The organism is Blautia sp. 210820-DFI.6.14 (assembly GCF_020558815.1).
Lineage (GTDB): Bacteria > Bacillota > Clostridia > Lachnospirales > Lachnospiraceae > Blautia_A > Blautia_A obeum.
The window spans coordinates 55,694-113,364 of record NZ_JAJCKS010000008.1 but is presented as its reverse complement, the minus strand read 5'-3'; the positions used below and the strand labels follow the sequence as shown (position 1 = coordinate 113,364).

General features: G+C 42.5%; 51 protein-coding genes, 1 tRNA gene, 1 other RNA gene and 1 riboswitch (2 of these 54 running past the window's edge). Of the genes, 45 read left to right on the top strand and 8 right to left on the bottom strand.

Annotation, left to right across the window (positions count from 1 at the left end; all coding sequences use genetic code 11):
- Window positions 1–21, top strand: the 3' portion of a protein-coding gene (locus LI112_RS08640; RefSeq protein WP_173903941.1) for an ABC transporter ATP-binding protein. It extends 1,869 nt beyond the left edge of the window; only the last 21 of its 1,890 coding nucleotides appear in the window; its start codon lies beyond the left edge, outside the window; it ends in the stop codon at window positions 19–21.
- 157 nt (window positions 22–178) lie between these two features.
- A complete protein-coding gene (gene pap, locus LI112_RS08635; RefSeq protein ID WP_173903940.1) occupies window positions 179–1,651 on the top strand; it encodes a polyphosphate:AMP phosphotransferase in 1,473 nt (490 codons plus the stop codon).
- Window positions 1,652–1,711: 60 nt separating this feature from the next.
- Here pap and sigG read toward each other — a convergent pair whose 3' ends face one another.
- Complete coding sequence (gene sigG, locus LI112_RS08630; RefSeq protein WP_005427557.1) at window positions 1,712–2,491, bottom strand: RNA polymerase sporulation sigma factor SigG; 780 nt, start codon at window positions 2,489–2,491, stop codon at window positions 1,712–1,714.
- Between the two features lie 108 nt (window positions 2,492–2,599).
- Complete coding sequence (locus tag LI112_RS18510) at window positions 2,600–2,863, bottom strand: PRC-barrel domain-containing protein (RefSeq protein ID WP_081017183.1); 264 nt, start codon at window positions 2,861–2,863, stop codon at window positions 2,600–2,602.
- 124 nt (window positions 2,864–2,987) lie between these two features.
- Here LI112_RS18510 and nrdR point away from each other — a divergent pair, with 124 nt between their 5' ends.
- The gene (nrdR, locus tag LI112_RS08620; RefSeq protein ID WP_022388378.1) at window positions 2,988–3,440 is read left to right on the top strand and encodes a transcriptional regulator NrdR; all 453 of its coding nucleotides are present in this window, start codon (window positions 2,988–2,990) and stop codon (window positions 3,438–3,440) included.
- 82 nt (window positions 3,441–3,522) lie between these two features.
- On the opposite strand, the gene gdhA is transcribed toward nrdR, so the two are convergent.
- Window positions 3,523–4,857: an NADP-specific glutamate dehydrogenase gene (gene gdhA / locus LI112_RS08615; protein ID WP_055055141.1), complete on the bottom strand. Its 1,335-nt coding sequence runs from the start codon at window positions 4,855–4,857 to the stop codon at window positions 3,523–3,525.
- 291 nt (window positions 4,858–5,148) lie between these two features.
- On the opposite strand from gdhA, the gene LI112_RS08610 reads away from it, so the two are divergent.
- From LI112_RS08610 to LI112_RS08570, 9 genes are all read left to right on the top strand, one after another.
- Window positions 5,149–6,366 carry an aminotransferase class I/II-fold pyridoxal phosphate-dependent enzyme gene (locus LI112_RS08610; RefSeq protein ID WP_022388376.1) on the top strand — a complete coding sequence of 406 codons (1,218 nt, stop codon included), beginning with the start codon at window positions 5,149–5,151 and terminating at the stop codon, window positions 6,364–6,366.
- A gap of 103 nt (window positions 6,367–6,469) precedes the next feature.
- Window positions 6,470–7,831, top strand: a complete 1,362-nt coding sequence (locus tag LI112_RS08605) for a citrate/2-methylcitrate synthase (protein ID WP_227190553.1) — start codon at window positions 6,470–6,472, stop codon at window positions 7,829–7,831.
- A gap of 24 nt (window positions 7,832–7,855) precedes the next feature.
- Window positions 7,856–8,359 (top strand): YqeG family HAD IIIA-type phosphatase, encoded by a 504-nt coding sequence (locus LI112_RS08600; protein ID WP_005427565.1) that lies wholly within the window; start codon window positions 7,856–7,858, stop codon window positions 8,357–8,359.
- Window positions 8,356–8,877, top strand: coding sequence for a shikimate kinase (locus LI112_RS08595; protein WP_005427566.1), 522 nt, complete (start codon window positions 8,356–8,358; stop codon window positions 8,875–8,877). The genes LI112_RS08600 and LI112_RS08595 overlap by 4 nt, the downstream gene beginning before the upstream one ends.
- Before the next feature lie 66 nt (window positions 8,878–8,943).
- Window positions 8,944–9,501: an elongation factor P gene (efp, locus tag LI112_RS08590; RefSeq protein WP_005427567.1), complete on the top strand. Its 558-nt coding sequence runs from the start codon at window positions 8,944–8,946 to the stop codon at window positions 9,499–9,501.
- A gap of 131 nt (window positions 9,502–9,632) precedes the next feature.
- Complete coding sequence (locus LI112_RS08585; protein WP_022388374.1) at window positions 9,633–10,640, top strand: aldo/keto reductase; 1,008 nt, start codon at window positions 9,633–9,635, stop codon at window positions 10,638–10,640.
- Window positions 10,641–10,642: 2 nt separating this feature from the next.
- A complete protein-coding gene (locus tag LI112_RS08580; protein WP_227190551.1) occupies window positions 10,643–11,224 on the top strand; it encodes a nitroreductase family protein in 582 nt (193 codons plus the stop codon).
- Window positions 11,225–11,565: 341 nt separating this feature from the next.
- Window positions 11,566–11,928 (top strand): CidA/LrgA family protein, encoded by a 363-nt coding sequence (locus LI112_RS08575; RefSeq protein ID WP_195968176.1) that lies wholly within the window; start codon window positions 11,566–11,568, stop codon window positions 11,926–11,928.
- Window position 11,929: 1 nt separating this feature from the next.
- Complete coding sequence (locus tag LI112_RS08570) at window positions 11,930–12,622, top strand: LrgB family protein (RefSeq protein ID WP_227190549.1); 693 nt, start codon at window positions 11,930–11,932, stop codon at window positions 12,620–12,622.
- A gap of 95 nt (window positions 12,623–12,717) precedes the next feature.
- A riboswitch (cyclic di-GMP riboswitch) is annotated at window positions 12,718–12,798 on the bottom strand.
- Window positions 12,799–12,865: 67 nt separating this feature from the next.
- Here LI112_RS08570 and LI112_RS08565 read toward each other — a convergent pair.
- Window positions 12,866–13,186, bottom strand: coding sequence for a hypothetical protein (locus LI112_RS08565; protein WP_173903937.1), 321 nt, complete (start codon window positions 13,184–13,186; stop codon window positions 12,866–12,868).
- A gap of 313 nt (window positions 13,187–13,499) precedes the next feature.
- Here LI112_RS08565 and putP point away from each other — a divergent pair, with 313 nt between their 5' ends.
- A complete protein-coding gene (putP, locus tag LI112_RS08560; RefSeq protein WP_144368648.1) occupies window positions 13,500–15,041 on the top strand; it encodes a sodium/proline symporter PutP in 1,542 nt (513 codons plus the stop codon).
- A gap of 81 nt (window positions 15,042–15,122) precedes the next feature.
- Here the strand turns inward: putP and ssrA are convergent.
- Window positions 15,123–15,471, bottom strand: a transfer-messenger RNA (tmRNA) gene (gene ssrA, locus LI112_RS08555).
- Window positions 15,472–15,723: 252 nt separating this feature from the next.
- On the opposite strand from ssrA, the gene LI112_RS08550 reads away from it, so the two are divergent.
- The 20 genes from LI112_RS08550 to LI112_RS08455 all read left to right on the top strand — a co-directional run bounded on the left by LI112_RS08550 (window position 15,724) and on the right by LI112_RS08455 (window position 40,819).
- A complete protein-coding gene (locus tag LI112_RS08550) occupies window positions 15,724–16,206 on the top strand; it encodes a transcriptional repressor (RefSeq protein ID WP_186290926.1) in 483 nt (160 codons plus the stop codon).
- A gap of 161 nt (window positions 16,207–16,367) precedes the next feature.
- A complete protein-coding gene (locus LI112_RS08545) occupies window positions 16,368–16,673 on the top strand; it encodes a DUF6110 family protein (protein ID WP_005422135.1) in 306 nt (101 codons plus the stop codon).
- Between the two features lie 60 nt (window positions 16,674–16,733).
- A complete protein-coding gene (locus tag LI112_RS08540; protein ID WP_227190547.1) occupies window positions 16,734–18,806 on the top strand; it encodes a heavy metal translocating P-type ATPase in 2,073 nt (690 codons plus the stop codon).
- 174 nt (window positions 18,807–18,980) lie between these two features.
- Window positions 18,981–19,532 carry a DUF3793 family protein gene (locus LI112_RS08535; protein WP_005422137.1) on the top strand — a complete coding sequence of 184 codons (552 nt, stop codon included), beginning with the start codon at window positions 18,981–18,983 and terminating at the stop codon, window positions 19,530–19,532.
- Window positions 19,533–19,556: 24 nt separating this feature from the next.
- Entirely contained in the window at window positions 19,557–19,979 is a 423-nt protein-coding gene (locus tag LI112_RS08530) for a flavodoxin (RefSeq protein ID WP_022388367.1), read from the top strand.
- Between the two features lie 194 nt (window positions 19,980–20,173).
- The gene (locus tag LI112_RS08525) at window positions 20,174–20,857 is read left to right on the top strand and encodes a response regulator transcription factor (protein WP_022388366.1); all 684 of its coding nucleotides are present in this window, start codon (window positions 20,174–20,176) and stop codon (window positions 20,855–20,857) included.
- Window positions 20,854–22,386, top strand: a complete 1,533-nt coding sequence (locus LI112_RS08520; protein WP_117996642.1) for a cell wall metabolism sensor histidine kinase WalK — start codon at window positions 20,854–20,856, stop codon at window positions 22,384–22,386. The genes LI112_RS08525 and LI112_RS08520 overlap by 4 nt, the downstream gene beginning before the upstream one ends.
- Before the next feature lie 100 nt (window positions 22,387–22,486).
- A complete protein-coding gene (hisH, locus tag LI112_RS08515) occupies window positions 22,487–23,107 on the top strand; it encodes an imidazole glycerol phosphate synthase subunit HisH (protein WP_022388827.1) in 621 nt (206 codons plus the stop codon).
- Between the two features lies 1 nt (window position 23,108).
- Window positions 23,109–23,867, top strand: coding sequence for an imidazole glycerol phosphate synthase subunit HisF (gene hisF, locus LI112_RS08510; RefSeq protein ID WP_022388826.1), 759 nt, complete (start codon window positions 23,109–23,111; stop codon window positions 23,865–23,867).
- Window positions 23,868–23,881: 14 nt separating this feature from the next.
- Window positions 23,882–24,577, top strand: a complete 696-nt coding sequence (ung, locus tag LI112_RS08505) for a uracil-DNA glycosylase (RefSeq protein WP_117638626.1) — start codon at window positions 23,882–23,884, stop codon at window positions 24,575–24,577.
- 2 nt (window positions 24,578–24,579) lie between these two features.
- Window positions 24,580–26,196, top strand: a complete 1,617-nt coding sequence (locus tag LI112_RS08500) for a polysaccharide biosynthesis protein (protein WP_022388824.1) — start codon at window positions 24,580–24,582, stop codon at window positions 26,194–26,196.
- Between the two features lie 269 nt (window positions 26,197–26,465).
- Window positions 26,466–30,698: a 2-hydroxyacyl-CoA dehydratase gene (locus LI112_RS08495; protein WP_227190545.1), complete on the top strand. Its 4,233-nt coding sequence runs from the start codon at window positions 26,466–26,468 to the stop codon at window positions 30,696–30,698.
- A gap of 165 nt (window positions 30,699–30,863) precedes the next feature.
- Window positions 30,864–32,156, top strand: coding sequence for a glycerophosphodiester phosphodiesterase family protein (locus LI112_RS08490; RefSeq protein ID WP_227190543.1), 1,293 nt, complete (start codon window positions 30,864–30,866; stop codon window positions 32,154–32,156).
- A gap of 86 nt (window positions 32,157–32,242) precedes the next feature.
- Window positions 32,243–33,385, top strand: a complete 1,143-nt coding sequence (tgt, locus tag LI112_RS08485; RefSeq protein ID WP_227190542.1) for a tRNA guanosine(34) transglycosylase Tgt — start codon at window positions 32,243–32,245, stop codon at window positions 33,383–33,385.
- Window positions 33,386–33,521: 136 nt separating this feature from the next.
- On the top strand, window positions 33,522–33,818 hold the full coding sequence (gene yajC, locus LI112_RS08480; protein WP_005422177.1) for a preprotein translocase subunit YajC: 297 nt from the start codon (window positions 33,522–33,524) through the stop codon (window positions 33,816–33,818).
- Between the two features lie 220 nt (window positions 33,819–34,038).
- Window positions 34,039–35,124, top strand: coding sequence for a 3-isopropylmalate dehydrogenase (gene leuB, locus LI112_RS08475; protein WP_227190540.1), 1,086 nt, complete (start codon window positions 34,039–34,041; stop codon window positions 35,122–35,124).
- A gap of 60 nt (window positions 35,125–35,184) precedes the next feature.
- Window positions 35,185–36,858 (top strand): dihydroxy-acid dehydratase, encoded by a 1,674-nt coding sequence (gene ilvD, locus LI112_RS08470; protein WP_055055146.1) that lies wholly within the window; start codon window positions 35,185–35,187, stop codon window positions 36,856–36,858.
- 40 nt (window positions 36,859–36,898) lie between these two features.
- Window positions 36,899–38,590 (top strand): biosynthetic-type acetolactate synthase large subunit, encoded by a 1,692-nt coding sequence (gene ilvB, locus LI112_RS08465; RefSeq protein WP_117591454.1) that lies wholly within the window; start codon window positions 36,899–36,901, stop codon window positions 38,588–38,590.
- Window positions 38,574–39,656, top strand: a complete 1,083-nt coding sequence (gene serC, locus LI112_RS08460; protein WP_005422182.1) for a 3-phosphoserine/phosphohydroxythreonine transaminase — start codon at window positions 38,574–38,576, stop codon at window positions 39,654–39,656. The genes ilvB and serC overlap by 17 nt, the downstream gene beginning before the upstream one ends.
- Window positions 39,656–40,819, top strand: coding sequence for a phosphoglycerate dehydrogenase (locus LI112_RS08455; protein WP_005422183.1), 1,164 nt, complete (start codon window positions 39,656–39,658; stop codon window positions 40,817–40,819). The genes serC and LI112_RS08455 overlap by 1 nt, the downstream gene beginning before the upstream one ends.
- 79 nt (window positions 40,820–40,898) lie before the next feature.
- On the opposite strand, the gene LI112_RS08450 is transcribed toward LI112_RS08455, so the two are convergent.
- Window positions 40,899–41,870, bottom strand: a complete 972-nt coding sequence (locus LI112_RS08450; protein WP_227190538.1) for a carbohydrate kinase — start codon at window positions 41,868–41,870, stop codon at window positions 40,899–40,901.
- A 171-nt stretch (window positions 41,871–42,041) separates the two neighbouring features.
- Here LI112_RS08450 and glgB point away from each other — a divergent pair, with 171 nt between their 5' ends.
- Window positions 42,042–44,327, top strand: coding sequence for a 1,4-alpha-glucan branching enzyme (gene glgB / locus LI112_RS08445; protein WP_227190536.1), 2,286 nt, complete (start codon window positions 42,042–42,044; stop codon window positions 44,325–44,327).
- A gap of 51 nt (window positions 44,328–44,378) precedes the next feature.
- On the opposite strand, the gene LI112_RS08440 is transcribed toward glgB, so the two are convergent.
- Window positions 44,379–44,451: transfer RNA gene (locus LI112_RS08440), tRNA-Thr, on the bottom strand.
- Window positions 44,452–44,678: 227 nt separating this feature from the next.
- Between LI112_RS08440 and LI112_RS08435 the strand changes: the two genes are divergently transcribed.
- From LI112_RS08435 to LI112_RS08405, 7 genes are all read left to right on the top strand, one after another.
- The gene (locus LI112_RS08435) at window positions 44,679–45,980 is read left to right on the top strand and encodes an amidohydrolase (RefSeq protein WP_022388047.1); all 1,302 of its coding nucleotides are present in this window, start codon (window positions 44,679–44,681) and stop codon (window positions 45,978–45,980) included.
- Between the two features lie 62 nt (window positions 45,981–46,042).
- Window positions 46,043–47,140, top strand: a complete 1,098-nt coding sequence (locus LI112_RS08430) for an ABC transporter ATP-binding protein (RefSeq protein ID WP_227190534.1) — start codon at window positions 46,043–46,045, stop codon at window positions 47,138–47,140.
- A complete protein-coding gene (locus LI112_RS08425; protein WP_022388045.1) occupies window positions 47,137–47,991 on the top strand; it encodes an ABC transporter permease in 855 nt (284 codons plus the stop codon). The genes LI112_RS08430 and LI112_RS08425 overlap by 4 nt, the downstream gene beginning before the upstream one ends.
- Window positions 47,988–48,776: an ABC transporter permease gene (locus LI112_RS08420; protein WP_022388044.1), complete on the top strand. Its 789-nt coding sequence runs from the start codon at window positions 47,988–47,990 to the stop codon at window positions 48,774–48,776. Before LI112_RS08425 ends, LI112_RS08420 begins: the two co-directional genes overlap by 4 nt.
- 129 nt (window positions 48,777–48,905) lie before the next feature.
- The gene (locus tag LI112_RS08415) at window positions 48,906–49,937 is read left to right on the top strand and encodes a spermidine/putrescine ABC transporter substrate-binding protein (protein ID WP_022388043.1); all 1,032 of its coding nucleotides are present in this window, start codon (window positions 48,906–48,908) and stop codon (window positions 49,935–49,937) included.
- Window positions 49,938–49,957: 20 nt separating this feature from the next.
- A complete protein-coding gene (gene ptsP / locus LI112_RS08410; protein WP_227190532.1) occupies window positions 49,958–51,598 on the top strand; it encodes a phosphoenolpyruvate--protein phosphotransferase in 1,641 nt (546 codons plus the stop codon).
- Between the two features lie 8 nt (window positions 51,599–51,606).
- A complete protein-coding gene (locus tag LI112_RS08405) occupies window positions 51,607–52,746 on the top strand; it encodes a DUF362 domain-containing protein (RefSeq protein ID WP_227190530.1) in 1,140 nt (379 codons plus the stop codon).
- 165 nt (window positions 52,747–52,911) lie between these two features.
- On the opposite strand, the gene LI112_RS08400 is transcribed toward LI112_RS08405, so the two are convergent.
- The gene (locus tag LI112_RS08400) at window positions 52,912–53,781 is read right to left on the bottom strand and encodes a homocysteine S-methyltransferase family protein (RefSeq protein WP_005422212.1); all 870 of its coding nucleotides are present in this window, start codon (window positions 53,779–53,781) and stop codon (window positions 52,912–52,914) included.
- Between the two features lie 364 nt (window positions 53,782–54,145).
- Here LI112_RS08400 and LI112_RS08395 point away from each other — a divergent pair, with 364 nt between their 5' ends.
- The 4 genes from LI112_RS08395 to LI112_RS08380 all read left to right on the top strand — a co-directional run.
- Window positions 54,146–54,886 (top strand): DUF3825 domain-containing protein, encoded by a 741-nt coding sequence (locus LI112_RS08395; RefSeq protein WP_044924808.1) that lies wholly within the window; start codon window positions 54,146–54,148, stop codon window positions 54,884–54,886.
- A gap of 278 nt (window positions 54,887–55,164) precedes the next feature.
- Window positions 55,165–56,238, top strand: coding sequence for an ABC transporter ATP-binding protein (locus tag LI112_RS08390; protein ID WP_227190529.1), 1,074 nt, complete (start codon window positions 55,165–55,167; stop codon window positions 56,236–56,238).
- Window positions 56,228–57,043 (top strand): ABC transporter permease, encoded by an 816-nt coding sequence (locus tag LI112_RS08385; protein WP_022387763.1) that lies wholly within the window; start codon window positions 56,228–56,230, stop codon window positions 57,041–57,043. Before LI112_RS08390 ends, LI112_RS08385 begins: the two co-directional genes overlap by 11 nt.
- Window positions 57,040–57,671, top strand: partial view of an extracellular solute-binding protein gene (locus LI112_RS08380; protein ID WP_022387764.1) — the 5' end (the start) only. The gene runs 1,252 nt beyond the window's last position; the window shows 632 of its 1,884 coding nt (coding positions 1–632); its start codon is at window positions 57,040–57,042; its stop codon lies beyond the right edge, outside the window. Before LI112_RS08385 ends, LI112_RS08380 begins: the two co-directional genes overlap by 4 nt.

The window sequence follows — 57,671 nt, the reverse complement described above, 5'->3', positions numbered from 1 at the left end:
GGTAAACTGGAACTTTCATAAAAAATATTACAGAGACAGAATTTCCTGATAATCTGGAGTTCTGTCTCTTTGTATATTCGGTAATCTGTGAGAAAAAATGGTGCAATATGTGCAACAATTAACTGTATTTTTATTCCGGACGTGGTATACTGTCAACAAAAAGAAATGGGGGCTCAATATGTTAAAATCATGGACACCGGGCGAAGGACCGGACAAAGATGAGATGAAGGTGCAGCTTGAGAAAACCAGAAACAGACTTTATGATCTTCAGATGAAGATCAAGGAGCATAAACTCCCGGTGCTGGTTCTTTTTGAGGGATGGAGTGCAGCAGGCAAAGGCAGCATGATCGGCAAAGTGATCAGAAATATTGATCCTCGCTTTTTCAAGGTTGCCACGATGTCAGCTCCGACAGAGGAAGAGGTACGCAGACCGTTTCTGTATCGTTATATGAAACAGATCCCGGAAGAAGGCAAATTTACATTCCTGGATTCCGGATGGATGGAACAGACGGTGAAGGAAGTATTGAATGGAGAACTCGAAGGAGATGCTTATGAGCGGCGTATCGAGAGCATCAGGCGTTTTGAAAGGCAGCTTACGGACAATGGATATCTGGTCCTGAAATTCTTTATGGAGATTGATAAGGACGAACAGGAAAAACGTATGAAGAAGCTGCTTTCCAAGGATGATACCAAGTGGCGTGTGACAGGATTCGATAAATGGCAGAACAAACATTATAAGAAGTGCGAGAATGTATTTGACCGTTATATGAAAGACACCAATATGTCCAGTTCGCCGTGGTATATCATTGATGCAAAGGATAAGAAGTGGGCAGAGCTGCAGGTGATGGATACACTGGTCAGCAGTATTGAAGTGGCATTGCAGAACCAGAGTCATTCGGTACCGATCCTTCAGAATGTTTTTCCACTGGTCAAGATGCCTAAGCTGAAAGACGTAGAGCTGGAAGGCAAGACAATTGACGAAGAAGAGTACCAGAAAGAATTGAAGAAGCTGCAGGCAAAACTGGGAGAACTGCATAATCGCCTGTACCGTAAGCGTGTTCCGGTGATCATTACCTATGAGGGATGGGATGCGGCCGGCAAAGGCGGCAATATCAAACGAATTGCAGGGGCATTGGATCCTAGAGGATATGAGGTACAGCCAATCGCCAGTCCGGAGCCACATGAGAAGGCTCGGCATTATCTCTGGAGATTCTGGACAAGACTTCCGAAGGATGGGCACATTGCAATCTTTGATCGTACGTGGTATGGCCGTGTCATGGTAGAACGGCTGGAAGGATTCTGCAGTGAAAATGACTGGAAACGTGCTTACAATGAGATGAATGAATTTGAAAAGGAACTCCACGACTGGGGTGCAGTGATCATCAAATTCTGGGTGCAGATTGATAAAGATACACAGTTGGAGCGTTTTAATGACCGCCAGAATAATCCGGAGAAACGCTGGAAGATCACAGACGAAGACTGGCGAAACCGTGAAAAATGGGATCAGTATGAAGAAGCAGTCGATGAGATGCTGAAGAAGACGAGTACAACGTTTGCACCGTGGCATATTCTGGAGTCCGTTGACAAGAAATATGCACGTATCAAAGCACTGAAGATTGTAATTGAAGAAATTGAGAAAGCACTGAAATAAAGAAGAACCTCTCTGTCGGCAATTGGTCTGGCAGGGAGGCTTTTTGCATATAAAGCAATTTCAGGATCTCAGATAATTTTTCATGGTCTTCAGAGCATTTTTTTCAAGGCGGCTGACCTGCGCCTGAGAGATGCCGATTTCATCAGCAACTTCCATCTGTGTCCGACCCTCATAGAAGCGCATTTCAATGATGTGCTTTTCTCTCTGGTTAAGCCGGTTCATGGCTTCCCGGAGAGATAGGTTTTCCAGCCAGTGGTCTTCTTTGTTTTTCTGATCGCTGATCTGATCCATGACATACAACGTATCGCCACCCTCGGAGTATACCGGTTCAAACAAGCTGACAGGACTCTGGATCGCATCCAGGGCATATACGATCATTTCTTTTTCAATGCCGATCTCATCAGCAATTTCATCGATCGTTGGTTCCTTCAGATTCTTTTTGATCATATTTTCTTTGGTATAAATGGCTTTATAGGCAATGTCGCGCAGAGAACGGCTTACCCGGATACTGTTATAATCCCGTAGATAGCGGCGGATCTCACCGATGATCATCGGGACTGCATATGTCGAGAATTTGACATTCAGTGTATCGTCAAAATTATCGACGGCTTTCATAAGACCAATGCACCCGATCTGAAAAAGATCATCGGCATTTTCATTGCTGTTCTGAAATCGTTTGATAACACTTAACACAAGGCGGAGATTTCCTTTGATATATTGTTCGCGGGCTTCAGAATCTCCTTTTTTGATCTTTTGAAATAATGCTTCTTTTTCGTCCGACTTCAGGATCGGAAGACTGGATGTATTTACCCCGCAGATTTCTACTTTATTAAGTGCCATCAAAATATCCTCCTCATCTCTTATTTCTGGTACTAGAAATGATTCTCAGGGAGGACAGGAAATATTCTTTTCTGGGAAAAATATAAAAATTAATAGCCCTTGACAGTGTCAGAGAAGGTGGTCTTTGTGAAAACATTTTTCTTCTTTGACTTCGACGAGGATGATATCATCACCAATCTGGCAGATGCAGCACCAGGGAATGATGTATTCGCTTTCTCTGCCGGGAAAAAAACAGAATTTGCCGGGACCTGGAACGATGAGAGCAGTGATGGCTCCTGTTTTGCGGTCGAACTCCAGATCGACCGGGCAGCCAAGACTGCGACAGGTACAGGTATTGATGACTTCTTTCTGTCTAAGCTCACATAATCGCATGAATTTACCACTTTTTATAAAAGATATGCAAAATTTATCTGAAATATACAGGTCCATTTCTTGACATTGTCCGAAAAAATAAAGTATAATTATTTCATTAAAAGGGGAAAGAGGGGAAAATACTGTGAGATGCCCGTTTTGTAATCAGGATAACAGCAAGGTTGTAGACTCCCGACCGGTAGATGATACAAATTCAATCCGGAGACGGCGAATGTGTGAATCCTGTGGAAAAAGATTTACGACATACGAAAAAGTTGAAACTATTCCATTGAGTGTCATTAAGAAGGATCAGACACGTGAACAGTATGACCGTTCCAAGATTCAGGGCGGAATTCTGCGTGCCTGCTATAAGAGACCGATTCCGGTGGAAAAGATCGAGTCGCTGATGGATTCTATAGAGGGAGATATTTTTGACACAGCAGACAAAGAAATTTCCAGTACCCGCATTGGTGAGATTGTCATGGAACATCTGAAGGACCTGGATGCAGTTGCTTATGTTCGCTTTGCTTCTGTCTACAGAGAATTTAAGGATGTCAGTACATTTATGGATGAACTGAAGAAATTTATGGAACCATAAAGAAAACATGAAAATATAAAAAGGCGCTTCGGATCAGAAATCCGGAACGCCTTTTGGATTATACATACGAATGAACAGGAGATTAAACAATACCCTGAGCCATCATTGCATCTACAACCTTTTCGAAACCTGCAATGTTAGCACCAACAACGAAGTTGTCCGGCATATCATAACGTTTTGCAGCATCGCTGATCTTAGCATAGATGTCAACCATGATCTGATGAAGTTTGGCATCAACTTCTTCGGATGTCCAGGAAAGTCTCTGAGAGTTCTGGCTCATTTCCAGTGCGGAAGTAGCAACACCACCTGCATTGGATGCTTTTCCAGGAAGGAAGAGAACACCGTTTGCCATAGCGTAGTCTGTAGCTTCTCTTGTAGTAGGCATGTTTGCACCTTCTACGATATATTTGCATCCGTTTGCAATCAGAGTTTTTACGCCATCAAGGTCAAGTTCGTTCTGAGTTGCGCATGGAAGATATACATCACATTTGATGTTCCAGATGCCAACACCTTCTGTGTAAGTAGCGCCTTCTACACGGTCAGCGTATTCTTTGATACGTCCACGTTTTACTTCTTTGATATCTTTGACAATGTCAAGGTTGATTCCGTTTGGATCATGGATATATCCGTTAGAGTCGCACATTGCAATAACCTTTGCACCAAGCTGAGTAGCTTTCTGCACTGCATAGATTGCAACATTACCGGAACCTGTAACAACAACAGTTTTTCCGTCAAGAGAATCGTTGTGGTCTTTCATCAGTTCGTTCAGAATATATACAACACCGTATCCGGTAGCTTCTGTACGGATCAGGGAACCACCATAGGTAAGTCCTTTACCTGTCAGAACGCCTTCATAAAGATCACGAACACGTTTGTACTGTCCGAAGAGATATCCAATCTCACGTCCGCCGACACCGATGTCACCAGCCGGTACGTCTGTGTCTGCGCCGATGTATTTGCAGAGTTCTGTCATAAAGCTCTGGCAGAATGCCATAACTTCTCTGTCAGATTTGCCCTTAGGATCGAAGTTGGAACCACCTTTACCGCCACCGATCGGGAGACCTGTAAGGGAGTTCTTGAAAACCTGCTCGAAGCCGAGAAATTTAAGAATGCTCTGGTTTACTGTCGGATGGAAACGAAGACCACCTTTGTATGGTCCGATCGCACTGTTGAACTGTACACGGTATCCTTTGTTTACCTGTACTTTGCCGTTGTCATCTACCCACGGAACACGGAAAGAAATGATTCTTTCAGGCTCTACCAGACGTTCCAGAACGGAAAGACTGCGGTATTTTTCTTCATTTTTGTCGATAACAACTTTCAGAGAATCCAGTACTTCTTTGACTGCCTGATGGAATTCTGGTTCGCCAGGATTCTGTGCAACGACTCTTTCATAAACTTCTTCTGTGTAAGACATGTTGATTTCCTCCTCATTCGTTATATGAATTATGTCCATCTGTCTAAGACATTTGCCCAGGGACTATTATACACAAAAGTGGTAAAGTTGAAAAGGGTATCATAAAAATTTTTTTCAAAAAATTTATTAAGACATACTAAAAAATAATTTATATGATTTTATGATACGAGTTGTGGAGAATTTTACCTTGCGAAATTGGGCGGAATGTGAGATTATAGTACAATACGAGTTACTGAATATAGGATTCCAGTGACCGATATGAATAAAAAATTCACGGAGAGGAGTGAAAAAATGAGAACATTTGACAAATCAACAAAGCTCGATAATGTACTGTATGATGTGAGAGGACCGGTGGTTGATGAGGCGGCCAGAATGGAAGAGGAAGGCAAAGAAATTCTGAAACTGAATATCGGAAACCCGTATCCGTTCGGATTCTCAGCTCCTCAGGAAGTGATTCTGGATATGCTGAGCAATATCCGTACATCTCAGGGATATTCCGATTCCAAGGGAATCTTTTCTGCACGTAAGGCAATCATGCAGTATGCGCAGCTTCGTAATATTCCAAATGTTTCCATGAATGATATATATACTGGAAATGGTGTAAGTGAGCTGATCAATCTCTGTATGCAGGCACTTCTGGATAATGGAGATGAGATTCTGATCCCGGCACCGGACTATCCGCTCTGGACGGCTACAGCTACACTGGCCGGGGGAAACGTTGTCCATTACGTCTGCGATGAACAGTCAGACTGGTATCCTGATATCGATGATATCAGAAGCAAGATCACAGATAAGACAAAAGCAATCGTCATCATCAATCCGAATAACCCGACAGGTGCAGTATATCCCAAAGAAATTCTTGAACAGATCGTTCAGATCGCAAGAGAAAAAGAACTGATCATTTTTTCGGATGAGATTTATGACCGCCTGGTTATGGACGGATATGAGCATACATCCATTGCCTCTCTGGCACCGGATGTTTTCTGTGTTACATTTTCCGGATTGTCCAAATCCCACATGATCGCTGGATTCCGTATCGGATGGATGATCTTAAGTGGAGCAAAGGACAAGGCAAAAGGCTATATAGAAGGAATCAAGATGCTTTCCTCTATGAGACTTTGTTCCAATGTGCCGGCACAGTCGATCGTGCAGACAGCACTTGGTGGATACCAGAGTGTCACAGAGTATATCAAACCGGGTGGAAGAGTTTATGAGCAGAGAGAGTGCATCTATAATGCACTGAAAGATATCCCGGGAATTTCTGTAGTAAAACCTCATGCTGCTTTCTATATCTTCCCGAAGATCGATACCGAGAAGTTCAATATTACAAATGATGAACAGTTTGCACTTGATTTCCTGCATGAGAAACAGGTACTGATCGTTCCGGGCAAAGGCTTTAACTGGATGAAACCAGATCATTTCAGAATTGTTTATCTTCCAAATATAAGACAGCTTGAGAAGTCAATGGAAAAACTTAGAGAATTTCTGCGCACATATCAGCAGAGATAACTGGACTGAAATGACAGGAAATGTTATACTTATTTTAGATTAGAGATTTATTTTGAGGAGGGCCTGCGGGAAAAAGAAGCATAAGTCGAAAGGAGTATCATGCATGACAGGATTTAACACAAAAGTAACACCGGAAATTGAAAATCTGACACAGATGTGCGTAGATCATTCCAGTATGGATGTGTCGCTTTATGGAAAGTACGATGTAAAAAGAGGACTTCGAGACATCAATGGTAAAGGCGTTCTGGCCGGGTTGACACAGATATCCAATGTACAGGCGGTTAAAGTTATTGATGGGAAAGAAGTTCCCTGTGCAGGAAGTCTTTATTACCGAGGGTATAATATCAAAGATCTGACGGCGGGTTTTGTCAATGATAATCGGTTTGGATTTGAAGAGACGACCTACCTGCTTTTGTTTGGTAAACTTCCAAGTGCAAAAGAACTTGCAGATTTCCAGGCTTTGCTGGCAGCCCAGCGTTCATTACCAAGAAATTTTGTGCGTGATGTTATCATGAAAGCACCGGGACGTGATATTATGAATGCGCTTTCACGAAGCGTGCTTACTTTATATTCCTATGATAATAATCCAGATGATATTTCACTTCCGAATGTACTAAGACAGTGCCTGAACCTGATCAGTGAATTTCCGCTGCTTTCCGTATATGGATATCAGGCATACAGTCATTATGTGAGAGATAAGAGTCTTTATATCCACAATCCGAAGAAAGAACTTTCTACAGCTGAGAATATTCTTCGGATGCTCAGACCAGATAAAAAATATACAGATCTGGAAGCGAAGATCCTTGATCTGGCATTGATACTTCATATGGAACATGGTGGTGGTAACAACTCTACATTTACAACACATGTTGTTTCATCATCCGGAACGGATACATATTCTGCAATTGCTGCTGCACTCGGCTCACTGAAAGGCCCGAAACATGGCGGTGCGAATATCAAGGTTATTCAGATGTTCCAGGATATGAAGAAAGAAGTCCGTGACTGGGAAGATGAAGAGGAAGTTCGTGCATATCTGAAACACCTTCTTCATAAAGAAGCATTTGACAGACGTGGCCTGATCTATGGTATGGGACATGCAATTTATTCTGTTTCCGATCCGAGAGCAGAAGTTCTTAAGGGATTTGTAGAAAGCCTCGCAAAAGAAAAAGGACGTATGAAAGATTATCGTCTGTATTCCATGGTTGAATGGATGGCTCCACAGGTGATTGCAGAAGAACGCCGTATTTATAAGGGTGTCAGCGCCAATGTTGATTTTTACAGTGGATTTGTATACAGCATGTTGGATCTTCCACTGGAACTCTATACACCGATGTTTGCCGTGGCACGTATTGTTGGATGGAGTGCGCATCGAATGGAAGAGTTGATCAATACAGATAAGATCATCCGCCCGGCATATAAGAATGTTCTGCCTGAGGCAGAATATATTCCTCTTAGCGAGAGATAAGATCAGACAACAGAGGAGAAAATAATGTTTCGATGTTTTTTTCCAGATGAATATCTGGATTCTGCGTATGTGATAGATTATGACCGCCTTTACCGCGAAGGGTACCGCGGTCTGATCTATGACATTGATAATACACTTGTGCCTCACGGGGCACCGGCAGATGAGCGGGCAATTGCACTTTTTGCACATTTGAGAGAACTTGGATTTGGCTATTGTCTGTTGTCAAACAATCAGATTGAGCGGGTTTCCTCATTTGCAGATGCGATTGGTGCACAGTTTATTGAGAATGCGCACAAGCCATCTGTACGTAATTATAAGAAAGCAATGGAACTTCTTGGAACAGACACAGGAAATACCATTTTTATAGGAGATCAGCTTTTCACAGATGTATATGGGGCCAAAAGAAGCGGCATCCGTAATATTCTGGTGAAGCCGATTCATCCAAAAGAAGAAATTCAGATTGTGCTCAAACGCTATCTGGAAAAAATAGTATTACATTTTTACAAAAAGGAGGAGGGGATTTCATGAACCACGTGGTGATCATTGGGTTTATGGGTTCGGGAAAAACGAGAGTTGGAAAGCAGCTTTCCAAAGACTTGGGATTACCATTTGTTGATCTGGAGAAGATCATTACAAAGAGGATGAATCTTTCTGCAAGAGAGATATTCGAGAGATTCGGAGAGCCGTATTACCGTGCATTGGAGACTCTGGCACTGAAACAGCTGATTCAGGATTCAGAGCGTAAGGTGATTTCACTTGGAGCAGGTCTTCCATTGCAGGAACAGAACGAAAAATATCTCAGAGAACTTGGTACAGTTGTTTATCTGAAAGGATCACTGGCAACGCTCAAGAAACGTCTGGAGGGATCCAAAAAAGATCCGATGCTGGATGGGGAAGACAGAGATGACAAGATCAAGAAACTTCTGAAACAGAGAGATCCGGTATATCAGAAGTTTGCTGATATTCAGGTAACGACAGGAGAAGTGCCTTTTGAGGAGCTTATTAAAGAAATTGAAGAGAAATTGGCTTCTTATGAAAAAAAGTAGTTGAAAAAACTTCCTGTATATTATAGAATAACTGATAGCGAACACAAAACGAAGGAGGATAATAAAATGATTTCTGCAGGTGATTTCAGAAACGGTGTCACAATCGAAATTGAAGGAAACGTATGTCAGATCGTTGAATTCCAGCATGTAAAACCTGGAAAAGGCGCTGCGTTCGTAAGAACAAAATATAAAAACATTATCACAGGAGCTGTACTGGAAAAATCTTTCCGTCCTACAGAGAAATTCCCACAGGCTCGTATCGACCGTGTGGACATGAGTTATCTGTACAATGATGGAGACCTTTACAACTTCATGAATACAGAAACATATGATCAGGTTGCACTTACAAAAGAACAGGTTGGAGATTCTCTCAAATTCGTTAAAGAGAACGAAGTTGTTAAAGTTTGTTCCTGGAATGGAAATGTATATGCAATCGAGCCGCCTCTGTTTGTAGAACTTGAAGTTATCGAGACAGAGCCAGGATTCGCTGGAAACACAGCACAGGGTGCTACAAAACCTGCAACTGTTGAAACAGGTGCTCAGGTAATGGTTCCGCTGTTCGTTAACCAGGGAGACAAACTGAAAATTGATACAAGAACAGGTGAATATCTGTCTCGTGTATAATTAATAGGAATGATTGTTACTGTGAAGCAGTAACATGTGATGATACCACCGGAGAGATTCGGTGGTATTTTTTCTTTACAGAGAAAAATGATTTTGATGAGAAATCTTTTTAACAGGATAAGGAGGATATTATGGAGTACAGAACACTTGGAAAGACAGGATTAAAAATTTCACGTATGGGATTTGGAGGAATTCCGATTCAGAAGATTGATGAGGAAGGAACAAAGAAGCTTCTTCATGCGATGGCAGAGAAAGGAATCAACTATATTGATTCTGCAAGAGGTTATACCGTCAGTGAACAGTATATTGGATATGGGCTGGAAGGGATTCGTGACAAATTCGTGCTTGCAACAAAGTCCATGTCCAGAACAAAAGAAGCAATGGCAGCAGATATCGAGACAAGTCTTGGAAACTTCCGTACAGATTATATAGATCTGTATCAGGTACATAACCCGAGTATGGAACAGCTGGACCAGGTAATTGGTGAAGGCGGTGCTCTGGAAGCTCTTATGGAAGCCAAAGCAGCAGGAAAGATCGGACACATCGGACTCACTGCACATTCCACAGCTGTATTTGAGCGTGCACTGGAACTGGACTGGGTTGAGACGATCATGTTCCCATATAATATCGTAGAGCAGCAGGGGGCAGAATTGATCCATAAATGTGCGGAGAAGAATATTGGATTTATTGATATGAAACCACTTGCCGGCGGAGCAATTGAAGATGGCACACTGGCACTGCGTTATGTCTGTTCCAATCCGGATGTGACTGTTGTAATTCCGGGAATGGCTGAGATTCGTGAGTTGGATGAAAACATGGCAGCATGTTCCAATGCAGCTCCACTTACCGAAGAAGAACTTGCCAAAATGGACAAGGTTCGTGAACAGCTTGGAAATGATTTCTGCCGGCGCTGTAATTACTGCGCACCGTGTACTGTAGGTATCAACATTCCAAGTGTGTTTCTTTTTGCAGGTTATCTGCAGAGATATGATCTGGCAGACTGGGCGAAAGAACGCTACAGTACGTTGAAAGTAAAAGCCTCCGCATGTATTGGCTGTGGTAAATGTGAACCGAGATGTCCGTATCATCTGCCAATCAGAGAAAAATTAAAGGTATGCGCGAAGGATATGGGAGAATAAACATGTTCAAAGATATTGTAAAAGCAAGCAGAAGCTACAGAGGATATGATGAATCTTATCATTTCAGCAGAGAGGAACTGGAAGACTTCGTGGACTGTGCACGCTTTGCACCGTCCAGTGTCAATGCCCAGCCATTTCGTTATTATCTGGCATGGGAGAAGGAAGAAGTAGACCGAATCCAGAAACTGACGAACTGGGCAAGGGCGCTGCCACAGATGCAGCTTCCGCACCCGGGAATGTGCCCGACAGGATTTATCGTCATCTGTCAGGACCTGAATCTTGGAGCTTCGATTCCGAGATACCAGAAAGATGTCGGAATCGTAGCACAGACGATGCTCCTCGCAGCTGCTGAGAAAGGGCTCGGCGGCTGCATGATTGGAAACTACAATGCAGATTCCGTCAAAAAAGAACTAAACCTGGCAGACAACCTTGCCCCGGTGCTGATCGTGGCATTTGGCAAACCAGCCGAAAAGATCGTGATCAAAGAAACCGAGGAAGGCGAGAACATTGCCTATTACCGCGATGAGAACGATGTACATTACGTACCCAAAAGAAAACTGGAAGACATTATAATAAAGAAATAAAGAATTCCCAATACCGTACTTTATTTCCTAAAGTGCGAAGCATGACTACACCCCATCAATTAAAACTGAAGAGAGAATCTGGATATAACCACTACGGGTACAGATGCATCTGCAAGAGTTCGTAGAAATACTTGGGATGTATCCTTAGTTATCAGGACCGCAAATAGCTAAAAATTGACATTAATCAAACATTTATATAAAAAACTGCTGTAATATCGGCAGTTTTTTGTACTTTATTTGACTTGTTGAGACAAAATGCAGTGTGCTATAATAGAAAAAGTTTGTTACTCATAATAAAAGAACAGGGGTAATAAAAGATTTAAACTCAGGAGGCGAATAGAGTGAAATATCTGAGACAGTTTGGAATCATCCTTGCTGTGACCTGCGCGGGGGAGATCATGAAATATTTTATCCCGCTTCCGATACCGGGCAGTATTTATGGTTTGATTCTGATGTTTGTGCTTCTTCTTTTGAGAGTGATCAAAGTAGAACACGTAAAAGAAACAGGAGAATTTCTGATTGAAATTATGCCGCTGATGTTTATTCCGGCAGGAGTGGGACTGATCACATCCTGGGAGCAGCTGCAGTCTTTCATGGTGCCGCTTCTGGTGATCACAGTCGTGTCTACATTTGTAGTTATGATCGTGACTGGAAAAGTGACAGACTTCTTAATTTCGAGAATAGGGAAAGGAGAAAAGAAGTAGTATGGACAATCTGATCTTAAGTTCAGCAACAGTAGGTATCGTGATCAGTCTTCTGGCCTACGAAATCGGTCTTGCAGCGCAGCGCAAATGGAAATTGGCACTATTGAATCCACTGCTGATCTCTATTGCACTTGTGATCGTATTTCTGGTAGTGTTCCATGTGGATTATGAAAGCTACAATATGAGTGCAAAATATCTGAGTTATCTGCTGACACCTGCAACAGTCAGTCTGGCGATTCCATTGTATCTGCAGCTTGATCTGTTGAAAAAAAATATCGGAGCGATACTGGGAGGCGTGATCTCAGGTGTGATCGCAAGCCTTGGAACTGTGCTTGTAATGTCTGTTGTGTTTGGACTGAGCCATAAAGAATATGTAACTATGCTTCCGAAATCCATTACAACGGCAATCGGAATGGGAGTATCAGAGGAACTTGGCGGATATGTGACGATCTCTGTTGCCGTGATCATTATTACAGGTGTTCTGGGAAATATGTCAGCAGAATTTATCTGTAAGCTTTTCCGTATTAAGAGCCCGATTTCCAGAGGCCTTGCAATCGGCACGGCATCCCATGCAGTAGGAACTGCGAGAGCAATGGAACTGGGTGAAGTCGAGGGAGCAATGAGCAGTCTTGCTATCGTTGTGTGCGGTCTGTGCACAGTAATCGGAGCATCCATCTTTTCCTATCTGTGGTAAACGGAAATAAAAAATATAAAAAGTTGACGATTCATCCCGAAACCACGGATGGTCGTCAACTTTTTTTTCTGTTCTAAAAGAGTTATATGTATCTCTCTTGCAACTGGCTGTCATACATTTGCTTAGACCCTATAGTTTTGCGCCACCGGATTTCCCCGGCTATGCCTTTTTTTAAAATAAATATAGTCTTTTATTGCATAAACGATAATATGTAGTATTGTATATTTGAATCCATTCCATGTTTTATTCAGCATTGATACTGAGCGGCTGTTCCTGATTATTTAACATTCCCATTTTTATAAGTAATGATATTGCATCACCCATGCCTGCTACATAGGACATGTCTGCGTATCGTTCATCCCTTGATTCCAGGCATGCAATATAATCATCTACGACTCTTCTGATCACATAAGGTATTTTCAGACTGCTGTAGCGTTCTTCCAGATAATCCAGATCACCGTTGTCCTGCTGAATATACTCATCCGATTCAAATATTTTCTGTCTCCTTTCTCCCATCATTTTTTCGATGTAGTTTGCAATTACAGCTTCGTTTTTGTTTTCCAATTTTTAATCCTCCGTTTGTGCAATAACTATAGGTTTCGCCATTATTCTATAATTCAGAAAGGTATATCGTCAATACGATTCGTCAGACAATTTCTTAGATTTTTCGACAAATCATAGAATCTTCTTTGGTAGATTTTATGTTATTTTTAAAGCATTTCCGATGGTTTTTGTGTGTTTTGATTTTTTATAAAAACAGAGTCGTTTTTTGCTAAGAATTTTCTTTACTTTTCTGTAGTTTTCGAATAATATTGTAGATATATGCATATCAGAATATGAATAAATATGCATTCCATTTCAGAAGGGAGAGGAACTTATGACAACTTCACACATCTGCATCATGATAGCAATCATTGTTTATCTGGGTGCAATGATCTATGTCGGCTACCTCTGTTCCAAGAAAAATAATGACACATCCGATTTTTATCTGGGTGGACGTAAACTTGGACCATTGGTTACGGCAATGAGTGCAGAGGCTTCCGATATGAGCAGCTGGCTTTTGATGGGACTTCCGGGTCTGGCTTATCTGTCTGGAATCGCTGATGCCGGATGGACTGCAATCGGACTTGCAATTGGAACGTATCTTAACTGGAAGATCGTTGCAAAGAGAATTCGTCTCTACACACATGTAGCAGGCAATTCGATTACATTGCCATCATTCTTCAGCAACCGTTTCAGAGACAACAGACACCTGTTACAGTCGATCGGAGCTATTTTTATCGTTATTTTCTTTATTCCGTATACGGCTTCCGGATTCGCAGCCTGTGGAAAACTTTTCTCCAGCCTTTTTGGAGTAAAATATCTCACAGCAATGATCATCAGTGCCCTTGTTATAGTTGGATATACGACTCTCGGAGGATTTCTTGCCGCATCAACAACGGACTTTATCCAGAGCATCATCATGTCTATTGCACTGATCATCGTATTTTGTTTTGGGGTATCTATAGCAGGAGGTCCTTCAGCGGTTATTGATCATGCGAAATCACTGCCGGGTTATCTGACCATGATGACAACTTATGATCCTGTAAGTGGAACGGAGTCTGCATATCCTGTTATAAATATTGTTTCCATGATGGCCTGGGGACTTGGCTATTTTGGTATGCCGCATATTCTTCTTCGATTTATGGCAATTGAAGATGAAAAGAAACTTTCCTTATCAAGAAGAGTAGCTACTACATGGGTAGTGATCTCACTTGCTGTAGCAGTACTGATCGGTGTGATCGGCCTTGGAATGACAGAAGCAGGCAAACTTGAAATGCTTCAGGGATCTAATTCAGAAACGATCATTGTTAAGATTGCAGATCTTTTGAGTACATATGGTGTTCTTCCGGCACTGCTTGGTGGTACGATCCTTGCGGGAATCCTTGCATCTACCATGTCTACTGCAGATTCACAGCTTCTGGCAGCTTCTTCAGCAGTATCTTCTGACCTTCTCGGAAGTATCCTGAAGAAAAAAGCTGACAAGAAGGAGAGTATGGTTGCTGACCGTGTTACATTGCTTTTGATCGCAGTCGTAGCGGTTATCATTGCACGTAATCCGGACAGCTCAGTATTTAACATCGTATCTTTTGCGTGGGCTGGATTTGGTGCTGTATTTGGACCGGTTGTATTGTTTGCTTTGTTCTGGAAACGTACGAACTGGCAGGGTGCACTGGCAGGAATGATTTCTGGTGGTGTTATGGTATTTGTATGGAAATATCTGGTTCGACCGAATGTGTCTTTCTTGAATTTCTATGAATTACTTCCGGCTTTCCTGGTATCCTGCGCGATGATCGTGCTGGTAAGTCTTGCGACTAAGGCACCTTCCAAAGAAATCACGGATGAATTTGAACTGGTTCAGAAAAGAATGGCTGAATAAATATAGTCGATGAAATAGTATAAAAAGAAAAGCTGGTGATTATCCGAATATGGATAATCATCAGCTTTTTTAGATGTTCCAAAATGGACCTGAGGGGAATCGAACCCCTGTCCGAAAGCCTATCCCTTGCGGTGTCTCCCATCACAGTCGCTGTTTTAACATTCCCTTGGCAATACGCCCATCGACAGGCTTATTGCTTCAGTAGCTTCATGATACATCTACCGGGGCAAAGCTTACCCGGCAAGGTTTCTCACATAGTCGACACCAGATTCCTGATGTGTGAGTGCATCAGGGCTGATGAGCAGCACTTAGGCTGCTAACGCGTACTGTTCGTCTGCGTTTATATTTAGTTTCCCGGTTGGTACGCAGTCCAGGAGTCTGCGGATGGCTGCCTCAACTTCAAAGCCCCCGTCGAAACCAGTACAAGCCCTGATCAGGTTCGGAAAGATCCGATATTACTGGTAAACAGACGATGCTTGTGTTTCTGACTTTTTCTATTATATGAAACTGTATATAGAGTTGTCAAGGGAAGAACTTGGTTTTTATAACCTTTTTATAAAATACTGAAAAAAACTTGACAGTGACAGTTAGAAGATGTAAACTCACGATAGATATAACGAACGGAAGTTACTCGAAACAAATAGTAAGACAAAACAAACTGAACGGATCAGGAGGAACGAAAATGGAAGCACTGCGAGAGGAAATATATGATCATACATCAGATCCTGCTCAGGAATCCTTCCGTAATCAGCAGTATCAGAGAAGCAGCATGCAGCGGAGTGCTATTGTTGACAGACTTCGCCGGGAAGGCTGCAGGATTACAAAACAGAGAAAGATCATACTGGATATTATTTTGCAGGAAGAATGTACCTGTTGTAAGGAAATATATTTTCTGGCATCTAAAAAGGATCCAAATATTGGAATGGCGACAGTATACAGAATGATTAATCTTCTGGAAGAAATCGGTGCCCTGAAAAGGAAAAGCGCTTATCGCATCTGCGATGAACAGGGACAGGTACCTGTCTGCTGTGTACAACTGGATGATCAGACAAATATCCGGCTGGATAATGAAAAACTTCGCAAGATCATTGAAAAAGGAATGGAATCCTGCGGATATCTCCAGTCAAGGAGAGTACGACGCGTATCCGTTGAAAATAGCAACTAATGGACTCCCGGAAGAAAATACGCAAAAAACAGAAGTAAATTACTCTGTTTTTAGATGATAATGAGAAAATTTATCACTTTTGCAAGTTAGTCTGGACTTTTGTTTTGGAGATTTTATAATATGTGTAATGTTAAAAAAGAAATATACAGGAGGATATTACAATGATCAAACTTGATAAGAAACACAGCGGAGTATTCGCGGCAGGAGTATTATTCGGAACAGCAGGAATCAAACTTCTTTCCAGCAAAGATGCAAAAAAAGTTTATACGAACTGTACAGCAGCTGTTCTTCGTGCAAAAGACTGCGTAATGAAAATTGTATCCAAGGTTCAGGAGAATGCAGAAGATATTTATGCAGAAGCACAGCAGATCAACGAAGATCGCGCAGCAGCTGAGGAAGCATTTGAAGATACTGCTGAAGAAGAAACATTTAAAGAAACAGAAGAAACTGCAGCAGAAGAGGAATAAGAACAAAGCACCTGCGGAGAGAAACTGCAGGTGTTTTTCATAACTAAAGGTGATGACAATATGAGATTTAAAATAGAACATGAAATCAGAGGCAGAGTCAGACTTCATATCTGTCAGAAACGAATGACATGCAGACAGGCAGATCAGTTGGAATATTTTCTGACAAAACTGAATGGTGTAATCTCTGTCAAAGTAGTAGAGAGAAATCAAGACGTAGTGATCTGTTATTCTGATAACAGAGAAGAAATGCTGAGGGCAATTCAGAGATTTTCTTATGAAAAGGCTGAGGCACCGGAAAGTTATCTTCAGAATTCAGGAAGAGAAATGAATGGAGAATACTGGGAGAAGATGGTAAACCATGTTGTGCTCCATTATGGTAAGAAAATACTCCTGCCACTTCCGGTCCGGACATTTCTGACAACGCTGAAATCTGTGAAATATATCTGGAAAGGTGTGCGCACACTTGCAAAATGCAGAATTGAAGTTCCGGTACTGGATGCAACGGCGATCGGTGTATCCATGCTCAGAGGTGACTTCAGTACAGCTTCTTCCGTAATGTTCCTTCTTGGCTTTGGTGAGATTCTTGAAGACTGGACACACAAAAAGTCTGTGGATGATCTGGCACGAAGCATGTCCCTGAATGTGAGCAAGGTATGGCTGATAACAGAGGATTCTGAAGTTCAGGTAGGAACAGATGAAATTAAACCTGGTGACAGAGTCCGTATACATATGGGAACCGTAATTCCGTTTGACGGTATTGTTACAGAAGGCGAGGCTATGGTAAATGAGGCGTCTCTAACAGGGGAATCCATGCCGGTGGCAAAACATGAATCCAGTTATGTATATGCCGGAACGGTTATGGAGGAAGGTGAACTTACCATTCGCGTAAAAGAAACTTCTGGCTCTACCAAGTTTGAAAAGATCGTAACCATGATCGAAGAGACTGAAAAACTGAAATCGGCAGTGGAGAGCAAAGCAGAACATCTTGCAGACAGACTGGTTCCGTATACACTTGCTGGTACAGCTCTTACATATGCACTCACACGAAATGTGACCAAGGCATTGTCTATTCTTATGGTTGATTTTTCCTGTGCATTGAAACTTGCAATGCCAATTTCTGTTCTTGCAGCGATACGTGAGGCAAATGCACATCATATTACGGTGAAGGGTGGAAAATTTCTGGAAGCAGTTGCTGAGGCAGATACGATTGTGTTTGATAAGACAGGAACACTGACGAAGGCACAGCCGACAGTTGTTGATGTAGTTTCCTTTAACGGTGATTCAAAAGAAAATCTTCTCAGACTTGCTGCATGCATGGAAGAACATTTTCCACATTCCATGGCAAAAGCAGTTATGGATGCTGCAAAAGAACGTGGCCTGACTCATGAAGAAATGCATTCAAAAGTTGAATATATTGTAGCTCACGGAATTTCAACAATGGTAGATGGAAGAAAAGCAATTATAGGAAGCCATCATTTTGTATTTGAAGATGAAAAATGTACAATTCCGGTCGGAAAGGAAGAATTGTTCAGAAATCTTCCGGAAGAATATTCTCATCTGTATCTTGGAATTGAAGGGAAACTTGCCGCGGTGATCTGCATTGAAGATCCGCTTCGCCCGGAGGCACCGGAGGTTGTAAAGGCACTGCGAAAAGCGGGGTTCACACAGATCGTTATGATGACAGGAGACAGTGACCGTACCGCAAAAGCAATTGCGGCGAGAGTCGGTGTCGATAAATATTATTCCGAAGTTCTCCCGGAAGACAAAGCTAAATTTGTAGAAGAAGCCAAAGCACAGGGCCGTAAAGTCCTGATGGTAGGTGATGGAATTAATGACTCTCCGGCGCTTTCTGCAGCAGATGTTGGTATTGCGATCAGTGATGGAGCAGAACTTGCAAGAGAAATTGCGGATATCACGATTGGGGCAGATGATTTGAGTGTCATGGTTACACTGAAGGAAATCAGCAATGGTCTGATGGATAAGATCCATAAGAATTACAGACGTATCGTTGGTATTAATGGAAGTCTGATCGCTCTTGGTGTAACAGGAGTGATTCAGCCGACTATGTCTGCATTGCTTCATAATACTTCAACTTTACTGATTGGTATGGACTCTATGAAATCTGTACTCTAAAGTCAGTTCAGAATATGAAAAGTTAATTAAAGAAAACTCTTGACAGCAAGTGAAAAGTATTGTACTATCATATTAGTTAGAAACAGCTAACAAATAAAAACTTACGGATATGGAAACATATCCGTAAATTTAAAACAATAGGTTAGACACAACTAATCAACGGGAGACTTAAGGATGTTAGAAGCTGAGATCATAGCACACTGTGCACCTACGCTGGCAGGAATCAAAACTGCAAATATGTTTACTTATACACCAATGAACAGAAATAAACTGTCCATGGAAATTGAAGAGGAAAACAGAAAACTGAATTGCAGAGGTGTTTTTGTGGAAGTGCTCAGAACAAGTGAATATAAGGCACTGGTCTATGTATACCGCAAAAAGAAACTGGAACAGGATCTGCAGTGTGAAGGTGCATGTGCTCTTTTGAAAGACTGCGGTTATGAATGTCAGGAGACAGATTGCTGTATTCGACAGCTTCAGGAGCGCTTTTTTGAAAAAGATGGTTTTCCACATGAAGTTGGGCTTTTTCTTGGGTATCCTCTTGATGACGTGACTGGATTTATTGAACAGAAAGGTAAAAATTATAAATGTTGCGGAATCTGGAAAGTATATGGAAATGAAAAGCAGACTCAGATGCTTTTCCGGAAACTGAAGAAATGTTCAGAAATCTACAGACGACTTTTTGCGGATGGAAGATCAATTCTTCAGCTGACTGTTGCAGCATAAACAGAAAGGATAAGGTAAATCAAAATGAGTAAAGTAGCAGTAGTATATTGGAGTTCAACAGGAAACACAGAAGCTATGGCAAATGCAGTAGCGGAAGGAGCAAAAGCAGCAGGTGCAGAAGTTATTTCTTTTGAATCAGCTGATTTTTCAGCAGATAAAGTAGATGAATTTGATGCAATCGCATTTGGATGCCCTGCAATGGGAGATGAAGTACTGGAAGAAGATGAATTTGAGCCAATGTTCAGCGAATGTGAGGCAAAGCTTTCTGGTAAAAAGATCGGTCTTTTCGGATCCTATGGATGGGGAGACGGAGAATGGATGCACAACTGGGAAGATAAATGCAAAGAAGATGGAGCAGTCCTGGTTGCTGATGGTGTGATTTGCCAGGAAGAGCCGGATGATGATGCAGTTGAAAGCTGTAAAGCACTTGGTAAAGCACTTGCATAATCTCAGATTATTTTATAGACAACAGAAATGTAACAGCAGAGAACCGGAAGCCGTCTGAATGGCTTCCGGTTTTTGTTTTATGAAAAATTACTTCTAATTCTGTCCAAATTTCTGCCATCCGTTCACAAAACTTACATAAATCTCTGCTAAGATAAAACAAAATAGAAAGTAAATGTTTGATGGAGGAATGAAAAATGGAAGCCCCAAAGATTCTTGTAGTAGATGATGAAAGTCGTATGCGTAAGCTTGTGAAGGATTTCCTTGAAAAGAAAAATTTCCATGTACTGGAAGCCGGAGATGGTGAGGAGGCAATGGATATTTTTTATGAAGAAAAAGATATAGCACTGTTGATCCTGGATGTCATGATGCCTAAGATGGATGGCTGGGAAGTATGTCGTGAGATCCGCAAAAACTCAAAAGTACCGATCATCATGCTCACTGCCAGAGGAGATGAACGTGATGAACTTCTTGGTTTTGATCTTGGTGTAGATGAATATATTTCCAAACCATTCAGCCCGAAGATCCTGGTTGCCAGAGTAGAAGCAATCCTTCGAAGAACCGGACAGGATGCCGGAAACGATGTGCTTTCTGCTGGTGGCATCGTGATTGACAAATCTGCTCATCAGGCAAGTGTTGACGGCAAACCAATGGAACTGAGCTTTAAGGAATTTGAACTTCTTACGTATTTCCTTGAAAATCAGGGAATTGCATTATCCAGAGAAAAAATCCTGAATTCTGTATGGAATTATGATTATTTTGGAGATGCCAGAACCATTGATACACATGTCAAAAAACTTAGAAGCAAAATGGGAGACAAGGGCGAATACATTAAGACTGTCTGGGGAATGGGTTATAAATTTGAGGTAGATGAAGCATGAAACAGAAGCATAACTCAGCAGAAAAATCAAGAAAAAAGAAATTTCATCCGCTGAGGAGACAGATTGAATTCTGGTTTATCGGATTATTGCTTTTGTCCATGGTGATCACAACAGTTATCAACGGTCTGTTTCTGGAACACTACTATATTAGTAAAAAAACGGATGTGCTTCAGGAGGCTGTGAAAAATCTGGAATCGTTGAAGATGACAACGGATTCTGACGGGAATTGTAATGCTGAGATCTCGGATGAAATGTTTAAAGACAGTTCAGAGAATAATCTTACCTGGGTGGTGATCACAGCAGATGGACAGACAGTATGTTCTGTCGGAAGTAATGAAGATCTTCTGGAGGCCCGACTGGTCGGTTATGCTTATGATCTGGATCAGAAAAAGGATGATCATGCAAAAACACTCCAGCAAAATGAGAATTATGTTATACAGCAGGTGAGGGACCGCTTTGCTGGAATGGAATATGTGGAGAGTTGGGGAGAACTCAAAAATGGCTGCTATTTTCTGATCCGAACGCCACTGGAGAGCATACGTGAGAGCGTTTCCATATCGAATAAATTTTATTTCTATGTTGGCATTTTGATCATTGTGATCAGTGGATTTGTGATCTGGTTTGTGACGAAGAGAATCACTCGTCCGATCAGTGAACTGACACATCTCTCCACGAAGATGAGTGAACTTGATTTTGAGGCCAAATATCAGAGCCATGCCGGAAATGAGATCGATGAGCTGGGAGAAAATTTCAACCGTATGTCTGAACAGTTGGAAAAGACGATTTCAGAGTTGAAATCTGCAAACAATGAATTACAGAAAGATATTGAGAATAAAGAACGAATCGATCAGATGAGACAGGAGTTCCTGAATAATGTTTCTCATGAGCTGAAAACTCCGATCGCGCTGGTTCAGGGATATGCAGAAGGACTGAAAGAAAATATTTCCGAAGATCCGGAAAGCCGGGAGTTTTACTGCGATGTTATCATGGATGAAGCATCTAAGATGAATAAGCTGGTTCGTAACCTTCTTACTTTGAATCAGCTGGAATCCGGAAGAGATGAAATGACCGTAGAACGCTTTGATATTGTCACTCTGATACGGGGAGTTCTGCAGTCTATGGATATCATGATCCAGCAAAAAGAGGCAAAGGTCGGCTTTGATGCAGAAAAGCCTGTCTATGTATGGGCAGATGAATTTAAAATTGAAGAAGTCGTGACAAATTATACAAGCAATGCATTGAATCATCTGGATGGAGAAAAAGAGATCGAGATCCGTGTCCTGACAGAGGAGAACCATGTGAAAGTAACGGTATTTAATACAGGTACACCGATACCGGAGGAAGATATCCCGAATCTCTGGAATAAATTCTACAAGGTAGATAAGGCGAGAACCAGAGAATATGGTGGCAGCGGTATTGGATTATCTATCGTTAAGGCGATTATGGAAGGTCTCCATCAGCAGTATGGAGTGCAGAACTATGATAATGGTGTGGAATTCTGGTTCACGTTAGACAGAAAGAATCAGTAAAACAGCACAAATCGAGACAGATGTAAAGAAATCGCTTTGCATCTGTCTTTTTTTGGGTTATACTGGAATAATATCAATGAAGACAGGATGTGAGAGACAAATGATAGGAATTATCGATTACGATGCGGGCAACATCAAAAGCGTAGAAAAAGCACTTGCATATATTGGGGAGGAGACGATCGTTTCCCGGGATCCAGAGGTGCTTTTAAAAGCAGATAAAGCGATCCTTCCGGGCGTTGGAAGCTTTGGACAGGCAATGGAGAATCTGCACAGATACAATCTGGTACCGGTCATTAAAGATATGGTAAAAAATAATACGCCGTTTCTTGGAATCTGTCTGGGACTGCAGCTGCTTTTTGAGAGCAGTGAAGAGACACCGGGAGTAGAGGGTATTGGTATTCTGAAAGGAAAAATTCTGAGAATTCCACCGGCAGAAGGACTTAAGATTCCGCATATGGGATGGAATTCGCTGCATCTGCAGAATAACGGAAGACTGTTTCAGGGAATTCCAGAGGACACATATGTATATTTTGTACATTCCTATTATCTGCATGCAGAAGAACCGGAGATCGTAAAGGCAGTGACAGACTACAGCACAACAATCCATGCATCTGTTGAAAAGGGAAATGTATTTGCATGCCAGTTCCATCCGGAGAAGAGCAGCAGATACGGCCTCAAGATCCTGGAAAATTTTGCGAAACTGGAAAAGGAGGGGAACTGATATGTTTACCAAGAGAATCATTCCCTGTCTGGATGTCAATAAAGGCCGGGTGGTTAAGGGCGTTAATTTTGTGGACCTGAAAGATGCCGGTGATCCGGTTGAGATTGCAAAAGCATATGATGCAGCAGGAGCAGATGAGCTGGTTTTCCTGGATATCACAGCATCCTGTGAAGAACGTGATACGGTAGTTGATATGGTGCGTAAAGTAGCTGCCTGTGTATTTATTCCATTTACGGTTGGCGGAGGAATTCGTACCGTGGATGATTTTAAGAAGCTTCTCCGGGAGGGTGCAGATAAGATTTCTGTGAATTCTGCTGCAATAGACCGTCCGGAGCTGATTCGTGAAGCAGCAGAGAAATTCGGCAGTCAGTGTGTAGTGCTTGCTATAGATGCCAAGAGAAGACCGGGAGGTGGCTGGAATATCTACAAACATGGCGGACGTCTTGATACAGGATTGGATGCGATTGAATGGGCCAAAAAGGCAGAGGCACTGGGAGCAGGGGAAATCCTTCTTACCAGCATGGACTGTGATGGAACAAAATCGGGTTATGACATCGAACTGACACGTGCAATTTCAGATGCAGTCAGCATTCCGGTTATTGCCTCCGGTGGAGCCGGGACTCTGGAACATTTTTATGATGCTCTGACAGAGGGTGGCGCAGATGCAGCACTTGCAGCATCTTTATTCCATTATAAAGAACTGGAGATCAGTCAGGTGAAAGATTATCTGGCAGACAGAGGAATCTCCGTAAGAAGATAAGAGGTGAAAGAAACATGGCTCCTTTATCAGGAGAATGGCTGGAAGCATTGAAAGGCGAATTCCATCAGCCATATTATGCGAAACTATACAAAACAGTGATGCAGGAATATCAGACACACAAGATCTTTCCTCCGGCAGATGATATGTTTAATGCATTTCATTTCACACCACTAAGTCAGGTAAAAGTTGTGATTCTCGGACAGGATCCGTATCACAATGATGGACAGGCCCATGGGTTATGTTTCTCTGTAAAAAGAGATGTAGAGATCCCGCCATCGCTGGTTAATATCTATCAGGAACTCCATGATGATCTGGGATGCTATATCCCGGATAACGGTTATCTGGAAAAATGGGCCAGACAGGGTGTTTTAATGCTTAACACGGTCCTGACTGTGCGGGCGCATCAGGCGAATTCTCACAGAGGTATTGGATGGGAGCAGTTTACCGATGCTGCAATTGGTATTCTGAATGAGCAGGATCGTCCAATTGTATTTCTCCTTTGGGGAAGACCGGCACAGATGAAAAAATCTATGCTGACTAATCCGAAACATCTGATTCTGGAAGCACCGCATCCGAGTCCGCTCTCTGCATACAGAGGATTTTTTGGATGCAGACATTTCAGCAAAACAAATGAATTTCTGATTCAGAATGGTTTGGAGCCGATCGACTGGCAGATTGAAAATAAAGAACAGCAGGAAATTAAGGAGTAAACATGAACCAGAAGAACAACTTAGTAAAAAATGCATCTTTCTTGATGGTTGCGGCAATGATCTCCAAGGTCATCGGTCTTCTTTATAAGAGCCCGCTTTCATCAATTGTAGGCAATATGGGAATGGGATATATCAGCCTTGCCCAGAATGCATATATGATTCTTCTGATGATTGCATCCTTCAGCATTCCGCAGGCAGTTTCCAAACTGATCTCAGAACGAATTGCTTTAAAAGATTACAAAAATGCCCAGAAGATTTTTCATGGATCTCTGATCTATGCGGCAATCGTAGGTGGAATCGTAGCACTGGTGTGTTTATTTGGGGCAAGATTTATTATTCCGAGCAATCAGCCGAATGCAGTACTGGCATTGCAGATCTTATCACCAACGATTTTCCTTTCCGGAATCCTGGGTGTATACAGAGGATATTTTCAGGCATACCGTAATATGATGCCAACTTCGATCTCGCAGATACTGGAACAGATTTTTAATGCGGCAGTCAGTCTGATCGCAGCCTGGATGTTCATTAAATATTTTGCCGATGGTACAGATGGAAGTGTGGCAAAATGGGGAGCCGCCGGATCTACTGTTGGTACGACAGCAGGTGTCGTGATCGCACTGTTGTTTATGCTCCTGGTATATGGTGTTAATCGGAATGCGATCAAATGCAGAGTCAGACATGATCATTATCATGATGAGGAGTCTTATGGCGAGATTCTGAAGCTGATTATTCTGATCGTTTCTCCAATCATCCTGAGCTCATTTATCTATAATATTAATGGTTATCTGAATGGAGTTCTGTATTCTGAGATCATGGGAAAACATGGTGTAAATGCAGATATGATCAGTATGATGTATGCAGAATATGCGACCTACTTTATGAGTATTATCAATATTCCTTTGACGCTTTCAAGTGCAGCACCGACTTCGATGATCCCGGAGGTATCTGCACTGTATGCAACGGGAGATATTGATGAAACAAGGAGAAGAGTGGACCAGACCGTGCAGTTGTCCATGTTCATTTCTATTCCATGTGCGGTAGGACTGGCAGTGCTTGCACAGCCAATCGTATCACTGCTGTTTGGAGGAACAAATGGTGTGGCCGGAAAGCTTTTGATGCTTGGATCCTTTACGATACTTCTGAATGGAATGTCCAACATTTCCAATGGAGTACTTCAGGGAATTGGTAAACCGAAGATCCCTATGATCACAGCAGCAGTTGCACTGGTTGTAGATGTGATTGTAGTTGTTGCGCTTCTGATGTTCACAGACCTGGGTATTTATGCATTGCTGGTTGCTATGATCGTGTATGCAATCGTTGTATGCGTGATGAATGATTTCTTTATGAAAAAATATCTGGAATATAAGAACCCATGGAAGGCGGCTTACGTAAGTCCGCTGATCGCTTCTGCAGTGATGGGTGTCGTGGCAGCTGGTGTTTATTATGGCTTTCATGCAATCTTACCATCTAATATCATCTGCCTGGGTGTATCGATCATTCTGGCAGCAGCAGCGTATTTTCTGGTTTATATCCTGGTTGATAAGACAGCATCCGAGCGGCTTTCCAGAATGCCTGGCGGGGCATATCTTGTTCGAATTGCACAGAGAATCAGAAGATAAGGGAAAACAAGTTTTTCAAATGATAAAATACGGAAAATACAGGATATCTGTTGGGTATTTCAACAGATATCCTTTTTTGTTATAAAATTTGACACTCAAATTAATTTGGGGAATGAATATGCGACAAATTGTGAAACTTGGTCATTGTCATTTGTAAAACTTTGTCGTATAATGTTACGGAATTCGGTTTTTGAGAAATACTTTTTAATAAGAAAGAACACGTTTATTCATATCTGTAGATATACAGTTTTGACGAGGAGGTCGATTTATTGAATACATATACATTGGGAATTGATATCGGATCTACTACAGTAAAGATCGCGATTCTTGATGAAAATGACAGGCTTTTGTTTGCGGACTATGAACGTCATTTTGCGAACATTCAGGAGACACTGGCAGATCTTCTGGAAAAAGCAGAAAAGCAGCTTGGAGAAATGACATTATGTCCTGTAATTACAGGATCCGGTGGACTGACACTTGCGAATCATCTGGAGATTCCGTTTGTGCAGGAAGTTATTGCCGTGTCTACATCTCTTCAGAAGATGGCTCCGCAGACAGATGTTGCTATTGAGCTTGGCGGAGAAGATGCCAAGATCATTTATTTTGAAGGCGGTAATATTGAACAGCGAATGAACGGTATCTGTGCCGGCGGTACAGGTTCCTTTATTGACCAGATGGCATCCCTGCTTCAGACGGATGCACCTGGCCTGAATGAATATGCAAAGAATTATAAAGCTCTTTATCCGATCGCTGCCCGTTGTGGTGTGTTTGCGAAGACAGATATCCAGCCGCTGATCAACGAGGGTGCAACGAAGGAAGACCTGTCAGCATCTATTTTCCAGGCGGTTGTCAATCAGACAATCTCCGGACTGGCATGTGGTAAGCCGATCCGTGGACATGTAGCATTCCTTGGTGGTCCGCTGCATTTCCTTTCTGAATTAAAGAAAGCATTCATCCGTACACTGAAGCTGGATGATGAACATACGATCGTACCGGAGAATTCTCATCTGTTCGCAGCAATCGGTTCTGCACTGAATGCAAAGGAAGATGTTACTGTTTCGCTGACAGAACTGAAAGACAGACTTCGTCATTCCATTAAAATGGATTTCGAAGTAGAGCGTATGGATCCGTTGTTTGCAACAGAAGAGGACTATGAGGAGTTTAATAAACGCCAGTCATCTTATAAAGTTGCTACAGGTGATCTTGCTTCTTATAAGGGGAACTGTTATCTCGGTATCGATGCAGGTTCCACTACGACTAAGACAGCCCTGGTAGGCGAGGATGGAAGTCTTCTGTATTCTTTCTACAGTAATAATAACGGAAGCCCACTGAAAACAGCAATCCGCTCAATTCAGGAGATTTATTCAAAACTTCCGAAAGATGCCAGAATTGCTTATGCATGTTCTACCGGTTATGGCGAGGCACTGATCAAAGCAGCACTTCTTCTGGACGAGGGAGAAGTTGAGACGGTTTCTCATTATTATGCAGCAGCATTCTTTGATCCGGAAGTTGACTGTATTCTGGATATTGGTGGTCAGGATATGAAATGTATCAAGATCAAGAACCAGACGGTTGACAGTGTACAGCTGAATGAAGCTTGTTCTTCCGGTTGTGGATCTTTTATTGAAACATTTGCCAAATCTCTGAATTACAGTGTACAGGATTTTGCAAAAGCTGCGCTTTATGCAAAACATCCGATCGATCTTGGAACCCGTTGTACGGTATTTATGAACTCCAAGGTAAAACAGGCACAGAAGGAAGGAGCAGAGGTATCTGATATTTCTGCAGGTCTTGCATATTCGGTTATTAAGAATGCTCTTTACAAAGTTATCAAAGTTTCAGATGCGACAGAACTTGGTAAGCATATCGTTGTACAGGGTGGTACCTTCTATAATGATGCAGTCCTTCGAAGCTTTGAACGTATTGCCAACTGTGAAGCAATCCGTCCGGATATCGCCGGCATCATGGGGGCATTTGGTGCAGCATTGATCGCGCGCGAGCGTTATGAAGATGGCAAAGAAACAACCATGCTCTCTATTGACAAGATCAATGAACTGAAATATACAACTTCTATGGCGAATTGCCGTGGATGTACCAATAACTGTCGTCTGACGATCAACAAGTTTACCGGAGGACGTCAGTTTGTCAGTGGTAATCGTTGTGAGCGAGGAATTGGTAAAGAGAAGAACAAGGATCATGTTCCGAACCTTTATGAATATAAATATAAGAGACTGTTTTCTTATGAACCGTTAAGCCCGGATCAGGCAACAAGAGGACAGGTGGGAATTCCACGAGTCCTGAATATGTTTGAAAACTATCCGTTCTGGTATACATTCTTTACGAAACTGAAATACGAAGTGGTACTTTCACCGACTTCTACCAGAAAGATATATGAACTGGGTATTGAATCTATCCCGAGTGAATCAGAATGTTATCCGGCAAAACTGGCACATGGTCATATAAGCTGGCTGATTAAAAAAGGTGTGAAGTTTATTTTCTATCCATGTGTGCCATATGAGCGTAATGAATTTCCAGATGCAGTAAATCATTACAACTGCCCGATCGTTACATCCTATGCAGAAAATATCAAGAACAATGTGGATGAACTGAAAGATCCGAGCATTAAATTTATGAATCCGTTTATGGCATTTACGACAGAAGCAATTCTGACGGATCGCCTGGTTGAAGTGTTTAAGGATATTCCGGCAGAAGAGGTCAAAGCAGCGGCACATGCAGCATGGGAAGAACTTGCACAGGTGCGTAAGGATGTGCAGAAGAAGGGAGAAGAAACCCTTCGGTACCTGAAAGAGACGGGACGTAGAGGAATCGTTCTTGCCGGTCGTCCGTATCATATTGATCCGGAAATTCATCATGGCATTCCGGATCTGATCAACAGCTATGGAATTGCGGTATTAACAGAGGATTCTGTGTCTCATCTTGCAAAGGTAGAGAGACCGATTCGTGTTAATGACCAGTGGATGTATCATTCGCGTCTGTATGCGGCAGCGAACTTTGTAAAAACACAGGATAATCTGGATCTGATCCAGCTGAATTCCTTTGGATGTGGTCTGGATGCCGTTACGACAGATGAGGTTTATGAGATCCTGGATGGCAGCGGAAAGATTTATACCTGCCTCAAGATTGATGAGGTAAACAACCTTGGTGCGGCAAGAATCCGTGTGCGTTCTCTGATCGCTGCACTTCGTGCAAAAGAGGCGCAGCACAAGGAGCGTGAGATCAAACCGTCTTCTATTGAAAAGGTTGTATTTACAAAGCAGATGCGTAAGGATTATACGATCCTGTGCCCACAGATGTCACCGTTTCATTTTGGAATTTTACAGGCAGCCTTTAATACCTGTGGTTATCATCTGGAAGTTCTTCCGAATGATAATAAGCATGCTGTTGATGTTGGCCTGAAATATGTAAATAATGATGCATGCTATCCGTCTCTGATGGTAGTCGGACAGGTTATGGATGCTCTTCTTTCCGGTAAATATGACCTTAATAAGACGGCCGTTATTATGTCTCAGACAGGCGGTGGCTGTCGCGCATCCAACTATATTGCATTTATCCGCCGTGCCCTCAAGAAAGCAGGCATGGAGCAGGTGCCGGTTATTTCCATTAACTTAAGTGGGCTGGAGAGCAATCCGGGATTCAAACTGACACTTCCACTGATCAAACGTGTCTGCTATGGTGCAGTGTTTGGTGATATTCTGATGAAGTGCGTATATCGTATGCGTCCATATGAACTGGAGCCGGGAATCGTCAATCGTAAACACAAGATCTGGGAACAGAGAGTAATCTCATTCCTGGAAGGCAGCAGTGTCAGCCATGGACAGTTTAAGAAGATGTGTCGTGAGATGGTACATGAATTTGACCTGATTCCGATCAGCGATGAAAAGAAACCGCGAGTTGGTATTGTTGGAGAAATCCTTGTCAAATTCCTTCCGGCTGCAAACAATCATCTGGCAGAACTTCTGGAAGCAGAAGGCGCTGAGGCAGTCTGCCCGGATCTGATCGACTTTATCAATTACTGTTTCTATAACCAGAACTTCAAATGTGAATTCCTTGGATTTAAGAAAAATAAAGCAACGATCGCAAACTGGGGAATCAAAGCGATTGAATGGCTGCGTGGACCGGCGAACGAAGCTCTTGCACAGAGCCGTCACTTTACACCGGCTGCTAATGTTGCCAATCTGGCAAAGATGGCATCACCGATCGTATCTCCGGGTAATCAGACTGGTGAGGGATGGTTCCTGACCGGTGAGATGATGGAACTGATTCACGGTGGTGTACCGAATATTGTATGTATTCAGCCGTTTGCGTGTCTGCCGAACCATATTGTAGGTAAGGGTGTTATCAAAGCAATCCGCAGAGAACATCCGGAAGCCAATATCGTGGCAATCGATTATGATCCTGGAGCAAGTGAGGTTAACCAGCTGAACAGAATTAAGCTGATGCTGTCAACGGCACAGAAGAATCTGAAAAAGGAATTAAAATAATAAAGCAAAATAATAAATCTGTGAAAGGCAAGGTACGTGAAATAAATGTGTACCTTGTCTTTTTTGGTATCTTTTTAAATAATCTATGGACTAGGGTACTGAAAAGTGTGATAATTATATTAGAAACATAGCTTGATTTTTTATGCTGGCGAAGGGGTGGTGCAAATGAAAAGGAATCAAAAAAGATTTGTAATTGTGTTTCTGGCAGTCATATTTATGCTTGGTATGTCGGTACAGGTATCGGCAGGAAGTAAGGTTATGTACGTCGGACAGACATACAGGATTAATGTGTCTGGTAATTATAAATGGAGCAGTGCAAATAAGAGAATTTTGCGAGTAAAGGGAAAGAAGATCACACCGCGAAAGGTTGGAAAAACCTATATAAGAGGAATCAGAAAGGTAAAAGGAAAAAAAATTGTAAAGAGGATTTGGATCGTTGTTAAGAATCCATATATAAACAAGAAAAGAGTGACGCTGGCTTCAGGAAAACAGTTGAAACTGAAGGTGACGGGCACAAAGGTACTTAGATGGAAATCATCTGATAAAAGGATTGCAACAGTATCATCTGCAGGAATTGTTAAGGGGAAAAAGGGTGGAACTGTCAGGATAACAGCGACAGGGAAGAATAAGAAGAAATACACTTGTATTGTTAAGGTAAAGGCTGTGCAAAAGAAAACAGTAGCAGTGCCAACAGCGACACCGGTACCGACTGCAACTCCGACACCGATTCCGGCTCCAAATGCTTATCTGATCGGACATCGCGGGTACAAAACAACTGCACCGGAGAATACATTTGCCTCGTTCAGAACTGCAGTTGCAAAAGGATATAAAGCAATCGAGACAGATGTTCGATTTACTTCGGACAAAGTTCCGGTGCTTTTGCATAATGCAACAATAAATAAAACATCGAATGGACAGGGCTATATTTCCGCAATGACCTATGAGGAAGCCAGGACATATGATTTTGGTTCCTGGATGGGAGAAGCGTATGCGGGTGAACAGATTCCAAATTTTAAAGAATTTATTGAATTCTGTAAAGCAAATTTCGTACATCCTTATATTGAACTGAAAAAGGATGCTTCGACAAACTATGAAGACATACAGGGACTATATGAGATCGTCTGTACAGAGGGCATGCAGCAGAATGTATCCTGGTTTTCTTTTGATTATGATTATATGCTCTGGATGAAAGAAATCGCACCGACAGCAGACATAGGAATTGTACTTCCAGGCAAAGCATCTTTGGGTATTACGGAAGATGTCTTTGGAAAACTTGAAAATCTGAAGACAGGAATAAATACTGTTTTCGTAAGTGATTATGCAAGAAAGATATCTCCTGCAGTACTCTTAAGATGCAAAGAGGAAGAAATTAATCTTGTGGCTCGTGATATCACCAGCGTGGAGGAATGGTATGCCCTGGATCCGTATTATAGGGCGGCATTTGCCGATGCAGTGTGAGGAACATTTTTCTTTACCATTTTTACTCTGTCTGGTATACTTAGAACCAAACGCAATATCATATAAGAACAGAAAGAGGAATAATAATGGCAAAATATACATTAATGAAAACGGAGGGCCGTGCGAAGCGTGCTCAGTTTGAGACTGTCCATGGTACGATCCAGACCCCGGTATTCATGAACGTAGGAACGATCGGCGCAATAAAAGGTGCTGTTTCCACACAGGACCTTTATGATATTGGAACACAGGTGGAGCTGTCTAATACCTATCATTTGCATGTGCGTCCAGGTGACAAAGTAGTGAAGCAGCTTGGCGGACTTCACAAATTTATGAATTGGGAGCGCCCAATCCTTACTGACTCCGGCGGATTTCAGGTCTTTTCCCTTGCAAAACTCCGCAAGATCAAAGAAGAAGGTGTACATTTCCAGTCACATATTGACGGACACAAGATTTTTATGGGACCGGAAGAAAGCATGCAGATTCAGTCCAATCTCGGTTCTACCATAGCTATGGCATTTGATGAGTGCCCGAGCAGTGTGGCAGACAGAGATTATGTACAGAAATCCGTTGAGCGTACTACCCGCTGGCTTGCACGCTGCAAGACTGAAATGGCACGTCTCAACAGTCTGCCGGATACCATCAATAAAGAACAGCTTCTTTTTGGCATCAACCAGGGAGCTGTATACGAAGATATCCGTATTGAGCATGCAAGGGAAATTGCGAAGATGGATCTCGACGGTTATGCAGTTGGCGGATTGGCAGTCGGTGAAACACATGAGGAAATGTATCGTATCCTTGATGCAGTTGTACCATATCTTCCACAGGACAAACCAACCTACCTCATGGGAGTCGGAACACCGGCCAATATCCTTGAGGGTGTAGAACGTGGTATTGACTTTTTTGACTGTGTATATCCAAGCCGTAACGGACGTCATGGACATGTATACACCAATCATGGCAAAATGAATATGTTCAATGCGAAATATGAACTGGATACACGTCCGATCGAAGAAGGCTGTGGCTGTCCGGCATGCCGTCATTACAGCAGAGCTTATATCCGTCATCTTCTCAAAGCGAAAGAAATGCTTGGAATGCGTCTCTGTGTTCTGCACAATCTGTATTTCTACAATCATATGGTGGAAGAGATTCGTGATGCACTGGATGAAGGCAGATTTGCAGATTACAAAAAGATGCGTCTGGAAGGATTTGCAGCCGGAGAGCAGAAATAATAAAACAGTCTCTGAATTATAGACAGAAATAATACAAAATGCTGAAAAACACTTGAAGTAACAGGCATTTTTGTGTATGATAATGTATAGTGTTCCTGAAAAAGGAATGTAAGTCAGTAAACAGGAGGAATCTTAAATGAACGAAAGTACCGCAAGCATGGGTATGATGATTTTATGGATGGTTGTAATCTTTGGAGTTATGTACTTCCTGATGATCCGTCCGCAGAAGAAAGAGCAGAAGAGACTTCAGGCAATGCTCAACAGCATGGAAGTCGGTGACAGCATTGTTACCACAGGCGGCTTCTATGGAGTGATCATCGACATGACTGAAGAAGATGTGATCGTAGAATTCGGCAATAACAAGAACTGCCGTATCCCAATGAGAAAACAGGCTATTGCAGAAGTGGAGAAGGCAGAGCAGGCATCCGCATAACTGCAAATAAGAAAGTAAGTGCTGCGTCAGATGCAGCACTTCTTTTTTTGGAAGATTTTATTTAAGGAAATGTGCTTATATCAATCTTATATCAATACGTTCTAACTTTTACGTAGTAAAGGGTTGAAAAGTATAAAAAAGTGCGTTATTATAATAACAATATTCGCAACGAAAGGACTCTGCTTAAGTTTCGTGTGATGCAGAGAGAGGAAATGAAGAAATGGAATACAAGATCGCATTGATTCCGGGAGATGGAATTGGACCGGAAATCGTCAGTGAAGCAAAAAAGGTTCTTGATAAAGTATGTGAAAAATATCATCATACATTTACTTATTCAGAGGTGCTCCTCGGTGGAGCTTCTATCGACGTTCACGGTGTCCCGCTCACAGATGAGGCAATTGCCACTGCAAAAGCTTCAGATGCAGTTCTGATGGGCTCCATCGGAGGTGACGCAAAGACATCTCCATGGTACAAACTGGAACCATCCAAACGTCCGGAGGCAGGACTTCTTGCGATTCGTAAGGCATTAAATCTCTTTGCAAACCTTCGTCCGGCATATCTTTATAAGGAACTGGAAGAAGCATGCCCGATCAAGAAAGAAGTGATCGGAGAGAACGGATTTGACATGATCATTGTTCGTGAACTGACTGGTGGTCTTTACTTTGGAGAAAGAAAAACAATCGAAGAAAACGGAGTAAAGAAAGCAATCGATACACTTTCCTATAATGAAAATGAAATTCGCCGTATTGCAATCAAAGCTTTTGACATTGCAATGAAGAGAAGAAAAAAAGTCACAAGTGTAGACAAAGCAAACGTTCTGGATTCTTCCAGACTCTGGAGAAAAGTTGTAGAAGAAGTTGCAAAGGACTATCCGGAAGTCACACTGGAGCATATGCTGGTTGATAACTGTGCAATGCAGCTGGTGCATGATCCGGCACAGTTTGATGTTATCCTGACAGAGAATATGTTCGGTGATATTTTGTCTGATGAAGCAAGTATGGTAACAGGTTCTATCGGAATGCTTTCTTCTGCAAGTCTTAACGAGACGAAATTCGGTCTGTATGAGCCAAGTCATGGATCTGCACCGGACATCGCAGGACAGAATAAAGCAAACCCGATCGCAACAATCCTTTCAGCAGCAATGCTGCTTCGTTATTCTCTGAATCTTGATGAAGAAGCAGATGCAGTAGAAGTAGCCGTACAGAAGGTACTGACAGACGGATACCGCACCGGTGATATTATGTCTGAAGGCTGCAAAAAAGTCGGAACAAAAGAAATGGGGGATCTGATCGCAGCAGCAGTATAATTGCTTTGTACAGAACAATCCGTAAGTATCGTACAGATTAAGTAAAGAGGAGATAAGAAAATGAGAAGTGACGCAGTAAAAACAGGCTCACAACAGGCACCTCATCGTTCCCTGTTTAATGCCCTTGGATTAACAAAAGAAGAAATGGAACGTCCGTTAGTCGGAATCGTAAGTTCTTATAATGAGATCGTACCTGGACATATGAATCTGGACAAGATCGTAGCAGCTGTAAAACAGGGTGTTGCAATGGCTGGTGGTACACCAATCGTATTCCCGGCAATCGCTGTTTGTGACGGTATTGCAATGGGACATGTCGGAATGAAATATTCTCTGGTAACAAGAGATCTGATCGCAGATTCTACAGAAGCAATGGCAATGGCACATCAGTTTGATGCACTGGTCATGGTTCCGAACTGTGACAAAAACGTACCTGGACTTCTGATGGCAGCTGCCAGAATCAATGTTCCTACTGTATTTGTAAGTGGCGGTCCAATGATGGCAGGTCATATCCATGGACACAAGACAAGTCTTTCCAGTATGTTTGAAGCTGTCGGATCCTATGCAGCAGGCAAGATTTCAGAAGAAGAACTGACAGAATTTGAGAACAAAACATGTCCTACATGTGGATCTTGTTCCGGTATGTACACTGCAAACTCCATGAACTGCCTGACTGAGGTCCTCGGTATGGGACTTCGTGGAAACGGAACCATTCCGGCGGTATATTCCGAACGTATCCGTCTTGCAAAACATGCAGGTATGCAGGTTATGGAAATGTACCGCAGAAACATCCGTCCGAGAGATATCATGACAAAAGAAGCAATCCTGAATGCACTGACTGTAGATATGGCACTTGGATGCTCTACCAACAGTATGCTTCATCTTCCGGCAATTGCGCATGAAGTGGGAATGGATTTTGATATCAGCTTTGCAAATGAGATCAGTGAAAAAACCCCGAATCTCTGTCATCTTGCACCGGCAGGCCCGACATATATGGAAGACCTGAATGAAGCAGGCGGTGTTTATGCAGTAATGAATGAACTGAATAAGAAGGGCCTTCTTCATACAGAATGCATGACTGTAACAGGAAAAACAGTAGGCGAAAATATTAAAAACTGTGTAAATCTCAATCCGGAAGTTATCCGTCCAATCGACAATCCATACAGTCAGACAGGTGGACTTGCAGTACTGAAAGGAAATATCGCACCAGATGGTGGCGTTGTAAAACGTTCCGCAGTTGTAGAAGAAATGATGGTTCATGAGGGACCTGCGAGAGTGTTTGACAGCGAAGACGATGCGATCAAAGCTATCAAAGGTGGTAAGATCGTAGCCGGAGATGTGGTTGTTATCCGTTATGAAGGACCAAAAGGCGGCCCGGGAATGAGAGAGATGCTGAATCCTACTTCTGCAATTGCTGGTATGGGACTTGGTTCATCGGTTGCTCTGATCACAGACGGACGTTTCAGTGGTGCATCCAGAGGTGCCTCTATTGGACATGTCTCACCAGAAGCAGCTGTAGGTGGTCCGATTGCCCTGATCGAAGAAGGAGATATCATCAGTATCAATATTCCGGAACTGAAACTGGAAGTCAAAGTTTCTGATGAAGAGATGGCAGCAAGAAAAGCAAAATGGCAGCCGCGTGAACCAAAGATCACAACCGGATATCTTGCAAGATATGCTGCAATGGTTACCTCAGGCAACAGAGGAGCAATCCTTGAAGTGCCAAAAGCAAAATAAGAGAAAAGTGATTATTTGATAAACATTAGGAGGAAATACGATGCAGCTTACAGGTGCAGAGATCATCATTGAATGCCTGAAAGAACAGAAGGTAGATACTGTTTTTGGCTATCCGGGTGGAGCAATCCTTAACGTTTATGATGCTCTCTATAAACATAGTGATGAGATTCAGCATATTCTGACATCTCATGAACAGGGTGCTTCTCATGCGGCAGACGGTTATGCCCGTGCTACTGGAAAAGTCGGGGTATGCCTGGCAACTTCAGGACCTGGGGCTACGAATCTGGTTACAGGTATTGCTACAGCTTATATGGATTCCGTTCCGGTTGTGGCAATCACGGCGAATGTTGGCAAACCACTTCTTGGAAGAGATTCTTTCCAGGAAGTAGATATTGCAGGAATCGTTATGCCGATTACAAAACACAGCTTTATTGTAAAAGACATCACAATGCTGGCAGACACACTCCGCAAGGCATTTTACATTGCCAAGAGCGGACGTCCGGGTCCGGTACTGGTTGATGTGACAAAAGATGTGACAGCAGCTACTTATGAATATTCCGTACGCCGTCCGGCTACGATCAATCGTGAAGTTGAAACGATTCGTAAGGAAGATCTTGAAACTGCTGCACAGATGATCGAAGAAGCAAAGAAACCATATATTTTCGTCGGTGGTGGTTCTGTTATTTCCGGTGCTTCCAAAGAAATCAGTGAGCTGGCACATAAGATCCAGGCACCGGTTTGCGACAGTCTTATGGGAAAAGGTGCTTTTTCAGGGGAAGATCCACTGTATACCGGAATGCTTGGTATGCATGGAACAAAGACTTCCGACCTTGGTGTAACTCAGTGTGACCTGTTGATCGTATTAGGTGCACGCTTCAGCGACCGTGTTACAGGAAATGCAAAGACATTTGCGAAACAGGCAAAGATCCTGCAGATTGATGTGGATGCGGCCGAAATTAATAAGAATGTTTTGGTAGATGTGTCAGTAATCGGAGATGTAAGAGAAGTTCTTCGCAGACTTCTTGAAATGATCCCGGAAGAACAGCATCCGGAATGGATCGAACATATTCAGGAGATGAAAGCAAAATATCCTCTGACTTATGATCATTCCCAGCTTACCGGACCATATATTATAGAGAAACTCTATGAAATCACTAAAGGTGACGCAATTATTTCAACAGATGTCGGTCAGCATCAGATGTGGTCAGCGCAGTACTTCAAGTACAAAGAACCACGTACATTCCTGACTTCCGGTGGTCTCGGAACAATGGGATACGGACTTGGAGCTGCGATTGGTGCAAAGATGGGGAGACCGGACAAAACAGTTGTCAACATTGCCGGCGATGGCTGTTTCAGAATGAACATGAATGAAATCGCGACAGCAGTACGCTGCCATAAACAGCTTTTACAGATTGTTATGAACAATCATGTGCTGGGTATGGTACGTCAGTGGCAGACCTTATTCTATGACCACAGATATTCACACACCGTTCTTGACGATGCCGTGGATTTTGTGAAAATATCTGAGGGCATGGGAGCGAAAGCATTCCGTGTCACGAAGATGGAAGAAGTAGAGCCGGCGATCCGTAAGGCACTGGCTATGGACGAACCTGTAGTACTGGATTGCTGGATCGATCAGGATCTCAGTGTATTTCCTATGGTACCTGCAGGCGCAAGTCTGAATGAAGTTTTTGATGAGGAGGATATGAAGAACAATGAGCAGAGTGTATAATTTTTCTGCAGGACCGGCTGTACTGCCGGAACCTGTGCTGAAAGAAGTAGCAGACGAGATGATGGATTACCAGGGAACTGGAATGTCCGTCATGGAGATGAGCCACAGAAGCCCGGAGTTTCAGAAGATCATTGATGATGCAGAGCAGGATCTCAGAGATCTGATGAAGATACCGGACAATTACAAGGTATTATTCCTTCAGGGCGGTGCTTCTCAGCAGTTTGCCATGATTCCAATGAACCTGATGAAAAACAGAGTTGCTGACTATATTGTTACCGGTCAGTGGGCAAAAAAAGCATATCAGGAAGCACAGAAGTATGGAAAGGTAAATAAGATTGCATCTTCTGAGGACAAAACTTTCTCTTATATTCCGGATTGCAGCGACCTTCCGATCAGCCCGGATGCAGATTATGTATACATTTGTGAAAATAATACAATTTACGGAACAAAATTCAAAACACTTCCGAATACAAAAGGCAAAACTCTGGTAGCAGATGTTTCCTCCTGTTTCTTATCTGAGCCTGTAGATGTAAGTAAATATGGCATTATCTACGGCGGTGTTCAGAAAAATATCGGACCTGCAGGCATGGTTATTGCAATCATTCGTGAGGATCTTATTACAGAGGATGTTCTTCCGGGAACACCAACCATGCTTACATACAAAACACATGCAGATGCAGGATCTCTCTACAATACTCCGAATGCTTACTGCATTTATGTATGCGGCAAAGTTTTCAAATGGCTCAAAGCGATGGGCGGACTGGAAGAAATGCAGAAGAGAAATATCGAGAAAGCAAAGATCCTTTATGATTATCTGGATCAGAGCAAACTCTTCAAAGGTACTGTAGAGCCAAATTCCCGTTCTCTGATGAATGTTCCTTTTGTAACAGGTGACAAAGATATGGATGCCAAATTTGTAAAAGAAGCAAAAGCAGCAGGTCTTGTAAACCTTAAAGGCCACAGAACAGTTGGTGGTATGCGTGCAAGTATCTACAATGCTATGCCAAAAGAAGGCGTCGAAGCGCTTGTTGCATTCATGAAAAAATTCGAGGAGGAAAATGTATAATGTTCCAGTATAAATGCCTCAACCCTATATCCCAGACAGGCCTTGGCCTGTTTGGTGAGGAGTACAAACAGACAGAAGAATTAAATGATGCCGATGCAGTTCTGGTAAGAAGTGCAAAGATGCATGATATGGAGCTTCCTGAGAACGTTAAGGTTATTGCCCGTGCAGGCGCAGGTGTTAATAATATTCCGGTTGAGCAGTGTGCAGAAAATGGTATCGTGGTATTTAATACTCCAGGTGCCAATGCAAATGGTGTGAAAGAGCTTGTTCTTGCCGGCATGCTTCTGGCTTCCCGTGATATCGTTGGAGGTATCGAATGGGTTGCTCATGAAGAGGACAAAGAACATATCGACAAACTGGCTGAAAAACAGAAAAAGCAGTTTGCCGGATGTGAGATCAGTGGAAAGAAACTTGGTATCATCGGTCTTGGTGCGATTGGAGCTATGGTTGCAAATTCTGCAACACATCTTGGCATGGAAGTTTACGGATATGACCCGTTTATTTCCATCGATGCAGCGTGGAATCTGTCAAGAACCATCAAACACAGCAAATCTCTGGATGAAATCTACAGCCAGTGTGATTATATCACGATCCATGTACCGCTGACAGATAATACGCGTAAGATGATCGACAAAGAAGCTTTCACAAAGATGAAAGAGGGTGTCGTTCTTCTGAATTTTGCAAGAGACCTTCTTGTTGATGAAGAAGCTTTGATCGAAGCTCTTGACAGTGGTAAGGTTAAGAAATATGTAACAGACTTTGCAAATCCGCTTGTGGCTGGAAGACCAGGAATCCTCGTTACACCACATCTTGGTGCATCCACAGCGGAATCTGAAGAAAACTGTGCAGTAATGGCTGTAAAAGAAGTCAGAGATTTCCTTGAAAACGGAAATATCAAAAACTCTGTAAACTTCCCAAACTGTGACATGGGAACATGTATAGCAGTTGGACGTATTACCATCTGTCACAAAAACATCCCGAATATGATCAGTCAGTTTACCAAGATCCTTGGAAGTGAAGGATTGAATATTGCAGATATGACAAATAAGAGTCGTGGAAGCTATGCATATACGATCATTGATCTGGAAAGTGCAGCATCTAAAGAAGCACTTGATGAATTAAAAGCAATTGAAGGTGTATCTAAGGTTCGCGTGATCAAATAAAAATCGAAAAAAGTCCCGGATGATTCAGATAAAATCGTCCGGGACCTTTTGTATATTCAGTTAGAAAAGTTTTGAAAAATTATTTGCGGCTTTCAATAAAAGCTTCGACTTCTTCGCGGGTTGGCATAACGCGAAGTGCACCCTTTCGTGTGGTAATGAGAGATGCAGCAGCATTTGCAAAAGTAAGAAGTTCTTTCAGATTTTCTTCTGTGAGATCATTGAGGCCGTGGTCAAGTACATAATTTAAAGTACTTGCACAGAAAGTATCTCCGGCACCGGTAGTCTCTATTGTATTTTCCTGAAGGAATGGAGCTGCTTCTACTCGCATATTTTTATAGTATGCACGGCTTCCATCCTTACCCAGTGTGATAAGGATGAGCGGAATGTTGTATTTCTCCTGGATCATAGCAGCACCTTTATCATAATCTGTTGTACCACACATGAATTCTACTTCATTATCGGAGATTTTGAGAACATCACATTTGGACATGCCGTATTCAATCTCAGCTTTGGCATCATCCAGGGATTTCCAGAGAGGTGGACGCAGGTTAGGGTCAAAGGTAATGATACATCCGGCTTCTTTGGCAAGTTCAATCGCATGGCGGGTAGCTTCACGTACACCTTCGTGAGTAGAAGAGAGTGTTCCGAAATGGAAGATGCGGGAGGATTCAATCAGTTCCTTCTGAACTTCGTCTTTAGTGAGCATCATATCTGCACCTGGATCTCGATAGAAAGAAAAATCACGGTCACCATCCGGATATGTATGAACAAAGGCAAGAGTGGTATGATATTTTTCGTCCAGAATCAGATTGCGTGTGTCGATACCGACCTCTTCAACCGCTGATTTTAACTGATTTCCGAACATATCTTTGCCGACTTTGCCGATAAAAGCAGTTCTTTTTCCAAGACGTTCCAGCATGGCAAGAACATTACATGGGGCTCCACCCGGATTGGCTTCCATAAGAGGGTTGCCCTGGGAACTGAAACCGTTTTCAGTGAAGTCAATAAGAAGCTCGCCAAGAGCTGTTACATCAAATTGTCTTTTTTCCATATCAATAAAGACCTCCTTGTTTCATATGTTCTTTGATATATTCAATTTATCGTAGAGAACTCTTTTTGTCAAACTAATTTCGGTATATTCTTTATTTTTATACAAAAAAATGATAAACTAAAACAAAGGAATGCAATTTGAGAATTGTATTTCAGAATGGAGGCATGAATTATGGAAAGCAAAGTATATAAATATATGGACTGGCCGGAGATTGAAGCAGTTGTTTATGCAGAAGAAGCATCGCCGAAAGATCTGATGGCGCCTCGGCTTACTGCAGATGGTATTCTGATCCAGGGATTTTTTCCGGATGCAGAGAAGGCAGAAGTTCTTGTAGATAAAAAGGCATATGAGATGGAGAAACAGGATGATGCCGGTTACTTTGCGGCAATGATTCCGGGAAGAAAGATCCCGGCATATCAGTATCGCATTACCAGAGGAAAAGAAACCAGGACATTTGCGGATCCTTATGCATTTCCGGGACAGATTACAGAAGCAGAAGAAAAAGCTTTCTGTGCAGGTGTTTTTTATCATGCATATGAGAAGCTTGGGGCTCATCCGATGGAAATTAATGGTGTGGAAGGAACTGCATTCGCAGTCTGGGCACCAAATGCACTCCGTGTCAGCGTAGTAGGCAATTTTAATAACTGGGATGGTCGCTGCCATATGATGCATCGTATGCCTATGTCTGGTATTTTTGAATTGTTTATTCCAGGTGTGAAAGCCGGTGAAATCTATAAATATGAAATAAAACTAAAAGGCGGTGCAGTACAGCTTAAATCGGATCCATATGCTGCCTGTACGGAGGTTCCTCCGGCATCGGCCTCTGTTGTTACAGATCTTCGTGGGTTTAAATGGGATGATGAAGCCTGGATGAAAGATCGTGAAAGATTCAGCGATCGTAAACAGCCGATTTCTATTTATGAGACCAGTCTTTCCAAATGGAAAAATGCTGCCGAGCTTGTTAAATATCTTAAAAATCTGAAATATACACATGTGGAACTTCATCCGGTAATGGAATATCTTGATGATGAAGCTGGAGAATACAGTACATTTGCATATTATGCACCAGATCGCAGATTTGGAACACCGGCAGATTTTCAGAAGTTAATAAATGAACTTCATAAAGAAAATATTGGTGTGATCCTGGATTGGACACCTTCGCATTTTCCAAGAACTGAGGGTGGATTAGAACAGTTTGATGGAACACCTTTATATGAAAATCCGGATCCATCAATGGCTATTCATCCGATGTGGGGAACTCTTTTATTCAATTTTGAAAGTCCGATGGTCAAAGATTTTCTTCTGGCAAATGCTTTTTACTGGCTGGAATTCTATCATGCAGATGGTTTAAGACTGGATGATGTGGATTCTATGCTGTATCTTGACTTTGGCAGAGAATATGGACAGTGGAGACCAAATATTTATGGAACCAATGAAAATCTTGCAGCTGTAGAATTGCTGAAACATCTTAATTCTATTTTGGCAAAGAAGCTTCCAGGAACGATTACGATCGCGCAGGAAGATGGTCTTTGGTCAGAACTTACTGGAAGTGTTGAGGATGACAATATTGGTTTCTCTTATAAATGGAATAACAACTGGGCTGGAGATTTTCTGAATTACCTTTCCAAAGATCCGATCGAGCGTCAGTATGTACATGATCAGTTGACACTTTCTATGCTGTACACTTACTGCGAACACTTTGTTCTTCCGCTTGGAAGCAGAGAAACCGGTGATCAGAAGAGTTTTATGGCAAAACTTCCAGGTGATGAGTTACAGAAACTGAGCCAGATCCGGGCTGCATATTCCTACATGATGCTGCATCCAGGCTGCAAAATGATGGCACCGGACAAAGAGCTTACGGATGGAATGAAGAGATTTATCCACGATTTGAATGAGATGTATGTCTCTCAGCCGGCATTGTCACTCATGGATAATGATTATGAAGGATTTGAATGGATCCAGCTTATGAAATATGAAGAAAATGTCCTGACATTCCTTCGCAAAACAGAAAACCCTGAAGAAACACTTCTTGCGGTATGTAATTTTGCTGCAGTTCCATATGAGAATTATCAGATGGGTGTTCCATTCTACGGAAAATACAAAGAGATCTTCAACAGTGACCGCAAAGAATATGGCGGACAGGGAATAGTAAACGTAAGGGCAAAAACCTGCAAACGGGCAGATTGTGATGAAAGAGAATATTCTGTTACCTTTAAGCTTCCTGCACTGGGTGTGGCTGTTTTTTCCTGCACACCGGGCAAAAAGCCGGAGAAACTGGCAGTAGCAGCGAAGAAACCGACAACTGCCAAAAAGACCGCCCGCAAGACAGCACCGAAGAAGGAAAGTGCAAAAAAGGTTGCTGCAGAAAAAGTAGCTGTAAAGAAAACAGTAGCGAAGAAAACCGGTGAAAAAAAGACCGTTTCCAGAAAAACAGTAAAAAAAGATATTGCAGTATAATAGAAATGCCGTCAGAATAGAATCTGGCGGCATTTTTGGGCAAAAAAAGAAAGCTGAAAATGGGACTCGAACCCACGACCCCTTCATTACGAGTGAAGTGCTCTACCAACTGAGCTATTTCAGCTTGTGTTCAGACACAAAATATATTATAGCGTATTTTTGATAAAATGCAAGAAAAATTTTGTTTTCCCCTGCATTATTTTCAGTACTTGCAATGAGTGAGATTTATGTTATGATATGAGAATATGAATATAGTATTTGTATAACGCGTTAACTTGTTAAAGTGCCATTCTGTCAAGTTGTCTGAATGAAGCAGATAACATCCAGAAGTGGCAGAGGGAGATGAGTTTTATGATAGATGAAACCGGACAGCGTATTTTGCGGCTGATTGATGTACATAAAGATCAGATCATTGCATTTGCTGAGGATATTGCAGCGCATCCGGAACCTGGATATGAAGAATTTCGTACAGCCGGGAAGACTGCAGAAGTTCTGAAGAATTTAGGATATAAAGTGACAGAACATCTTGCCCGTACCGGTGTGAAGGGAACGAAAAGTATAAAAGAAGGTCCTTCCCTGACTGTGATCGGAGAACTGGATGCGATTGGATGTCATTCCCATCCCAATGCGAATCCGGTAACAGGCGTGGCACATGCCTGCGGTCATCATGCACAGATGGCGGCAATGATCGGATGTGCGATCGCAATGGCAGATCCGGATGTGCAGAAATGTCTTGCGGGAACTGTGAATTTTCTTGCAGTTCCTGCAGAGGAGTACATTGATGCAGACAAACGTGCCAGATTAAAAAAAGAAGGCATTGAGTTCTGTTGCGGTAAAAGCGAGATGATTCGCACAGGTGTCTTCGACGATACGGACATTGCGTTAACGACGCATGTGCATATGGTTCCTGTTGAAGAAGATTTTTATCTTGGGAATCCGGCCTGTAATGGCTACAGTGCAGAGCGTGTTACGGTGCGGGGAAAGGCTGCACATGGAGCTATTGACCCATGGAATGGTGTCAATGCTTTAAGTATAACGACAAGTGCAATTCAAATGATGGGACTGATGCGTGAGACTTTCCGTGAAGAAGATCATGTTCGACTTCATAATGTGATCCGGAAGGCCGGCGATGTGATCAACAGTGTGCCAGACGAGGCAATTGTTGAGACGAAGGTTCGTGCAGCATCGCTTGACAAGATTTGTGAGATTACAGATATGGTAAATCGTGCGTATGCCGGTTCAGCCTATGCTTTTGGTGGAAAAATAGAAATGGAGAAGCTTCAGGGTTATATGCCGATCATCCCGAGAGCAGCAGATAACGCACTGATCGAGGCGGCGGATGATCTTGGACTGAATTATCGTACAGTACAGAAAGGTGATTTTAATAATGCCTGCACGGATGTAGGAGATCTCAGCCATCTTGTTCCGGTTGTGAATTTTACATTCAAGGGTTTTGAAGGAAAACTTCATGGGGCAGATTTCAAGATCACAGATCCGGAAAAAGCCTATATTTTACCGGCGAAGCTTCTGGCACTGACTGTATATAAACTTCTTAAGAATGGCGGACAGGAAGCAAAAAAGATTACAAAAAGCTATACACCAGTATTCAATAAGGAAAGTTACATTCAGTATGTGAAGAATACGATAGAATAAAATGTAAGGAATTGCTGAATGCAGGAATACAATAAAACAGCAGGAGGAAAGACAAAAGACAAATGGCAGAAAAATGTTTGGAATTAAAAGATATCAGGAAGTCGTTTTCAAAAGATGAAGTGGTTCTGAAGGAAATCAGTCTCTCTATCGACAAGGGGGAGTTTATTACACTTCTGGGTTCCTCGGGATGTGGAAAGACGACAACTCTGCGTATCATAGCAGGTCTGGAGACACCGGATTCCGGCAAGGTATATCTGGAGGGAAAAGATGTCACAGCACTGGCACCGGAAGCACGTGATGTAAATACAGTATTTCAGAATTATGCGTTATTTCCACATATGACAGTGGCGGATAACATTGGATATGGACTGAAATTAAAAAAGATACCAAAAGCAGAGATTAAAAAACGAGTATCTGAGATGCTGGAACTGGTACAGCTTCCAGGATACGAGAAGAGAAAGCCGTCAGAACTTTCCGGTGGACAGAGACAGCGTGTGGCAATTGCCCGTTCGCTGGTCAATAATCCGAAGGTGCTGCTTCTGGATGAGCCGTTGGGAGCACTGGATCTGCAGCTGCGCCGTGCCATGCAGCTTGAACTGAAGAGGTTACAGAAAAAGCTTGGAATTACTTTTATTTATATTACGCATGACCAGGAAGAGGCAATTAACATGTCCGACCGTATTGCTGTCATGAATAAAGGAACCTTTGAACAGATTGGGACACCGGATGAGATCTATAATCATCCAAAAACCAGTTATGTGGCGACTTTTGTTGGAAATGCCAATATTTTAAAAGGTACTGCGCAGGAAACAGAAGCAGATATTCTCAAAGTTTCACTTGCAGGCAGTATTGTTTCTGCTGTGGCAGAATGCAAAAAAATTGCTCCGGGTACACCAGTGACGCTGGCTGTCCGCAGTGAGAATATGATTTTTGATGAGACCTGCCAGAGTGGTATGGAAGCGGTTGTTGTTGAAAAAAGTTTTGCAGGCGGACTTCTTCGTGTTGTGTTGAAGCTTGCAGATGGAACAGAAGTTATTGCAAACAGACATGGAATTGATGCCGGTGTGCAGCCGGGACAGAAAGTTACCTGTCATTTTGATGCTGAGAATGCGGTTCTGGTTGATCTACCGTCTGAGACAGAAAGCGGGGCGGCAGTATGAAGAAACATAAATCCGGCTCTGTCTGGATGATCCTGCCGTTGTATATCTTTACGATCATTTTTGTTGCAGGCCCGCTGCTTTATATGGTGGCATTAAGCTTTGCACAGCCAAAAGCAGGTCATGGTGTGGAGTGGGTATTTACACTCGCAAATTATAAAAAAATTCTTGATCCGGTCTATATGAAAACATTCACCGGTTCTTTCCAGCTTGCTGTGACCAGTACGATCATTATCTGTCTGATCGGTTATCCGTTTGGCTACTTTATGGCGAAGCTTTCTGAACAGTGGAAAAAACGTGCTATGATCTTTCTGATGCTGCCGTTCTGGGTCAATTCCTTGATTCGTCTGTATGGCTGGATGATCATTTTACAGACAAAGGGGCTTCTGAATCATGCCCTTAAGAGCCTTGGACTGATCGAGAAACCTTTGCGTATCTTGTACAGCTATCCGGCAATCGTGATCGGTATGACTTATGTGCTTCTTCCATTTATGATCCTGTCTGTATATTCCAGCGCAGAAAAATTGGACTGGTCACTGGTGGAAGCGGCAAGAGATCTTGGAGCAAGCCCCTTTAAAGCTTTCTGGACGGTTTCTTTTAAACTGACACTGCCGGGGCTGTTATCCGGTGTGATTCTGACATTTATTCCGTCCATGGGTTTGTTCTTTATTGCTGATATTCTTGGTGGAAATAAGATCGTTCTCGTCGGCAGCCTGATCCAGGAACAGATGACAAAAGGAAACAACTGGCCGTTTGCAGCGGCGCTGGCAGTTGTCCTGATGATCCTTACAACACTGATGATCATGCTGTATCGAAAAGTAACAAATGCAAAAGAATTGGAGGGTGTGGGATGAAAAAAAAGAATTCAAAGCTCTCCGGGTTTTATCTTGGACTGATTTTTGTACTGATGTATCTGCCGATTGCGGTAGTTATCGTATTTTCCTTTAATGAATCAAAACTTCCTGTTCGATTTACAGGATTTTCACTGAAATGGTATCAGGAGCTGATTCATGATGATGCCATGCTGGAAGCGCTGGGAAACAGCCTTTTTCTGGGTGTGGTGAGCTGCCTGGTATCTGCTGTGATCGGCACCCTGGGTGCAGTAGGACTTTCCAGGATCCACTGGAAGACAAAAGGGATTCTGGAATATATTTCTATTTTACCGCTGATGATCCCTGAGATCATCCTTGGTATGGTACTGATGGCATTTTTCTATATGATGAATCTGCCATTTGGTATGCTGACATTACTGATCGGTCATACCGTTTTCTGTGTGCCATATATACTGATGGAAGTCAAGGCACGACTGGCGGGCATGGATCCGTCGCTTGAGGAAGCAGCGAGAGACCTCGGAGCCGGTCCCTTCCGGGCATTCTGGGACATCATCTTACCGCTGATCATGCCGGCGGTGTTGTCCGGATCCCTTCTGGCGTTTGCAATGTCCATGGACGATGTCGTCATCAGTATCTTTATCAACGGACCACGTCTGGCAACTTTGCCGATTAAGGTCTATACCCAGATCAAGACCGGTGTTACGCCGGAGGTCAATGCTCTCTGCACGATCATGCTGGTGTTTACGCTGTTGATCCTTCTGGTTTATAACCTGATCGGAAAGCTGACAAAACATAGAACTAAATAATCAGGACCAAAAAAGTCAAAAATAGCAAAAACAATGAATAAACTCTTTTCAATGAAGTCAAAGTAGGCTATACTTAAATTCATAGGCTTCATGAAGAGTTTATAATAAAAGACAAGAGGAGAGAAGGCTATGAAAAAATTAGTAGTATGCGCATTATGTGCAGCAATGGTCATTCCGGCTATGAGCGTGTCTGTAAGTGCAGATTCCAAAGAGCTTGTACTCTACACATGGGAAAACATGTTCCCACAGGAAGTACTGGATGGTTTTGAAGAAGAAACTGGAATAAAAGTGGTATATTCCAATTTCGACACTGATGAAAACATGCTGGAAAAGCTTTCCATGGCAAAAGGTGGAGACTATGACGTTGTTGTTGCAGATGATTATATTATCCAGACAGCAATCGAGGAAGGTCTTGTAGAGAAACTGGACACATCCAAATTATCCGGATGGGACAACATCAACCCGCTGTATCAGGGACAGTTCTATGATCCGAACGATGAATATACTGCACCATATGGAGCAGGTATTCCGCTGATCGTATATGATCCGGATATGGTAGATATTGATATCAAGGGATATAATGATCTCTGGGATCCGTCACTTGAAGATAGCATTGCACTGACTGCAAACTATCGTGTTATCAATGGTATCACAAACCTTGTACTTGGTCAGGATTTCAATGATCAGGATACAGATGATATCGCTAAAACAGGTGAGAAACTTCTGGAGCTTGCACCGAATGTTCGTCTGATTCAGGATGACAATACACAGGATTCTCTTCTGAACGGAGAGGCAAGTGTTGCATTCCTGTACACTTCACAGGTAACAGCCGCCCTTCAGGAAAATCCGGACCTTAAAGTCGTATATCCGGAAGAAGGTCTTGGATTTGGTGTAATGGGAATGTTCATTCCGAGCCAGGCACCGGACAAGGATGAGGCATATCAGTTCATGGATTACATTCTTCAGCCGGAAAATGCAGCAAAATGTTTCGATTATATCGGATACTACTGCACAAACAAAGCAGCAGATTCCCTGCTTGAGAATCAGGACCTTGTAGTACCGGATTCCGTAACAGAGGGATCAGCAGTAGAAAATATCAGCGCAGAAGCAGAAGAAGCTTACAATAAGAACTGGACAGAGTTCAAAGCTGCCTGCGACTGATAAAATAAGGGGGAAGCAGGATGGAAATCTATAAAGGTACTGCTACCTTTTCAGGAATAGCCATCGGCAAGATACTGTATTACAGCAGAGGGGAATACCAGATACGTCAGTGTCTGGTCAGCAACATAAAAAAAGAAATCAGTAATTTTCAGGAAGCCCGGATTCAGGCAGTTCAGAAACTGAATGAACTGTATGAAGCCAGTCGGCTTCTGAATGAACAGGAGGCCGGCGTTTTCATGCGCCAGATCAAACTTCTGGAATCTGAAAGTTACCAGAATGCAATTGAAAGCAGCATTGCCAATGAAAAGGTAAATGCTGCTTATGCAGTTATGATCAACAGAGATGAACTGGTTGAGACATTCCGACATCTGGAAGAGCCGGTCATTCGAAGAAGAATCAATGATATGCAGGAGATTTCCAACCGTCTGATCCAGATACTGGGTGGTGCAGCCATCCGTATTAATCTTGGGGACGAACCTGTGATTCTGGTTGCGGAGGCATTGTCGCCGACTGAGATTATGGAAATGGACAAGGATAAACTTCTGGCTGTGGTCATGCATCATGGTTCAGCAGTATCTCATGCATCAATTATGGCGAAAACAATGGAAATTCCAACTTTGGTCGATGTTGCAGCTGATGATGAGTGGGATGGAAAGACAGCAATCGTAGATGGTTATACAGGAACTTTTTATCTTAACCCGGATGCGGAAATCCAGAAAGAATATGAGATTCGTCTGGAAGCGGATCGAAGAGAGAGAGAGGAACTTCTGAAACTGAAGGCACAGAAAGATGAAACAAAGGATGGCAGCAATATTGGTCTTTATGCCAATATTGGAAATATGAGTGATCTGAGCAGTGTCCTTTTTTATGGCGCCAAGGGAATTGGGCTTCTGCGAAGTGAGTTCCAGTATCTTGGAAGAGAAAATTATCCGAGAGAAAATGAACTTTTCCGTGCATATAAAAAAGTAGCAGAGACAATGGGTGAGAGACTTGCGGTGATCCGTACTGCGGATCTTGGAGCAGACAAGCAGGCTCCGTATCTGGATATTCCGCAGGAAACCAATCCTATCATGGGCAACCGTGGGATTCGTCTCTGTCTTGACCGAAGAAGAATGTTTAAAGCACAACTTCGTGCAATTTATCGTGCCAGTGCGTATGGTAATCTCGCAATGATGTTCCCGATGATCGATTCTGAGGAAGAAATGGATGAGATATGGCAGATCATTGAGGAAGTAAAAGAAGGACTGCGCGAAAAAGACATTCCATTTAAAGAGATCATGACAGGAATCATGATTGAGACACCGGCAGCAGTCATGATCAGCCGGGAACTTGCAAAACATGTTGATTTCTTAAGTATTGGAACCAATGACCTGACACAGTATACGCTTGCGATGGATCGTCAGAATCCTCTTCTGAAAGACAAATACAACGATCATCATCCGGCAATTCTTCGTATGGTGCGTATGGTTGTGGATGCGGCACATCAGGAAGGCCGTAAGGTTGGCATTTGCGGAGAAATCGCAGCGGACACAGCACTGACGAAAAAATTTCTGGAGATGGGAGTTGATTTCCTGTCTGTTGTTCCGGCGTGTGTACTTCCGGTACGAAAAGCAATTCGTGAGACAGATCTTGGCGGAGAGAAAGGTTCTGCTGTTAAATGAGGATTATAATGAATAAAAAAAGTAAAGTCATTCTTCTTCCCTGTAATTCTTACAGGGAAGAAATTGTTTATGAGAATCTTGAAATCGGACTGGAGCTTCTGGGCGGAATCGAGAATATTGTCGGTAAAGAAGAGTCTGTATTGCTGAAGCCGAATCTTCTAAAGAAAGCGGAAGTTGATAAGGCAGTGATCACACATCCTACGGTTGTGGGAATGTTTGCCCGACTGATGCGAGAAAAAGGATATCAGGATATGGCACTTGCAGATTCCTGCGGAAATGGAACAACTTCTAAAGTGATTCATGGGACAGGAATGGATATGTATCTTGAGAAACTGGATATTCCGGCTATTGATTATACGACGGGAATCCATGTAGACTATCCGAAAGGAATACAGGCAAAAGAATTTATTTTGCCGAAAGAACTTCTGGAAAAAGACTGTGTGATCTCTCTTTGCAAAATGAAGACGCATGCACTGGAACGCATCACGGGAGCTGTGAAAAACAGCTATGGATTCGTTTATGGATTTCACAAAGCCAAAGGTCATACATTGTACCCAAGTGCAGACAGTTTTGCCCGTATGCTTGTCGATCTGAATCAGTATGTGAAGCCGCGGCTGTATATTATGGACGGAATTGTGGCCATGGAGGGGAACGGACCAGGTTCCGGAGATCCTGCTCCAATGAATGTGATGCTGATGTCACGGGATCCGGTTGCACTTGATAGTGTGTTCTGTAACTTGATCCATCTGAATCCGGAGATGGTTCCAACGAATTATCATGGAGAAAAAATGGGACTTGGTACCTGGCGTTCGGAAGAAATTGAAATTGTTACTCCGTCCGGTGAGATTTCAATGAAGGATGCAGTAGCACAGTATGGAAATTCGTATTTTGATGTGGACCGGAGAGTGGTACGTTCCGGTATGTGGGAACGTCTTGCGAAAGCCTTGAATATTTTTCAGAAGAAGCCTTATATTGAGCCGGAGCGTTGTATCCGGTGTGGGATTTGTGTGAAGAGCTGTCCGGTTCCGGACAAGGCCGTTGATTTCCGTAAAGGCAGAGAGAATCCACCAGTATATGATTATAAGAAATGTATCCGTTGTTTCTGCTGCCAGGAGATGTGCCCCGAAAAAGCAATCCAGGTGAAATGATTAGGCCGGAAATTCAATCATGCCTTAAATTGTTGCATGGAAAAGGAGCTTCTGCATTATAGATGAATATGTGTCTGTTTTGCAAAAGCTCCTTTAGATTGTTTGTTTATAAGTTGTGTCCGATCAAAATTTACAAACTGGATCAGTTTAAACAAAAATTATCGCTTATCTGATCGTGTCATGCAAAGCTTTGATGAATGAAGGAGTGGTACCGCAGCAACCACCAACAACAGAAGCACCGTTTTCAATCAGGACTTTCATATGATGGGCGAATTCTTCTGCATTCATGCTGTATACAGCATTTCCCTTTTCATCGATGACCGGCATACCGGCATTTGGTTTGGCGATAACTGGAATAGAAACATTTTCTTTAATGTTTCGAACAACAGATACCAGCTGATCAGGTCCCACTGAGCAGTTGATACCTACAGCATCTGCGCCGGCTGCTTCAAGAGAAACAGCTGCTTCCACAGCATTTCCACCACTGAAGATACTTCCATCAGCTTCAACAGTCATGGTACACATGATCGGAAGATCACATACAGAAGCGGCGGCATCTACAGCTGCAAGAGTTTCTTCAATATTGATCATTGTTTCAGCTGCAATCAGATCAATACCTGCATCTGCCAGAATACGGATCTGTTCCTGATACATATTATAAGCTTCTGTGTAAGTATAATCTCCATCAGCTGTGATAAAAGATCCTGAAGTAGTGATATCACCGGCTACATAGATACCGCTGCCGGCCAGCTCCTTAGAATAGCCGACCAGAGTACGGTTGATCTCTTCAATCTTATCTCTGAGTCCGTGTTTCTCAAGATTTATACTGTTTCCGCCAAAAGTAGGAGCATAGATTACCTGACTTCCTGCCTGAATATAGGCACGCTGCAGATCCTGGATAATATCTTTGTGATCGATAACCCAGGTTTCCGTACAGATACCGCGTGGCATACCACTTGCCATCAGGTTGGAGCCTGTGGCACCATCCAGAATCAGTATATTCTCAGTCAGTTTTCGAAATTCTTCTTTAGTCATATTAAGTTCGTTGCCTCCTTGAAAAATAAATATATAAGCAACTTACCTGTAAGCTCCGCATTTCCGTCGGAAAGTGCTTATTTCAGTTCCCTATTATAGCATGTACCATGTGGGATTACTATAGAAAAATCATTCAACCTGATTTATATACAAAGCAGATCTGGAGGTTATAAAACCAGTAGTGTTTACAGGCATAATCCCGCAAATAATAAAAAGAAGACATCTTTCGACAGAACTCGAAATTGTCTCAGAAGAAAAGTTGTGCTATTTTCTATATATATTCTTTACCGGCAGTTCTGTCGGAGATTTTCCCAAATACAATATTAATATAAGTAATGGAATCAAAATGCAGGAGGTAAAATAATTGAATCTGTTTGAGTACACGTACTGCGGGAACTACAATCGGCAGATACAGAATCTGGCCAGAATCGTCCCGGAAAAATGGAGTTTTGGAGGCAATGATGACAATGGAATCCTGAAAGGGTATCTGGAGCATACATTTCAGCGGGTATATGAAGAAGAAAAATTACTGGAGACAGAGGAATACGCAATTTTTAATACAGGACTTTTTAATATGTATTATCAGCCGGTCTACGCATATTTTATCCCAAATCTGGTGCCGGACAGGCAGAGATGGTTTCTGGACGGCTTCTACACAGAATATCATTTATTAAAATCAGGAATTGTCAATCTTCCGAAACGTGCAGCATATGTAACAGATCCGGCAGAACTTATTTTTGATACCGGACTGGATATCGTGCCTCAGTATGAACATATTTTTGAAGAAACGGAGAATTGTCAGAGACTTCCGGAGACGATTCGCGGCAGTGTGATGAAAGTACAACTGTTTGACGGCGCTCTGCGGCAGACAAAAAGAATGCTTGAGGCCGATTATCGGACAGCCATTCCGCAGTATTATAACCATGGAATCCAGTTTCTCATTCCTGTCTGTCTGCAAAATCCGGACAGAGCTGATCTGGCACTTGCCTGTGTAAAGACAGAGGATGGGAGCAAATATCTGGGCAGGACATGTCTGACATTAAAAATGGCATATCATAATGCAAGACTGCTGGCAAAAATCCACAGCAGCTGGCTTTATCCGTGAAGAGATGATCGCAGCAATAGAGAGTGATACAGGAAAAACATGTAATCTTTCGTTGAGCGTTGCTTCGGACAATAAACCATCGTTGAAAATCAGCTGTACAGAAAATCTTGTTACTGTACGGAAAAAAGATCAGAATATCTTAAAAGTACCGTATTATTTTATGTTAAAATCTCGCAAAATCTATTGAAATCGTAACGCTTTTATGATACAAAAATAAAGTTGTTATTAATAATTTTTCTTATGAAAAAGAGGGGATACTTTTTAGGGAGGAACAACCAATGAGCAATAAGCTGATCGACTTGATCGACATTTCCAAATCCTACGGGATGCAGACAGTTCTGGATGAACTGAATCTTTACATCAGGGAGAATGAATTCCTGACATTACTTGGTCCGAGTGGATGTGGAAAGACTACTACACTTCGTATTTTAGGAGGATTCGAGACACCGGATAAAGGGCGTGTGATCTTTGACGGGCAGGATATCACGAATTTTCCGGCGAATAAGCGTCAGCTGAATACCGTATTTCAGAAATATGCGTTGTTTACTCATATGAACATTGCGGATAACATTGCTTTTGGATTAAAGATAAAGAATAAAAGCAAACAGTATATTTATGACAAGATCAAATATGCATTGAAGCTTGTGAATCTGGATGGTTTTGAGAAACGCATGCCGGATTCTTTGAGTGGTGGACAGCAGCAGCGTATTGCAATCGCACGTGCAATCGTAAATGAGCCGAAGGTACTGCTTCTGGATGAGCCGCTCGGTGCGCTGGACCTGAAGCTTCGACAGGATATGCAGTATGAGCTGATCCGTCTCAAAAATGAGCTGGGGATCACCTTTCTGTATGTAACACATGATCAGGAAGAGGCACTTACCATGTCTGATACGATCGTGGTCATGAATCAGGGGTATATCCAACAGATCGGAACACCGGAAAAAATCTACAATGAGCCGGAGAATGCTTTTGTGGCGGACTTTATCGGTGAGAGTAATATCATTTCCGCGACAATGGTGCAGGATCGTCTTGTTAAGATACTGGGTGTTAATTTTCCATGTGTGGATGAAGGGTTCGGACAGAACCGGCCGGTTGACGTTGTCATCCGTCCGGAAGATATCGATCTTCTGAAACCGGGGCAGGGAAGCATTGACGGTGTAGTCACACATATGATCTTCAAAGGTGTACATTATGAGATGGAAGTCATGGCGAACAACTATGAGTGGCTGGTGCACAGCACAGATATGTTCCCGGTTGGAGCAGAAGTCAGCATTCATGTGAATCCGTTTGATATCCAGATCATGAAAAAACCGGAATCGGAAGATGAGGAGGCGGTAAACATTGAAGAATAAGCGTTTGCTTGCCGGTCCGTATCTGTTCTGGTCCGTGTCATTTGTAGTGATTCCGCTGTTGGTGATCGTGTATTATGCATTTACCAGTGATGAGGGTAGTTTTACATTTTCCAATCTGGCACAGATCACGACACCGGAGAATCTGAAGGCACTTGGCATGTCCATTCTTCTGTCATTTTTGAGTACGGCAATCTGCTTGATTCTGGCATATCCGCTGGCAATGATCCTGAGCCAGAAACAGGTAAACCAGACAAGTTTTATTGTGCTGGTCTTTATTCTGCCAATGTGGATGAACTTTCTTCTCCGTACACTGGCATGGCAGACATTGCTTGAAAAGAATGGTGTCATCAACAGTGTTTTAAGTTTCCTGCATTTACCGGCGCTGGAGATCATTAATACACCATATGCCATCATTCTTGGAATGGTATACAATTTTCTGCCATTTATGGTGCTTCCAATCTATAATGTACTGATCAAGATTGACAGAAATGTTATCAATGCAGCACGTGATCTGGGAGCCAATTCCGTACAGACTTTCTGGAAGGTCATTTTTCCACTGAGTATTCCGGGTGTGATCAGCGGTATTACGATGGTGTTTGTACCGGCGCTGACAACCTTCGTTATTTCTGACCTTCTTGGAGGCGGAAAGATCCTTCTGATCGGTAATGTCATTGAGCAGTCATTCAAACAGAACAGCAACTGGCATGTTGGAAGTGGTCTGTCCCTGGTACTGATGGTATTTATCATTGCAAGTATGGCACTTGTGGCAAAATACGATAATGAGGACGGGGGTGCGGCATTTTGATCAGAAAATATTTACAGAAGATATACCTGGCCCTTATTTTTATTTTATTATATGCCCCGATCGTAACGTTGATCGTTCTGTCTTTTAACCAGTCTAAGACAAGAGCAAAATGGGGTGGATTTACACTGAAATGGTATAAAGAACTTCTCAAAAATGAACAGATCATGAGCGCGTTTTATACCACACTTATCATAGCGTTTGTTTCGGCTGCAATCGCAACGGTCATTGGCACGGCCGCTGCAATCGCGATTCAGGGAATGAAGCAGAAGTGGAAGACCATGTATATGGGACTTACCAATATCCCGATGATGAATGCGGAGATCGTGATGGGTGTGTCTTTGATGCTTCTTTTTATTGCATTTCATATGACACTTGGCTTCGGAACGATCCTGATCGCACATATTACGTTCAATATTCCGTATGTGATCTTAAGCGTATTACCGAAGCTGAAGCAGACGAACCGTTATACATATGAGGCTGCGCTGGATCTTGGTGCATCACCGGTCAAAGCGTTTTTTAAAGTTGTTTTCCCGGACATTGTACCGGGAGTACTTTCTGGATTTATGCTTGCATTTACCATGTCTCTGGATGATTTTGTAATCACGCATTTTACAAAAGGACCTGGAAT

What these genes read in the sequence shown, in the direction of transcription:
- LI112_RS18510 (WP_081017183.1), bottom strand. Translation starts at nt 2,863, where the DNA reads ATGCGATTATGTGAGCTTAGACAGAAAGAAGTCATCAATACCTGTACC.
- LI112_RS08390 (WP_227190529.1), top strand. Translation starts at nt 55,165, where the DNA reads ATGAGCAATAAGCTGATCGACTTGATCGACATTTCCAAATCCTACGGG.
- LI112_RS08545 (WP_005422135.1), top strand. Translation starts at nt 16,368, where the DNA reads ATGATCAAACTTGATAAGAAACACAGCGGAGTATTCGCGGCAGGAGTA.
- efp (WP_005427567.1), top strand. Translation starts at nt 8,944, where the DNA reads ATGATTTCTGCAGGTGATTTCAGAAACGGTGTCACAATCGAAATTGAA.
- LI112_RS08570 (WP_227190549.1), top strand. Translation starts at nt 11,930, where the DNA reads ATGGACAATCTGATCTTAAGTTCAGCAACAGTAGGTATCGTGATCAGT.
- LI112_RS08535 (WP_005422137.1), top strand. Translation starts at nt 18,981, where the DNA reads ATGTTAGAAGCTGAGATCATAGCACACTGTGCACCTACGCTGGCAGGA.
- sigG (WP_005427557.1), bottom strand. Translation starts at nt 2,491, where the DNA reads ATGGCACTTAATAAAGTAGAAATCTGCGGGGTAAATACATCCAGTCTT.
- LI112_RS08605 (WP_227190553.1), top strand. Translation starts at nt 6,470, where the DNA reads ATGACAGGATTTAACACAAAAGTAACACCGGAAATTGAAAATCTGACA.
- gdhA (WP_055055141.1), bottom strand. Translation starts at nt 4,857, where the DNA reads ATGTCTTACACAGAAGAAGTTTATGAAAGAGTCGTTGCACAGAATCCT.
- hisF (WP_022388826.1), top strand. Translation starts at nt 23,109, where the DNA reads ATGTTTACCAAGAGAATCATTCCCTGTCTGGATGTCAATAAAGGCCGG.
- LI112_RS08420 (WP_022388044.1), top strand. Translation starts at nt 47,988, where the DNA reads ATGAAAAAAAAGAATTCAAAGCTCTCCGGGTTTTATCTTGGACTGATT.
- hisH (WP_022388827.1), top strand. Translation starts at nt 22,487, where the DNA reads ATGATAGGAATTATCGATTACGATGCGGGCAACATCAAAAGCGTAGAA.
- LI112_RS08600 (WP_005427565.1), top strand. Translation starts at nt 7,856, where the DNA reads ATGTTTCGATGTTTTTTTCCAGATGAATATCTGGATTCTGCGTATGTG.
- LI112_RS08580 (WP_227190551.1), top strand. Translation starts at nt 10,643, where the DNA reads ATGTTCAAAGATATTGTAAAAGCAAGCAGAAGCTACAGAGGATATGAT.
- LI112_RS08585 (WP_022388374.1), top strand. Translation starts at nt 9,633, where the DNA reads ATGGAGTACAGAACACTTGGAAAGACAGGATTAAAAATTTCACGTATG.
- yajC (WP_005422177.1), top strand. Translation starts at nt 33,522, where the DNA reads ATGAACGAAAGTACCGCAAGCATGGGTATGATGATTTTATGGATGGTT.
- serC (WP_005422182.1), top strand. Translation starts at nt 38,574, where the DNA reads ATGAGCAGAGTGTATAATTTTTCTGCAGGACCGGCTGTACTGCCGGAA.
- LI112_RS08430 (WP_227190534.1), top strand. Translation starts at nt 46,043, where the DNA reads ATGGCAGAAAAATGTTTGGAATTAAAAGATATCAGGAAGTCGTTTTCA.
- LI112_RS08525 (WP_022388366.1), top strand. Translation starts at nt 20,174, where the DNA reads ATGGAAGCCCCAAAGATTCTTGTAGTAGATGATGAAAGTCGTATGCGT.
- ptsP (WP_227190532.1), top strand. Translation starts at nt 49,958, where the DNA reads ATGGAAATCTATAAAGGTACTGCTACCTTTTCAGGAATAGCCATCGGC.
- LI112_RS08400 (WP_005422212.1), bottom strand. Translation starts at nt 53,781, where the DNA reads ATGACTAAAGAAGAATTTCGAAAACTGACTGAGAATATACTGATTCTG.
- LI112_RS08500 (WP_022388824.1), top strand. Translation starts at nt 24,580, where the DNA reads ATGAACCAGAAGAACAACTTAGTAAAAAATGCATCTTTCTTGATGGTT.
- leuB (WP_227190540.1), top strand. Translation starts at nt 34,039, where the DNA reads ATGGAATACAAGATCGCATTGATTCCGGGAGATGGAATTGGACCGGAA.
- LI112_RS08490 (WP_227190543.1), top strand. Translation starts at nt 30,864, where the DNA reads ATGAAAAGGAATCAAAAAAGATTTGTAATTGTGTTTCTGGCAGTCATA.
- LI112_RS08520 (WP_117996642.1), top strand. Translation starts at nt 20,854, where the DNA reads ATGAAACAGAAGCATAACTCAGCAGAAAAATCAAGAAAAAAGAAATTT.
- LI112_RS08530 (WP_022388367.1), top strand. Translation starts at nt 19,557, where the DNA reads ATGAGTAAAGTAGCAGTAGTATATTGGAGTTCAACAGGAAACACAGAA.
- LI112_RS08610 (WP_022388376.1), top strand. Translation starts at nt 5,149, where the DNA reads ATGAGAACATTTGACAAATCAACAAAGCTCGATAATGTACTGTATGAT.
- LI112_RS08595 (WP_005427566.1), top strand. Translation starts at nt 8,356, where the DNA reads ATGAACCACGTGGTGATCATTGGGTTTATGGGTTCGGGAAAAACGAGA.
- LI112_RS08550 (WP_186290926.1), top strand. Translation starts at nt 15,724, where the DNA reads ATGGAAGCACTGCGAGAGGAAATATATGATCATACATCAGATCCTGCT.
- putP (WP_144368648.1), top strand. Translation starts at nt 13,500, where the DNA reads ATGACAACTTCACACATCTGCATCATGATAGCAATCATTGTTTATCTG.
- pap (WP_173903940.1), top strand. Translation starts at nt 179, where the DNA reads ATGTTAAAATCATGGACACCGGGCGAAGGACCGGACAAAGATGAGATG.
- LI112_RS08415 (WP_022388043.1), top strand. Translation starts at nt 48,906, where the DNA reads ATGAAAAAATTAGTAGTATGCGCATTATGTGCAGCAATGGTCATTCCG.
- ilvB (WP_117591454.1), top strand. Translation starts at nt 36,899, where the DNA reads ATGCAGCTTACAGGTGCAGAGATCATCATTGAATGCCTGAAAGAACAG.
- glgB (WP_227190536.1), top strand. Translation starts at nt 42,042, where the DNA reads ATGGAAAGCAAAGTATATAAATATATGGACTGGCCGGAGATTGAAGCA.
- LI112_RS08455 (WP_005422183.1), top strand. Translation starts at nt 39,656, where the DNA reads ATGTTCCAGTATAAATGCCTCAACCCTATATCCCAGACAGGCCTTGGC.
- ung (WP_117638626.1), top strand. Translation starts at nt 23,882, where the DNA reads ATGGCTCCTTTATCAGGAGAATGGCTGGAAGCATTGAAAGGCGAATTC.
- LI112_RS08450 (WP_227190538.1), bottom strand. Translation starts at nt 41,870, where the DNA reads ATGGAAAAAAGACAATTTGATGTAACAGCTCTTGGCGAGCTTCTTATT.
- LI112_RS08435 (WP_022388047.1), top strand. Translation starts at nt 44,679, where the DNA reads ATGATAGATGAAACCGGACAGCGTATTTTGCGGCTGATTGATGTACAT.
- LI112_RS08405 (WP_227190530.1), top strand. Translation starts at nt 51,607, where the DNA reads ATGAATAAAAAAAGTAAAGTCATTCTTCTTCCCTGTAATTCTTACAGG.
- ilvD (WP_055055146.1), top strand. Translation starts at nt 35,185, where the DNA reads ATGAGAAGTGACGCAGTAAAAACAGGCTCACAACAGGCACCTCATCGT.
- tgt (WP_227190542.1), top strand. Translation starts at nt 32,243, where the DNA reads ATGGCAAAATATACATTAATGAAAACGGAGGGCCGTGCGAAGCGTGCT.
- LI112_RS08540 (WP_227190547.1), top strand. Translation starts at nt 16,734, where the DNA reads ATGAGATTTAAAATAGAACATGAAATCAGAGGCAGAGTCAGACTTCAT.
- LI112_RS08425 (WP_022388045.1), top strand. Translation starts at nt 47,137, where the DNA reads ATGAAGAAACATAAATCCGGCTCTGTCTGGATGATCCTGCCGTTGTAT.